The organism is Thermoplasmata archaeon (genome assembly GCA_035622275.1).
Classification (GTDB): domain Archaea; phylum Thermoplasmatota; class Thermoplasmata; order Lutacidiplasmatales; family UBA184; genus Lutacidiplasma.
Window position 1 is genome coordinate 1 of sequence record DASPVQ010000014.1, and the last position, 56,692, is coordinate 56,692.

53 protein-coding genes, 1 tRNA gene and 1 pseudogene (1 of these 55 cut by a window edge) are annotated in these 56,692 nt (G+C 73.0%); 23 read left to right on the plus strand and 32 right to left on the minus strand.

Features of this window, described 5'->3' with window-relative positions; translation table 11 throughout:
- Positions 1-1,558, plus strand: a 1,558-nt coding sequence (locus VEL82_03650; protein HXW66956.1) for a V-type ATPase 116kDa subunit family protein, incomplete at its 5' end; no start/stop codon positions are given.
- Here the strand turns inward: VEL82_03650 and VEL82_03655 are convergent.
- The 5 genes from VEL82_03655 to VEL82_03675 all read right to left on the minus strand — a co-directional run bounded on the left by VEL82_03655 (position 1,555) and on the right by VEL82_03675 (position 5,186).
- The gene (locus tag VEL82_03655; GenBank protein ID HXW66957.1) at positions 1,555-2,631 is read right to left on the minus strand and encodes a V-type ATPase subunit; all 1,077 of its coding nucleotides are present in this window, start codon (positions 2,629-2,631) and stop codon (positions 1,555-1,557) included. The genes VEL82_03650 and VEL82_03655 overlap by 4 nt on opposite strands.
- Before the next feature lie 10 nt (positions 2,632-2,641).
- Entirely contained in the window at positions 2,642-3,193 is a 552-nt protein-coding gene (locus VEL82_03660) for a V-type ATP synthase subunit E (GenBank protein ID HXW66958.1), read from the minus strand.
- Between the two features lie 13 nt (positions 3,194-3,206).
- The gene (locus VEL82_03665) at positions 3,207-3,425 is read right to left on the minus strand and encodes an ATPase (protein ID HXW66959.1); all 219 of its coding nucleotides are present in this window, start codon (positions 3,423-3,425) and stop codon (positions 3,207-3,209) included.
- 64 nt (positions 3,426-3,489) lie between these two features.
- The gene (locus VEL82_03670; GenBank protein HXW66960.1) at positions 3,490-3,978 is read right to left on the minus strand and encodes a vitamin K epoxide reductase family protein; all 489 of its coding nucleotides are present in this window, start codon (positions 3,976-3,978) and stop codon (positions 3,490-3,492) included.
- Between the two features lie 5 nt (positions 3,979-3,983).
- Positions 3,984-5,186, minus strand: a complete 1,203-nt coding sequence (locus VEL82_03675; GenBank protein ID HXW66961.1) for a DUF929 family protein — start codon at positions 5,184-5,186, stop codon at positions 3,984-3,986.
- A gap of 119 nt (positions 5,187-5,305) precedes the next feature.
- Between VEL82_03675 and rnz the strand changes: the two genes are divergently transcribed.
- From rnz to VEL82_03700, 5 genes are all read left to right on the plus strand, one after another.
- Complete coding sequence (rnz, locus tag VEL82_03680; protein ID HXW66962.1) at positions 5,306-6,208, plus strand: ribonuclease Z; 903 nt, start codon at positions 5,306-5,308, stop codon at positions 6,206-6,208.
- Entirely contained in the window at positions 6,205-7,458 is a 1,254-nt protein-coding gene (gene hutI / locus VEL82_03685) for an imidazolonepropionase (protein ID HXW66963.1), read from the plus strand. The genes rnz and hutI overlap by 4 nt, the downstream gene beginning before the upstream one ends.
- A 57-nt stretch (positions 7,459-7,515) precedes the next feature.
- Complete coding sequence (locus VEL82_03690; protein HXW66964.1) at positions 7,516-7,731, plus strand: hypothetical protein; 216 nt, start codon at positions 7,516-7,518, stop codon at positions 7,729-7,731.
- Between the two features lie 118 nt (positions 7,732-7,849).
- Positions 7,850-7,999 carry a hypothetical protein gene (locus VEL82_03695; GenBank protein ID HXW66965.1) on the plus strand — a complete coding sequence of 50 codons (150 nt, stop codon included), beginning with the start codon at positions 7,850-7,852 and terminating at the stop codon, positions 7,997-7,999.
- Between the two features lie 350 nt (positions 8,000-8,349).
- On the plus strand, positions 8,350-11,148 hold the full coding sequence (locus VEL82_03700; GenBank protein ID HXW66966.1) for a vitamin B12-dependent ribonucleotide reductase: 2,799 nt from the start codon (positions 8,350-8,352) through the stop codon (positions 11,146-11,148).
- A gap of 17 nt (positions 11,149-11,165) precedes the next feature.
- Here the strand turns inward: VEL82_03700 and VEL82_03705 are convergent, their stop codons facing one another.
- The 4 genes from VEL82_03705 to VEL82_03720 are packed head-to-tail and all read right to left on the minus strand — an operon-like array spanning position 11,166 to position 14,614.
- Complete coding sequence (locus VEL82_03705) at positions 11,166-12,770, minus strand: MFS transporter (protein ID HXW66967.1); 1,605 nt, start codon at positions 12,768-12,770, stop codon at positions 11,166-11,168.
- A complete protein-coding gene (locus VEL82_03710; protein HXW66968.1) occupies positions 12,767-13,261 on the minus strand; it encodes a MarR family transcriptional regulator in 495 nt (164 codons plus the stop codon). Before VEL82_03710 ends, VEL82_03705 begins: the two co-directional genes overlap by 4 nt.
- Positions 13,262-13,316: 55 nt before the next feature.
- The gene (locus VEL82_03715) at positions 13,317-13,736 is read right to left on the minus strand and encodes a hypothetical protein (GenBank protein ID HXW66969.1); all 420 of its coding nucleotides are present in this window, start codon (positions 13,734-13,736) and stop codon (positions 13,317-13,319) included.
- Positions 13,733-14,614, minus strand: a complete 882-nt coding sequence (locus VEL82_03720) for a DUF2400 domain-containing protein (GenBank protein ID HXW66970.1) — start codon at positions 14,612-14,614, stop codon at positions 13,733-13,735. The genes VEL82_03715 and VEL82_03720 overlap by 4 nt, the downstream gene beginning before the upstream one ends.
- Before the next feature lie 86 nt (positions 14,615-14,700).
- Here VEL82_03720 and VEL82_03725 point away from each other — a divergent pair, with 86 nt between their 5' ends.
- The 3 genes from VEL82_03725 (at position 14,701) to VEL82_03735 (ending at position 17,990) form a co-directional block, all read left to right on the plus strand.
- The gene (locus VEL82_03725) at positions 14,701-15,498 is read left to right on the plus strand and encodes a GNAT family N-acetyltransferase (GenBank protein HXW66971.1); all 798 of its coding nucleotides are present in this window, start codon (positions 14,701-14,703) and stop codon (positions 15,496-15,498) included.
- Positions 15,495-17,186 (plus strand): helix-hairpin-helix domain-containing protein, encoded by a 1,692-nt coding sequence (locus VEL82_03730; GenBank protein HXW66972.1) that lies wholly within the window; start codon positions 15,495-15,497, stop codon positions 17,184-17,186. The genes VEL82_03725 and VEL82_03730 overlap by 4 nt, the downstream gene beginning before the upstream one ends.
- Positions 17,187-17,630: 444 nt before the next feature.
- A complete protein-coding gene (locus VEL82_03735; GenBank protein HXW66973.1) occupies positions 17,631-17,990 on the plus strand; it encodes a hypothetical protein in 360 nt (119 codons plus the stop codon).
- A 4-nt stretch (positions 17,991-17,994) separates the two neighbouring features.
- Here the strand turns inward: VEL82_03735 and VEL82_03740 are convergent, their stop codons facing one another.
- The 9 genes from VEL82_03740 to VEL82_03780 form a co-directional block, all read right to left on the minus strand.
- Positions 17,995-18,942, minus strand: a complete 948-nt coding sequence (locus VEL82_03740) for a hypothetical protein (protein HXW66974.1) — start codon at positions 18,940-18,942, stop codon at positions 17,995-17,997.
- A gap of 256 nt (positions 18,943-19,198) precedes the next feature.
- Positions 19,199-20,104, minus strand: a complete 906-nt coding sequence (gene nadA / locus VEL82_03745) for a quinolinate synthase NadA (protein ID HXW66975.1) — start codon at positions 20,102-20,104, stop codon at positions 19,199-19,201.
- Between the two features lie 16 nt (positions 20,105-20,120).
- Positions 20,121-21,005, minus strand: coding sequence for a carboxylating nicotinate-nucleotide diphosphorylase (gene nadC / locus VEL82_03750; protein HXW66976.1), 885 nt, complete (start codon positions 21,003-21,005; stop codon positions 20,121-20,123).
- Positions 20,989-23,409 (minus strand): AAA family ATPase, encoded by a 2,421-nt coding sequence (locus tag VEL82_03755; GenBank protein ID HXW66977.1) that lies wholly within the window; start codon positions 23,407-23,409, stop codon positions 20,989-20,991. Before VEL82_03755 ends, nadC begins: the two co-directional genes overlap by 17 nt.
- 35 nt (positions 23,410-23,444) lie before the next feature.
- The gene (gene gcvT, locus VEL82_03760) at positions 23,445-24,638 is read right to left on the minus strand and encodes a glycine cleavage system aminomethyltransferase GcvT (GenBank protein ID HXW66978.1); all 1,194 of its coding nucleotides are present in this window, start codon (positions 24,636-24,638) and stop codon (positions 23,445-23,447) included.
- Positions 24,635-25,792: a DUF1297 domain-containing protein gene (locus VEL82_03765; GenBank protein ID HXW66979.1), complete on the minus strand. Its 1,158-nt coding sequence runs from the start codon at positions 25,790-25,792 to the stop codon at positions 24,635-24,637. Before VEL82_03765 ends, gcvT begins: the two co-directional genes overlap by 4 nt.
- Positions 25,793-25,806: 14 nt before the next feature.
- Entirely contained in the window at positions 25,807-28,008 is a 2,202-nt protein-coding gene (locus VEL82_03770) for a xanthine dehydrogenase family protein (protein ID HXW66980.1), read from the minus strand.
- The gene (locus VEL82_03775) at positions 28,005-28,475 is read right to left on the minus strand and encodes a 2Fe-2S iron-sulfur cluster-binding protein (protein HXW66981.1); all 471 of its coding nucleotides are present in this window, start codon (positions 28,473-28,475) and stop codon (positions 28,005-28,007) included. Before VEL82_03775 ends, VEL82_03770 begins: the two co-directional genes overlap by 4 nt.
- Positions 28,472-29,323: an FAD binding domain-containing protein gene (locus VEL82_03780; GenBank protein ID HXW66982.1), complete on the minus strand. Its 852-nt coding sequence runs from the start codon at positions 29,321-29,323 to the stop codon at positions 28,472-28,474. The genes VEL82_03775 and VEL82_03780 overlap by 4 nt, the downstream gene beginning before the upstream one ends.
- Before the next feature lie 102 nt (positions 29,324-29,425).
- Here VEL82_03780 and VEL82_03785 point away from each other — a divergent pair, with 102 nt between their 5' ends.
- Together VEL82_03785 and VEL82_03790 are read left to right on the plus strand one after the other, a co-directional pair.
- Complete coding sequence (locus VEL82_03785) at positions 29,426-29,947, plus strand: transcriptional regulator (protein ID HXW66983.1); 522 nt, start codon at positions 29,426-29,428, stop codon at positions 29,945-29,947.
- Positions 29,944-30,246 carry a hypothetical protein gene (locus tag VEL82_03790; protein ID HXW66984.1) on the plus strand — a complete coding sequence of 101 codons (303 nt, stop codon included), beginning with the start codon at positions 29,944-29,946 and terminating at the stop codon, positions 30,244-30,246. The genes VEL82_03785 and VEL82_03790 overlap by 4 nt, the downstream gene beginning before the upstream one ends.
- Before the next feature lie 11 nt (positions 30,247-30,257).
- On the opposite strand, the gene VEL82_03795 is transcribed toward VEL82_03790, so the two are convergent.
- The 4 genes from VEL82_03795 to VEL82_03810 form a co-directional block, all read right to left on the minus strand.
- Positions 30,258-30,355 (minus strand) — tRNA-Arg (locus VEL82_03795).
- 29 nt (positions 30,356-30,384) lie between these two features.
- The gene (locus VEL82_03800) at positions 30,385-30,909 is read right to left on the minus strand and encodes a GNAT family N-acetyltransferase (protein HXW66985.1); all 525 of its coding nucleotides are present in this window, start codon (positions 30,907-30,909) and stop codon (positions 30,385-30,387) included.
- Between the two features lie 7 nt (positions 30,910-30,916).
- Positions 30,917-34,243, minus strand: coding sequence for a DNA polymerase II large subunit (gene polC, locus VEL82_03805; protein HXW66986.1), 3,327 nt, complete (start codon positions 34,241-34,243; stop codon positions 30,917-30,919).
- A gap of 52 nt (positions 34,244-34,295) precedes the next feature.
- Positions 34,296-35,234 (minus strand): EamA family transporter, encoded by a 939-nt coding sequence (locus VEL82_03810; protein HXW66987.1) that lies wholly within the window; start codon positions 35,232-35,234, stop codon positions 34,296-34,298.
- Between the two features lie 102 nt (positions 35,235-35,336).
- On the opposite strand from VEL82_03810, the gene VEL82_03815 reads away from it, so the two are divergent.
- The 3 genes from VEL82_03815 (at position 35,337) to VEL82_03825 (ending at position 38,066) form a co-directional block, all read left to right on the plus strand.
- Entirely contained in the window at positions 35,337-36,446 is a 1,110-nt protein-coding gene (locus tag VEL82_03815) for a prephenate dehydrogenase/arogenate dehydrogenase family protein (protein HXW66988.1), read from the plus strand.
- A 161-nt stretch (positions 36,447-36,607) separates the two neighbouring features.
- On the plus strand, positions 36,608-37,744 hold the full coding sequence (ftsZ, locus tag VEL82_03820; protein HXW66989.1) for a cell division protein FtsZ: 1,137 nt from the start codon (positions 36,608-36,610) through the stop codon (positions 37,742-37,744).
- A 136-nt stretch (positions 37,745-37,880) separates the two neighbouring features.
- The gene (locus VEL82_03825) at positions 37,881-38,066 is read left to right on the plus strand and encodes a hypothetical protein (GenBank protein ID HXW66990.1); all 186 of its coding nucleotides are present in this window, start codon (positions 37,881-37,883) and stop codon (positions 38,064-38,066) included.
- Here the strand turns inward: VEL82_03825 and VEL82_03830 are convergent.
- The gene (locus VEL82_03830) at positions 38,053-39,705 is read right to left on the minus strand and encodes a hypothetical protein (GenBank protein HXW66991.1); all 1,653 of its coding nucleotides are present in this window, start codon (positions 39,703-39,705) and stop codon (positions 38,053-38,055) included. The two genes, VEL82_03825 and VEL82_03830, sit on opposite strands and share 14 nt — an antisense overlap.
- A 160-nt stretch (positions 39,706-39,865) precedes the next feature.
- On the opposite strand from VEL82_03830, the gene purH reads away from it, so the two are divergent.
- Positions 39,866-41,431: a bifunctional phosphoribosylaminoimidazolecarboxamide formyltransferase/IMP cyclohydrolase gene (purH, locus tag VEL82_03835; GenBank protein HXW66992.1), complete on the plus strand. Its 1,566-nt coding sequence runs from the start codon at positions 39,866-39,868 to the stop codon at positions 41,429-41,431.
- Here the strand turns inward: purH and VEL82_03840 are convergent.
- Positions 41,403-41,777 carry a thioredoxin domain-containing protein gene (locus VEL82_03840; protein ID HXW66993.1) on the minus strand — a complete coding sequence of 125 codons (375 nt, stop codon included), beginning with the start codon at positions 41,775-41,777 and terminating at the stop codon, positions 41,403-41,405. The genes purH and VEL82_03840 overlap by 29 nt on opposite strands.
- Before the next feature lie 69 nt (positions 41,778-41,846).
- On the opposite strand from VEL82_03840, the gene VEL82_03845 reads away from it, so the two are divergent.
- Complete coding sequence (locus tag VEL82_03845) at positions 41,847-42,959, plus strand: NUDIX domain-containing protein (protein HXW66994.1); 1,113 nt, start codon at positions 41,847-41,849, stop codon at positions 42,957-42,959.
- Positions 42,960-43,002: 43 nt separating this feature from the next.
- Here VEL82_03845 and VEL82_03850 read toward each other — a convergent pair.
- Positions 43,003-44,295, minus strand: a pseudogene (locus VEL82_03850) (FAD-binding oxidoreductase).
- Between the two features lie 265 nt (positions 44,296-44,560).
- Here VEL82_03850 and VEL82_03855 point away from each other — a divergent pair.
- The gene (locus VEL82_03855) at positions 44,561-45,286 is read left to right on the plus strand and encodes a hypothetical protein (protein ID HXW66995.1); all 726 of its coding nucleotides are present in this window, start codon (positions 44,561-44,563) and stop codon (positions 45,284-45,286) included.
- On the opposite strand, the gene hutH is transcribed toward VEL82_03855, so the two are convergent.
- A complete protein-coding gene (gene hutH / locus VEL82_03860; protein ID HXW66996.1) occupies positions 45,283-46,809 on the minus strand; it encodes a histidine ammonia-lyase in 1,527 nt (508 codons plus the stop codon). The two genes, VEL82_03855 and hutH, sit on opposite strands and share 4 nt — an antisense overlap.
- Positions 46,810-46,855: 46 nt before the next feature.
- Entirely contained in the window at positions 46,856-47,383 is a 528-nt protein-coding gene (sodN, locus tag VEL82_03865; protein HXW66997.1) for a superoxide dismutase, Ni, read from the minus strand.
- 75 nt (positions 47,384-47,458) lie between these two features.
- Here sodN and VEL82_03870 point away from each other — a divergent pair, with 75 nt between their 5' ends.
- The 6 genes from VEL82_03870 (at position 47,459) to VEL82_03895 (ending at position 52,090) form a co-directional block, all read left to right on the plus strand.
- Positions 47,459-47,770, plus strand: coding sequence for a S26 family signal peptidase (locus VEL82_03870; protein ID HXW66998.1), 312 nt, complete (start codon positions 47,459-47,461; stop codon positions 47,768-47,770).
- 112 nt (positions 47,771-47,882) lie between these two features.
- Positions 47,883-48,977, plus strand: a complete 1,095-nt coding sequence (locus VEL82_03875; protein HXW66999.1) for a substrate-binding domain-containing protein — start codon at positions 47,883-47,885, stop codon at positions 48,975-48,977.
- A 23-nt stretch (positions 48,978-49,000) separates the two neighbouring features.
- Entirely contained in the window at positions 49,001-49,852 is an 852-nt protein-coding gene (locus VEL82_03880) for an ABC transporter permease (GenBank protein HXW67000.1), read from the plus strand.
- Positions 49,849-50,898, plus strand: coding sequence for an ABC transporter ATP-binding protein (locus VEL82_03885; protein HXW67001.1), 1,050 nt, complete (start codon positions 49,849-49,851; stop codon positions 50,896-50,898). The genes VEL82_03880 and VEL82_03885 overlap by 4 nt, the downstream gene beginning before the upstream one ends.
- Entirely contained in the window at positions 50,895-51,584 is a 690-nt protein-coding gene (locus VEL82_03890; GenBank protein HXW67002.1) for a TOBE domain-containing protein, read from the plus strand. The genes VEL82_03885 and VEL82_03890 overlap by 4 nt, the downstream gene beginning before the upstream one ends.
- A gap of 14 nt (positions 51,585-51,598) precedes the next feature.
- Entirely contained in the window at positions 51,599-52,090 is a 492-nt protein-coding gene (locus VEL82_03895; protein ID HXW67003.1) for a GNAT family N-acetyltransferase, read from the plus strand.
- Here the strand turns inward: VEL82_03895 and radA are convergent.
- The 5 genes from radA to VEL82_03920 all read right to left on the minus strand — a co-directional run.
- A complete protein-coding gene (gene radA, locus VEL82_03900; GenBank protein ID HXW67004.1) occupies positions 52,065-53,018 on the minus strand; it encodes a DNA repair and recombination protein RadA in 954 nt (317 codons plus the stop codon). The two genes, VEL82_03895 and radA, sit on opposite strands and share 26 nt — an antisense overlap.
- A gap of 102 nt (positions 53,019-53,120) precedes the next feature.
- The gene (locus VEL82_03905) at positions 53,121-54,074 is read right to left on the minus strand and encodes a phosphoribosylaminoimidazolesuccinocarboxamide synthase (GenBank protein ID HXW67005.1); all 954 of its coding nucleotides are present in this window, start codon (positions 54,072-54,074) and stop codon (positions 53,121-53,123) included.
- 57 nt (positions 54,075-54,131) lie between these two features.
- Positions 54,132-54,989 carry an isocitrate lyase/phosphoenolpyruvate mutase family protein gene (locus VEL82_03910; GenBank protein HXW67006.1) on the minus strand — a complete coding sequence of 286 codons (858 nt, stop codon included), beginning with the start codon at positions 54,987-54,989 and terminating at the stop codon, positions 54,132-54,134.
- 51 nt (positions 54,990-55,040) lie between these two features.
- On the minus strand, positions 55,041-55,562 hold the full coding sequence (locus VEL82_03915) for a GNAT family N-acetyltransferase (GenBank protein ID HXW67007.1): 522 nt from the start codon (positions 55,560-55,562) through the stop codon (positions 55,041-55,043).
- Positions 55,559-56,692, minus strand: the 3' portion of a protein-coding gene (locus VEL82_03920) for an NADP-dependent malic enzyme (GenBank protein ID HXW67008.1). It continues 297 nt past the right edge of the window; 1,134 of the gene's 1,431 nt are visible here — the last part of the coding sequence; its start codon lies off the right edge, out of view; it ends in the stop codon at positions 55,559-55,561. The genes VEL82_03915 and VEL82_03920 overlap by 4 nt, the downstream gene beginning before the upstream one ends.

The following is a 56,692-nucleotide window of genomic DNA, read 5'->3' on the forward strand; positions in this document are numbered from 1 at the left end:
CTACGGCGAAGCCCCGACGGACGCCTACCAGGCGTTCGTCACCGCGCTCTCTCCCGAGGCGAACGGGGAGATTCTGCTCGGACCCTCCGACGAGGACGTCGTCCGTTTTCTCATCGTGCTGCGCCCGGGCCTCGCCGAACCTCTCTCGCGCCTCTCCCAGGCGCGCGGCGTGCGCCTCACGCCCGTCCCGCATCTCGATGGGACGGTCGCGGAGTCGCTCGCGGCCCTGCGAGCGCGCACGGTCGAGATCGTGGGCCGTCGTACCGAGATCGCGGCCGCGCTCGCGAAGATCTCCGAGGCCTGGTATCCTACGGTGAGCGCGATCGCGGAAGCGCTCGAGATCGAAAACCGGAAATCCGAGGTCGTGACGAAGCTCGGAGCGAGCCGCTCCGTCTTCGCCCTCGAGGCGTGGGTCCCCGAGCGCGACCTCGCGCGGCTCGAATCCGTCGTCCGCGCCGCGAGCGGGGACCGAGTCTACTTCTACCGCGTCCCGACCCACGAAGAGCCGCCCACGATGATGTCGAACCCCTCGGGGGTCCGTCGCTTCGAGTTCTTCATCCGGTTCTACTCGCTGCCGCAGGCGACCGAGTGGGACCCGACGCTCGTCTTCGCGATCGTCTTCCCCATCTTCTTCGGCTTCATGCTCGCCGACTGGGGCTACGGGCTCACGATCCTGTTGATCTGCCTGTGGATGATCGCCGGCTTTCCCGGCGCTCGGCGCCTGCCGAAGTTCGGCCGCGACTTCGTCAAGCGGATCATGGGTCCGCAGGGGATGCGCCAGCTCGCCTACGCGCTCCTCCCCGGCTGCGCGATCGCGATCGGGCTGGGCCTGTACTCGGACGCGTTCTTCGGCTTCCCGCTCTTCCACGCGCTGTTCGGCTACGATAGCCCGTTCGTGCCGAGCCAGCACGTCCCGGCGCTCCTGCTCTTCGCCGGCTTCGTCGGGCTCGCGATGGTCAGCCTCGGATTCCTCTTCGGCCTCCTCAAGGAGTACTTCCACCACCACCCGCGGGCCGCCGCGGGCAAGGCCGGCGGGATCGTGCTGGCCTGGGGGATCGCGTTCTTCGGCCTCTGCGTGATCCACGGCGCGGACCACGTTTCGAACCCGCTCTTCGACCTCTATGTCGCGATGCTCGCCGCGGGCCTCGGGCTCCTCGTGATCGGCGAGGGGATCCAGCTCGGCGTCATGGGCCTCATCGAGGTGCTCAGCCACATCCTGTCGTACACGCGGCTCGTGGGGATCCTGCTCGCGAGCATCATCCTCGCCCTCGTCATCAACTCCATCGGGGGCGGGCTCGTGGTCGGCGGGACCCTCGTCGGGATCGTCGCGGGCCTCGCGATCATCCTGGTCGGCCAGTCGTTCAACGTCATCCTCGGCGTCTTCGAGCCGGGGATCCAGGGCGCGCGGCTGATCTTCGTCGAGTACTTCTCCAAGTTCTACTCGGGCAACGGCCGGCCGTTCCGGCCGTTCGGCGCCCCCCGCACCCACACCGTCCCGACGGTCGCACCGGACGGGCTCGCCGCGGGCCCGCTCGTCCAGGCGCCCCCGCCCGACTAGAGGCGCGGGACGACCAGGAGCGGGCTCAGTCGCTCGGGCGCGATCCCGTACATCCGGCCGAAGGCGATCCGCCGCAGGTCGGCCCGCTCGAGCTCAGCGAGCAACAGGTAGGTGAAGATCACGCTGAGCGAGAGCGGGTAGGTCCGCAGCCGGCGCAGCTCGCCGAGGGCCCGGTCGCGCGCGAGGGCCGACTCGAAGCCCCCGAGGCTTCCCCCGCGCTGGAACTCCTCGGTCCCCTCGGCGATCGACGGGTAGCGATCGGCGAGGCGCTCGGCGAGCTCGACCACGCCGCGGGCGCCGAAGAGGTCGGGCGCGAGGGACGCCGGTAGGCTGCCGCCCTCGAACCAGCGCTGGAGCACCTCGTCGAGCGCGAGGTCGCCCGCCTTGCCCTTGAGCAGCAGCAGCGCGTTGCGCAGGTCGATCTCGCTCGAGAGGAACTGGCGCACGACCCACTCGTCGCCCTGGAAGAACCGGGCGGCCTCGCGGACGGTGCGGAAGTAGTCCTGGTCGAGGGCGTGGACGACCGGGAAGATGTCGTGGGTGCGCTCGAACGTCTCCAACAGCGGCAGGATCGTCGCGCCGTAGCCGTACCTCACGAGGGCCTGGACGGTCGACTCGAGCGAGGGCTGGGCGAGCAGGGTCCGGTAGTCGTCGAGCGTGAGCACGCCGGCGTAGAGGCCGGCCGGGATGTCCCGGCTGGACACGAGGTGCTCGTCGGTCTCCGTCAGCGCCCGGCCCTGGGCCTTCGCGGCCAGGATCAGCTCGATGTTCTCGCGGTCCCACCGCGTGAGGTAGGCGCCGACGACCTGCCGGCCCGCGAACGGCGTCGCCTCGAGGGCGTGGCGGTTGCGCCGCACGAACGTGCGGTTCGTCCCGACCTCCACGAGCGTGATCCCCTGGTAGGCCGCGCGCGCCTGCTGCAGGTCCGGCCCGTAGGCCGTCCCCTCGAGGAGCTTGGCGATCTCCGCCGGGTCCCGGGCCTGGACGAGGGCCGGGTAGGCGTCCTTCGGAAGGAACGCGCTGAACTCCGGCCGCAGGCGGCCGAGCGCGCTCGCGTACGCCGACGAGGCCACGGTCCTCCCTTCAGGCGAGGAGCTCGCGGACCCGGTCCTCGCGCAGGCGCAATAGCTCGTCGAACGAGAGGTTCAGCCGGCGGTTCCCGTCGGGCGTCTCCGCGACCAGGCCGCCGACGATCGGCCGGGGCGTGGGGTCGAACGACTTGCCCGCGATCTTGCCGAGACGGGCCGCGTCCTCCGCGCGGCCCGAGACGCGGATCGGGCGGCCGAGCTCGTTCGTCGCGACCGCGACCATGCGCCGGAGCACCTCGGGGTACTCGGGGTCGTTCGTGAACTCCGCGAGCAGGACGCGGGTGGCCCGGAGCCCCTCCTCGAGCCGGCGCTCGCGCGCCTCGTACAGGCGCTGGCGCGCCGCGAGCTTGGCGGCCGCGATGCGCTGGGCCCGCTCGCGGGCGATCTCGGCGTCGGCGGAGCGCGCGCTCGCCGTGCCCGCGTCCGCGATCGCGCGATCGCGCTCGGAGGCGAGCCGACCCAGCTCGGTGCGCTGCGCCTCGAGCGTCGCGCGCAGCTCGGCCTCGCCGCGGGCGCGGATCTCCTCGATGAGGCTGTCGAGGCTCATGCGCCGGGCCCCGCTAGATCGCGCCGATCAGCAGGATGAACCCGAGCACGAAGCCGATGATCCAGAGCGTCTCGGGGATCACGAAGAAGAAGAGGACCTGCCCGAACTTCTCGGGCTTCTCGGCGATGATGCCCATGCCGGCGGCGCCGATCCCGGACTGGGCCATCCCGGTCCCGATGAGCCCACCGGCGATCGCGATCCCGGCGGCGAGCGTAGCGTACGGGTCGGCCATGGCGCAACCGCGCGGCCGAGAAAGGTCGGGTATATAGCCCCACCACCGCCGTCGCACGGCGGGGCTAGGCGTCGGCCTCGGGGGCCGGCTCGGGCGGCTCGGCCGCGGCCTTCGCCGCGGCCCGGGCCTGGCGTTGCACCAGCCCGATCGCCCCGGCCCAGGCGACCCCGCCGAGCACGTAGGCGGTCACGCAGACCGGACAGATCGCGTGAATCTGTGCGACCTCGACGTAGAGCAGGTACAGCGCGAGGGCGACCCCGGCGCTCGTCAGGCTGAGGAGCGCGTAGGCCCGGCCGCGATCGCGCGGCCGCTGTTCGGCGAGGCCGGCGGCGACGAGGATCGCGACGAACCCTCCGACGCCCCAGGCGAAGTCGGGGATCCCGAGCGTCGAGGTGAGGCCGCTCGTCAGCACGCGCGAGCAGGAGATCGAGGAGCTCACGGAGCAGACGCTGGCAAGGCCCGGATCCAGCACCTCCGCGGCCGCGAACAGCGCGGCGATGAGGCCCAGCCCGGCCGCGAGGTAGACGACGGTGCGCAGCGAGCGGGTTCGCATCGTCCCTACGGGATCTCGGCGAAGTCCGCTTCGACGCCGCTCGTGGTCGCGCTCGACCAGTGCAGCGAGGCCGCGAGCTGTGAGACGGGGGCCCCGGTCGACTTGGCCATGAACGCCATGATCCACCACGCCTGGAACTGGACGGCCGTCCACGGCCCGCCGGACTCGCCCTGCACGTCGGACAGGACCGTCGAGGCCCCGGTCCCGGCCCAGTCCTGGAGGTTCTGCGGGTAGATCAACTGGCTCTGGGCGTGGACGTACTGGCCGTTCACGACGAGGAACGGGATCGTCCCCCCGCTGTAGGCGGAGACGTACGCCGACTGGAAGCAGGTGGAGGTGCCCGGGAACGGGTGGCCGGAGTAGCTGCCGACGTACTCGCTGACCTGGAACGACACCCAGCTCGAGGTGTACCCGATGTTCGCGAGGACGATCTCGGGGGTGCTCGGATAGACATCGGACGGGTCGGAATAGGCCAGCGCGTTCCCCGCGCCCGAGACGTTGCCGAACTCGCTGAGCGCCTTGTAGATCGCCCAGCTGCCGGCCGAGCAGTACGGGCACCACTCGGCGCCGAAGAAGTAGACGACCGGCTTACCGCTGTCCTGCCAGGCGCTCATGCTGCCGTAGGCCCACGGGGACACCGCGGCGCTCCCCGAGCCCGTGCCGCTCGTCCCGATCGTGCCCAGCGTCGAGTACGGGGGCAGGTACGGGCATCCGAACGCGAGGTAGCCCGTCAGGCCGACCGTGCCCGCGAGCACGAGCCCGAGCGCCACGCCGCCCACGAGCGTCTTGCGGTACGTCGGGGTCCAGCGCTTCTCCTGGGTCCGCCACAGGCCGAAGCACAGGATGAACGCGGCGGCCGCCACGCCGAGCGCCAGCCACGGGATCGCGGGCAGCAGGAGACCGACCGGGGACGGGACGAGATAGGCCAGCAGGCCCCACAGGCCGAAGACCGGCACCGCGAGGAAGCCGACGCGCGGCAGGGTCCAGCGGTGCTCCCGCAGCTCGAGGTCCTGCTTGCTCGGACGGCTCGGGGCCTCGGGTTCCCGGCGACCCCCGCGTCGGCGGTGGCGATGGTACAGCGCCCGGAGCGCACGCCCGGGCTCCTGGACAGAGGCCTCCGGGTGGAACCCGACCTTCGGATCGTCGGCGATCCGGTCCCAGTCCCAGCCCCGGTCTCGGAGCTGCTCGACCCGGTCCCAGTCGACCATCGCCCTTGCTACGGGCGGCCCCCTCTTCCTCTTTACCCTCGCCCCCGAGACGCGGGACCCTTCCCCGCACGGGCCCGGCGACCCCTCCCCCTTTTATCCGGTCCGGGGTGACCCCCGCGATGCGTCTCACGTTCCTCGGGACCGCCGGTTCCTGGCCGACGAAGGAGCGCAGCGCCAGCGCGATCGCGCTCGACCTCGAGCGCGAGCTGATCCTCCTCGACTGCGGAGAGGGCACCCAGCGCCAGTTCTTCCAGTCGTCCGCTTCGTTCATGCGCGTGCGCCGGGTCTTCCTGACGCACTTTCACGGCGACCATTTCCTCGGGCTTCCCGGCCTCGTCCAGAGCATGAACCTCAACAACCGGACCGAGCCCCTCGACATCTACGGGCCGCCGGACGCGCGCGAGCTCGTCGAGCGCGCGCTCGCGCTCGGCTACTTCACCCAGCGCTTCCCGATCGCCATCCACCCGCTGCAGCCGGGCGAATCGGTGGAGCTCGACGGCTACACGGTGCGCAGCGCCCGGGCCGAGCACCCGGTGCCCGCGCTCGCCTTCCGCATCGAGGAGGGGCCGAAGCGTGGCCGCTTCGATGGCGCGCTCGCGCGATCGCTGGGCATCGAGGGGCCGGACTTCCGCCGCCTCGAGGCCGGGGAGTCGATCCGGGTCGGCGCCCGGGTGATCCATCCCTCCGACGTGATGGGCGAGCCACGGCCCGGCCGCTCGATCGTGTACTCGGGGGACACTTCGCCGAGCGACGAGGTGCGACGGCTCGCGCACCGGGCGACGGTGCTGATCCACGAAGCGACCGCCTCGCGCGAGATCGAGGAAGAGGCGAACCAGTGGGGCCACTCCTCCGCGCGCCAGGCCGCGGAGATCGCGACGGCGGCCGAGGTGCGTGCGCTGTTCCTCACGCACTTCTCCTCGCGCTACAAGGAGCTCGAGGCCCTCGAGGCCGAGGCGAACCTCGCGTTCCCCGGGACGAAAGCCGCGCGCGACCTGCTCGATCACCTCGTCCACCAGCCATGATCCGCGTCGACCTCGTCGTCGACGAGATCGCGGAGCTCGCGACCCTCGCTCCGGGTCCGATCCCCCGCACCGGCCCGGCGATGCGGGAGCTCGGGATCGTCCGGGACGCCGCGATCGGGATCGCCGGCCGCCGCATCGCCTGGATCGGTCCGGCCCGCCGACGGCGCTCGGAGGTCCGTCTCGCCGCCGGGGCTCGCACGGTCTCGGCGAACGGCGGGATCGTCGTGCCGGGCCTCGTGGACGCGCACACGCACGCGCTGTTCGCTGGTGACCGGGCGTTCGAGCTGCCCCGCAAGGCCGCCGGCGAGAGCTACGCCGAGATCGCCCGCTCGGGGGGCGGCCTGTATGCGACCGTGGCCGCGACGCGAGCGGCCTCCGACGCGATCCTCACCGACGAGACCGTCGGCCGGCTCGAGCGGATGGTCCGCCACGGCGCGACCACGATCGAGGTGAAGAGTGGCTACGCGCTCGACGTGCCCGGCGAGCTGCGGCTGCTGCGCCTGCTGCCACGGATCGCGCGTCGCGCGGGGGTCCGGGTCGTGCCGACCTTCCTCGGCGCCCACGCGGTGCCCCCCGAGTTCGCGGGGCGCGCCGACGCCTACCTCGACCGGCTCATCGCGGACGCCCTGCCGACGATCGCGCGCGAGGGGCTCGCGCGCTTCTGCGACGTCTTCTGCGAGCCCGGCTTCTTCTCGCCGGCCCAGGCCGAGCGTCTGCTCCGCGCCGCTCTCGCCTTCGGACTCGGGGCGAAGATCCACGCCGAGGAGTTCGTCGCCTCCGGCGGGGCGGCCGTCGCCGCGCGAGTCCGCGCCACCTCCGCGGACCACTTGCTCCAGGCGACGCCGGACGACGCGCGGCGTCTCGCCGCGGCCGGGGTGACGGCAGTGCTGCTGCCGCTGACGGCGTTCGCCGCGACGCGCGCCCACCACGTTCCGGCTCGCGCGATGGTCGACGCGGGCGTCCCCGTCGCGCTCGGCACGGACTGTTCGCCCAACGCCTGGGTCGAGTCGATGCCGCTCGTCCTCGCGCACGCCGTGCACGGCGGAGGGCTCGCTCCCGCCGAAGCGCTCTGCGCCGCCACCGTCAACGCCGCGCACGCCTGCGGCCTCGAGGACGCCGGGCGGCTTGTCGTCGGCGGACCCGCCGACTTCGCGCAGTTCGCGCTCCGCTCGCTCGATCAGCTCGGCTACCGCTTCGACGCGCGTCCGGCGTCGATTTACCGTCAGGGAAAACCGGTTTTCTCGGCGTAACTCCGTCAGCACATTCAAATAGGACCCCTATCTTTGTCGCCGGTCGAGGTCGCCAGCATGGCGGAGAAGGTCGGCAAGGAGCAGATCAAGCGCGAGAAGGGCTACCTGTACTACCTCGGGAAGGACGGGTATCTCTGGAAGACGCCCACGAAGCTGAACAAGTCCGGCAGGAAGGCGCGCGTCGGCACCGAGAAGATCACCCGCCAAGACGGGTACATGTATTTTCTCGACAAGAAGGGCTACGTCTCGCGCGCCCGAATGAAGAACGCCTGAGCCCGACCCACCTTTCCCGGGGAACCTTCCTTCGGGAGGGTTCCCCGGGTGCCGTTTTTTTCGCTGAGAGTCGCGTGCGTCCGAGCAGGCAAATAGTCCGAGCTCTCTGGTCCGCATCATGACGTGCCGCAACGCGCCGGACGACCCGAGGAAGTGCGAGCGCTGCGGGGCGTTCCTGTGGGTCGCCGACGAGGGCCTCTACTGCGGCGAGTGCGGCGTCCTCATGCCGTGCACGATGCGCGTCGTTCCCCCGCCGCTCCCCCGGTGAGCGCGCGGAACGCCCGGTCCGAGCGCGGACGCCGCGACCCGGAGGAGCGTCCGCGCCGCCGGACGATTCCGTTCTTCCGGAGGAACGCATTGTGCGCTTCGAGCGACGCGCCCCGGCGCGAGTTGCGCACTTCTGCGACCTACTCAGCTTATACCCGAACGCGCTTGGCGCCACCCGGAGGTTCTCGACGGGTGTTCTCCGCGGACCCGGTTGCGTCCCAACCTCCCGCCCGGCGGCGTGAAACGGCCTCTTCTCGGAGGCGTTCCGCGCGCTCGCGGTCGGCGAGATAGGGACCGCCGGCATCCCAACGAACCCGGTGACCCCGTCCCGCCCTCCGGGAGCAAGCATCGATGGCCGTTGCACGCAAGCGCCCCGCCTCCGCCGCCGAGGAGCCGCCCGCACGGGCGGCGCCGCGGATCGGCCGGGAACCGATTCCCGTCCCCCGTCTCGTCCCGCGCGGTAAGACCGCCTTCGACACCGTCGCCTGGCGGACCCACGACGCGCTCATCAAGAACGCCGAGGGGGCCGTCATCTTCGAGCAGAAGGGGATCCACGCCCCGGCGTCGTGGAGCGAGACGAGCGTGAACATCGCCGCGTCGAAGTACTTCCGCATCATCCAGGGCCGCCGCGAGACGTCGGTGGACGGGATGATCCGGCGCGTCTGCCACTGGATCGCCCAGAAGGGCGTCGAGCTCGGCTACCTCGAGACGGCCGACGAGGCGACGACGTTCGAGGAGAGCCTCGCCTACCTCATGGTCCAGCAGATGGCGGCGTTCAACAGCCCCGTCTGGTTCAACGTCGGCGTCCGCGATCCACCGCAGTGCTCGGCCTGCTTCATCCAGTCGATCGCGGACGACATGGACTCGATCCTCGGGCTCGCGACGAGCGAGGGGCGTCTGTTCAAGGGCGGCAGCGGGACCGGGACGAACCTCTCCCCGCTGCGGGGCAGCCACGAGCGGCTCGCCGGCGGCGGGATCGCCTCGGGCCCGGTCTCGTTCATGCGCGCCTTCGACGCGCTCGCCGGCGTCATCAAGAGCGGCGGGACGACCCGCCGGGCAGCGAAGATGGTGATCCTCAACATGGACCACCCGGACATCGTCGACTTCATCGACTGCAAGGTCCGCGAAGAGGACAAGGCGCTCGCGCTGATCCGCGAGGGCTATTCGTCCAACTTCGACGGCACCGATCCGGACTCGGCCTACGCGTCGATCGCCTACCAGAACGCCAACCACTCCGTCCGCATCCCGGACGCGTTCATGGACGCCGTCGTGCGCGACGGCGAGTGGAGGACGTTCCACCGCACCGACCACGCGGTCGCGGCGACGTATCCCGCCAGGGAGCTCTGGCGCAAGCTCGCCTACGCCGCCTGGCGCTGCGGCGACCCCGGCGTCCAGTTCGACGACCTCACCAACGACTGGCACACCTGCCCGAACTCCGGCCGGATCAACGCGTCGAACCCGTGCAGCGAGTACCTGTTCCTCGACGACACCGCCTGCAACCTCGCCTCGATCAACCTGATGAAGTTCCTCGACGCGAAGGGCCTGTTCGACGTCGAGCTGTTCCGCCAGGCGGTCCGGGCGATGATCCTCGCGATGGAGATCATCGTGGACGCCTCGAGCTACCCGACCGCGCCGATCGCGCAGAACTCCCACGACTTCCGCCCGCTCGGCCTCGGCTACGCGAACCTGGGCTCGCTGCTGATGCACTACGGCCTCCCCTACGACTCGGAGGCGGGCCGCACGCTCGCCGGCGCGATCTCGGCGTTCCTCTCGGGCGAGGGCTACCACATGTCGAGCGAGATCGCCAAGCGCACGGGGCCGTTCCCGGGGTTCGAGAAGAACCGGGCGCCGATGCTGCGCGTCATGGGTAAGCACGCCAAGGCGGCCGAGCAGATCGGGCTCAATGACCCGCGCCTCACGCCGCTCGTCCAGGCGGCGGTCGACCGCTGGCACGACACGGTGAAGGCCGGCGAGCTGTGGGGCTACCGCAACGCCCAGATCTCGGTGATCGCCCCGACCGGGACGATCGGGCTCCTGATGGGCTGCGACACCCTCGGCCTCGAGCCCGAGCTCTCCCTCGTCAAGACGAAGAACCTGGTCGGCGGCGGGGTACTGCGGATGGTCAACCGGACCGTGCCGGACGGGCTCGCGAGCCGCGGCTACGATCCCGAGGAGATCCGCGCCATCAGCGAGCACCTGGAGAAGACCGGGACGATCGAGGGCGCGCCGGGGCTCGACAGCGAGGACCTCGCCATCTTCGACTGCGCGCTCGCGCCGGCGGGCGGTTCGCGCACGATCGCCCCGATGGGGCACCTCAACATGCTCGCCGCGGTCCAGCCGTTCCTCTCGGGCGGGGCGTCGAAGACGATCAACCTGCCCAACGAGTCGACCGTCGAGGAGATCGAGAAGATCTACCTCGAGGCCTGGCGCCACGGCATCAAGTCGGTCGCGCTGTACCGGGACGGCTGCAAGGCGAGCCAGCCGTTCGAGACGGGCAAGGGGCGCGCCGGCGCCCCGGGTGGGCCCCGCGGTCCCACGCGCGAGCGCCTCCCCGACGAGCGCGATGCCATCACGCACCACTTCAGCGTCGGGGGACACGACGGCTACGTGACCGTCGGCCTGTATCCCGACGGCCGCCCCGGCGAGATCTTCTTCCGGGTGACGAAGGAGGGCTCGACCGTCAACGGGCTGATGGATTCGCTCGGGATCTCGATGTCGATGGCGCTCCAGCACGGCGTGCCGCTCAAGGACCTCGTCCGGAAGCTCGCGCACCTTCGGTTCGAGCCGGCCGGTGCGACGAACAATCCGAAGATCCGATTCGCGAAATCGATCCCCGACTACGTCGCCCGGTGGCTCGCGCTCGAGTTCCTGACCGAGGAGGAGCGCCGCTCGATCGGCCTCGAGGGGCCCGCGGCGGAGGGCAACGGCAACGGGAACGGCCACGCGCCCAGTGCGCCGGCCAAGACGGGCGCGCCGGGCCAGACCGTCAAGTTCGAGACGCGGCTCCTCGATGCCTTCGCCCAGGACAGTGGGGCGCCGGGCGGGGTCAGCGAGGACGCGCCGTCGTGCGCGATCTGCGGCGGCATCATGGTGCGCTCGGGCACGTGCTACGCGTGCACGGTCTGCGGCTCCACGAGCGGCTGCTCGTAGGCGCGCGCCGGCCCCGTCTAGGGCGGGGGCGCGGCGGCGGTCTCCCCGATCGACGCCGGCGCGGGCTCGGGGGTCGGCGCGGCCTCCGTCGTCCGGGTGCCGTCGGCGAGGAAGCGGAAGTTCCGCAGCGCGAGCGAGAGCAGGAGCCCGACGAACGCGACCGCCGCGGTGATGCCGAAGACGAGCTCGAAGCCCGTGATGGCGTAGGTCGAGATCGGGACCGGCACGGGCACGCCGGGGACCGTGAGGTACGTCGTCGTGAGGAAGCTCGCGGTCACGGTGGCGGCGACGACCGGCCCGACCGCGCTGCCCAGGTTGCGGAACGTCTGGTTCATGCCGGTCTGGATGCCGAGCTCGTCGACCCGTACCGACAGGACGATGATGTTCGACATCGCGATCAGGACCGCGACGTTGCCGACGAGCGCGGGGATCGCGAAGACCATCAGCTCGTAGACGTTGGAGTGGAACAGGACGAGCCCGAGGCCGCCGAGCGCCATCACGGCGAAGCCGGTGATCATGACGGGCTTGGGGCCCTTCGCGCCCACGAAACGGCCCCAGACCGGGGCGAACAGGAGCATCGAAAGGGACGACGGCACCGAGACGAGCCCCATCTGGAACTCGTTGAAGCCGAAGCCGGGCTTGAACGGGTACTCGACGAGGATCGTGAGGCCGATGAACACGAGGAACATCCCCATGCCGACGAAGACGCCGTTGACGTTCGAGATCCAGATGTTGCGCTTTTTCAGCGCGGCGAACGAGACGACCGGGTACTTCGCCCGCGGCTCCCACACGAGGAAGAAGACGAGGCCGGCGAGGGCGAGCAGGAAGAACTGCGGTACCCCCCAGCCGATCCCGGCGAAGTGGACCGCGGAGAAGTTCGCCCAGCCCCAGTACGTGCCCTCGGTGATCGCGAACAGCGCGGTCGCGAGCGCGAAGCCGAGGCTCGCGATGCCCGGGTAGTCGATCGGGGCGGGCGTGAGGTGCGGGGACTCCCGCAGGATGAAGTAGGCGAGGACCGCGACCGCGACGGCGACCGGGATCACCGTGTGGTAGGTCAGCTGCCAGCCCGAGGTGTAGGCGATGTAGCCGCCGCCGACGAGGCCGAGCGAGGCCCCGGCCGCGAACATCGCGGAGACGATCCCCTGCGCCCGGCCGACCCGGGCCGCCGGGAACACCTCGGGGAGCATCGCGAAGGCGAGCGGGAACATCCCCATCCCGAGGCCCTGGAAGGCGCGGATCGCGATCAGGACGTAGATCTGGTTCGCCCGGTCGATCCCGAGCGCGGTGCCGATGTTCGGCGAGAAACCGGCGATGCTGACCGCGACCGCGTACAGGCTCATCACGAGGACGAGCATCCGCTTCTTGCCGTACTTGTCCCCGAGCTTGCCGAAGATCGGCGTCGCGACGGTCCCGACGAGCAGGTACGCCGAGACGATCCAGACGACGGTCGTCGCCGGAGCATCGTCGAAGAAGCTGACGAACGAGGCGAACGCCGGGATCACCATCGTCTCGACGTAGGTGACCATCAGCGCCATCACCGCGATCACGATCAGCACGTTGCGCGCGGCGCGGGCGTCGTACGGCGTCCCGGCCGCGGTGAGCGCGCTCGCCGTCTCGCTCACGCGCGTCGCCCCCGCCCGATCGTCTCGGGACCGGTCCGGCCGAGACGGCCGGCGATCGTCGCGAGCGTCCGCGCGGTCGTGCTCAACTCCGCCGGCGCGATCCCCTCGGTCGCCTCGGCCAGCGCCCGCCCGATCTCTCGCCAGACCGCCGACTCGGCCCGGCGCCCCGCCGCCGTGGGGGCGAGCTCGACGATCCGACGGTCGGTCGCCGAGCGGCGTCGCCAGATCAGTCCCGCCGCTTCGAGCCCGTCCACCGTCGCGCACGCCGTGGGTCCGCTCACCGACAGGTGGCGCGCGACGCGCGTCAGCGACGGCGCCTCGAGGTTCGAGATGAGATGGAGCGCCCAGAACCGGCCCATCGTGAGGCCCTGCTCCTCGAGCTTGGGCTGCAGGTCGTGGAGGACGCCTCGCATCAGCGCATGGATCGAGTCCGCGATCGCGGGCTCGGGGAGGGCGCGGACCGGCGGGGTGAGTCGGGCCATGGCAGCCATTCGGACTCCTATTGATTCGTAACTCTAATCATTCGATTATATAACGACACGGGGCCTAGGCGAGCGCGTAGCGCGCGAGCTCGGCCAGGTCGCGGAGCGAGAGCGGGCCACCGCTGGGCCCCCCGGTCGCCCAGGTCGCCCGGATCGCCCCCCCGGGGAAGCCGGGGGCCGCGCTCGCCTCGATCGGCTCGAGCAAGCGCGGCGGTCCCCGTGCGTCGGATTCGAGGAGCAGCACGAGTGCCCCCACCGGCCCCGAGTCGACCGTGATCGCGACCGACCGGCCCCGGCCGCGCGTCTCGACGCGCGCCTCCTCGTCGTGGAGGTGGGCGATGCGGGCCCGCGGGCGCGAGGCCGGCCCCGGCGCCCGGCGGCGCGAGGCGCCGGGCGCCTCGCGCCAGGCGATCTTCGCGGCGGCCGCCCGGAACCGCGAGACGAGGGGGGCCTCGAGCCCATCGGGCCCCGCGGCTGGGCTCATGCGGCGAAGTGCCCCCTCCAGAGTCGGCAGTCCGGCCGGACCGAGCACGGCCCGCAGACCGCGAGGTCGCGCTCCTTCGGGCAATCGCCCGAGATGCCCGTGTGGCACAGGACGAAGTCGTACCGGACCGGGTCGAGGGGGTCGATGCGGCGTAGCGCCTCCGTGACCTCCTCGACGGTGCGCCAGTTCCGCGTCCGGCGCGCGGTGAGGCCGAGGTGATAGGCGATCCAGTGGACGTGCTGGTCGAGCGGGATCCTCAGCTCGCCGGTCGGGACCCGTCGCCAGATCCCGAGGTCCGGGTAGCGCTCCCGCACCATCCAGCGCACGAACAACGTGAGGCGCTTGCAGGCGCTGGCGCTCGGGTCGAACGGGCTCGGGAAGAGGGCCCGGTAGCCGCGCGGCGCGGGCGACCGCCCGGCCGATCCGTCGCCCCGCAGGGTGCCGGCGAGACCGGCGAGGCCGCCGGAAAATCCGCCGGTCGCCCATCCGGCGAGGAACGCGTCCTCGAGCGACGCATGCTGCCGGTAGTAGTCCGTGAGCACCCGGAAGAGGTGGTCGAGCTGGTCGCCACGGATCCAGCGGTGACGGAACCCCTGCAGCCGTCGCGCGCGCTCCCGCGCCGTCGCCGGGTCCACCCAGGAGGCGAGGTCGCCCTCCGCGAGCGCCGCGATCCGCGTGATCGCCCCGCGGATCGCGGTGGTGTTCCCGATCGCGAGCGTGGCGCCCACGATCCCCGCGATCTCCGCTCGGCGCGGACCCCGGGCGAGCGGGCGGATCGCGGAGATCGGATCCTCCGCGAGCGAGCGGTCGAATGGGAAGCGCCCGTAGAGCTGCTCGAGGTGTTGCGGCAGCTCGGGCGACGGGCGATGGACCCGCATCGGCGCGAGCGACCGCTGCCGCGGATTTACGCTTGCCCGACGGCCGTCCCGACCTCGGCTAACTAGCCCGGAGGCGTACCTCGGGCGTGCGCGAGGGCGAGATCGAGCTCCGGCCGACGGTCGACCGCTCGTGGCTCGAGCGCGCGGCGCGAGTCGACCCCATCGCCCACGCGCTCGCGCTGTGGGACCTCGATCGGCATCCGGAGCGCGTGCGGTTCGTCTCCGCGATCGGTCCCGACGGCCCGGTCGGTTACCTGTTGATCTGGCTCGGGCATCCCGTCGCCCCGATCGTGCACTGGGTCGGCGCTCGCGGGGCGGCCGGTCCGCTCGCGGACGCCCTCCCCCCGCGGCCGCTGGTCGCCATCACGCCGGTCGATGTCGTCGGCGCGGTGGAGAGGGTGCGGGGTCCCGCGAGCGTCCGGCCGCTGCTCGTGCTCGCCGCGCCCCCCAGCGGGCCCGAAGATGCCGTGGAGGCTTCGAACGAGGTGCGCCGGCTGGGAACCGCGGACCGACTCCCGCTCGACGGGTTCGTCCGGGCCCACCGGGATCCCGAGACCGCGGAGTACCCCGGACTCGATCCCGAGCGCGAGACGATGTGGGGGTTCTTCGAAGGAGGCGAGCTGCTCGGGGTGGCGCGCGCCGCGGTCCGCGGCGAAACGGTCTGGCTGATCGGAGGGGTCTACGTCGCCCCGGCCGCCCGCGGTCGCGGCATCGCGAGCGCGCTCGTCCACGCCGCGGTCGCGGCCGGGCGGAAGGACGGAGCGACCCTGGCGCTGTACGTCCGGGAGGACCGGGCGGGAGCACGCCGCCTCTACGAGCGCGCGGGGTTCCGTCCGCACGGCCGCCGGCAGTGGATCGACGCTGGTGCCGGGCTCGATCCGTGAGCCCGAACACCTCAACCGACCTCGCCGCGTTCCCGCGGGCGATGCCGACGAACGCCGAGGTCGCGGAGGCGTTCCGGGAGATCGCGGACCTCCTCGACGTCCTCGGCGAGCGGTTCAAGCCCGAGGCGTACCGGCGGGCGTCGCGGTCGCTCGAGAGCCTGACCGAGGACCTCTCCGCGATCGCCCGGCGCGACGAGCTGCGGACGATCCCCGGCGTGGGCGAGGCGATCGAGGAGAAGATCCGCGAGCTGCTCAAGACCGGCCGAATCGCCTACCGCGATCGGCTTCGCCAGGAGGTGCCCCCCGGAGTGCTCGAGCTACTGCGGCTCCCGGGCCTCGGTCCGAAGACCGCGCGACGCTTCTGGACCGAGCTCGGGGTCGAAGGACCCGCCGAGCTCGCGGCCGCGATCGACGCGGGGAAGCTCGAGGGGATGAAAGGGTTCGGGCCGACGAAGATCGGCCAGATCCGCGCGGCGCTCGCGGCCGCTGGCGGGGGGACCGCTTCGGCCCGGATGCCGATCGAGGAGGCCTATCCCATCGCGGCGGGCCTGCTCGCCGGTCTCCGGGCGTCGCGGACCGCGACCGCGGTCGAGATCGCGGGAAGCTTCCGCCGCTCTCGCGAGACGGTCGGCGACCTCGACGTGCTCGCCACGAGCGCGGCGCCGGAGCGTGTGTTCGACGCGTTCTCGGGCCTTCCGGAGGTCCGAACCGTGCGCCTGCGCGGTGGGACGAAGGAGACCGTGGAGCTCACGAACGGTCTCCAGGTCGACCTGCGCGTCGTCGAGCCCGCGGCGTTCGGGGCCGCGCTCCTCTACTTCACCGGCTCCAAGGACCACAACGTCCACCTCCGCTCGATCGCCCGGGATCGGGGGCTCAAGATCAACGAGTACGGGATCTTCCGCGGGGACGAGCGGATCGGCGGCCGGACGGAGGCGGAGATGTACGCCGCCCTGCGGCTCACGTGGATCCCGCCCGAGCTGCGGGAGGATCGGGGCGAGATCGAGGCGGCGGCCAAGGGCCCGCTCCCCGAGCTCGTCGCCCCCGGCGACCTCGCCGGCGAGCTCCACGCGCATCTTCCCGCCGACGCCGGCGGCCGGGAGGTGGAGGCGCTCGTGGCCGCCGCTCGCCGATCGCATCTCGCGTACCTCGGCGTCGTGGTCGGGTCGGCGGACGCCGACGGTTCCGTGACCACCGTCGCCCCGCCCGCGCTGGCCCGGCTCGCCTCCGCCGGAGGCCGGGGGCTGACGGTCGGCCGTGCGCTCGAGGTCGGGCCGGGGGGCGTCCCCGCCGCCGGCTCCGGGCTCCGCTACGACTACCTCATCGTGCGGCCGCTCGCCAGCGCCCTCGGGCCGCCGAGCGCGGACCTCGCCGCGCCGGCGCCGGCGCTGGTCGCGCACGTGGAGGTCGGGCCCTCGGCCTCCGGCTGGATCGACTGGGCGCGGCGCCACGCGGCCGCGATCGAGGTCGGGCCGGGGCCCGAGCGGCTCGACTCCTCGGGTGCCCGCGCGGCGCGCGAGGCGGGGGTCGCGCTCCACGTCCCGACCGGGATCGACCGCGGGAAGGACGACCCGAGCGGCCCGGTCGCGATCGGTTTCGCCCGCCGGGCCGGCGCCGGAAAGGCGGACGTGCGCAACGCGCAGGCCCGGTCGAACGTCACGCGGTCTTGGGCGGCGTCACGACCGGCGTGAATCCGGTGCGGGTGGGCGTCGCACGGCCCCCCGACGTCGCCGCCGCGCTGGTGGCGCTCGCCAGGCAGCTGGCGCAGCGGTGGGCCGACGGCTCGAGTCCGTGGCGCCAGTAGCAGTCCGCGCAGAGCGGACGGCCGCACCCCCAGCATCGGGGGACCGCCCCCGAGGCTCGGATCGGAGCCGCGCAGCTCCCGCAGGCCCGGGCGGCGTTCAGGGCGTCCCCCCGGAACGCCGGGGGCTCGGGAAGGCGCTGGCGACCCTCCCCGACGGGTCCGGGACGGCGCCCGGGACCCGGCACGTGGGCCGGGGACCCCCGAGCGGGTGGGTCTTGGCCGAGGGGGCGTCGCGGGCCGTCGGGCACGGGGAGCGAGACGGAGAGGGGGTTCTTAAGACCCTGTCTCGACGGCGCGGGCTGCCGGTGGACGCCCGGCTTCTTGTAGGGTGATGGCGGACGGCACGGGCGTGTCGGTGGCCCGCCCGACCCGCACGGTGCGCGCCCGCCCGGTGGAGCTCGAGCACGCCCGCTCGAACGCGGCGATCCCGGTCGCGGTCGCGTTGGTGGTGATCGGCCTCTACCTCGCCTCCTATTCGCTCCTCGTGACCGCGTTCCTGGGTTTCGCCCTGCTGGTCTCGGCCGGCTCGCTGCTCTCGACCCGCCTCAACCCGCTCAGCGCGACCTTCTACCTGAGCCGCAAGCCCTCGTTCCTCGCGATCGGAGTGGTCTTCCTCGGCGCCGTCATCCTCTTCGGCGGCGCCTACCGGCTCTGGACGGAGCACGGCGGGCCGCTCTGGCCGCACCTGTAGGCGCTCAGCCCCCGACGCGCCTTAGCACCCCGAGCGCGGTCAGGGTCAGCAGCTTGCTCGGGCGGCCCACGGGCTCGAGGGCAAGCGGCGTCGGCCGCTGCTTCGGGTGGTCCCGGTACCATCGGGCGGCGCTTCCCTGGACGTCCGGATGGATCGCGTCCAGGTTCCACCGGCCATCCGCGCGTCGCTTGGAGCGGAGCAACCCCAGACCGAAGCGGAGGCGCGGGTCCGCGCCGAAGCCGAGCGCGGTGAGCATGTCGAGGCCGACGAGCACGTCGTAGTAGTAGTGGACCGGAGAGTGGAAACGGTACCAGGGAGGGTAGCGCGCGCCCTGGCGGTGAAGCTCGCGCTCCAGGAAGAACTCCGCACCGGCGTCGGCCGCCCGCTGCATCGCGGCCGAGCGCCTCGCCTTGGGGTAGGCGGCGAGCGCGCTCAGGCCCTCCCACGAGTCGAGGTTGCGCCCCTTCCCGAAGCACGACCAGCCTCCCCTCGGATCCGCGCTCTCGGTGATCCACTCGAGCATCCGCCGGACCCGGTCGTCGTCGACGTAGCCGAGTCGGAGGAGGGCACGGGCCATGTTCCCGACCACGCAGTGGTGCGGCGCCCCCGTCCCCGCGCCGCCGAAGCGGGTCTTGGCGAACGACACCCAGCGCTCCACCGCGCGATCCACCCCCGGCATCTCCCGCGTCACGCCGAGCTCCGAGAGCAGGAGGAGCTGCCAGTTGGACGCGGTGTACTTCGGCCAGTAGAAACCGTCGGAGCTCGTCCACCATCCCTCCGGCGAGGCACGGGCCAGGATCTCCGCGGCCCAGCCGTGGCTCGGGATCCGCGCGCGGGCGGCGCGGACCTCGGGATCGTCCGGGGCCCGTGCTTGGAGCTCGGTGAGGGCGCGATAGCGCACGGAGGGTTGTGCGTCCTCGAGGAGCCAGTCCAAGACCCGGCGGGCCGTCACCGCGGCCCGGGCAGGGGCCCGGCCTCTTCACGCTGCCACCCCCCACCAGCGAAGCCATCCGGAGCCCGCGCGTTCGTGCTCGTGGGAGGACGACGCTCCCAGCGGAGGCGCGCCGGCCCGCCTCGCACGCGAACGTCGTGGAGGCGATCCCATCGGTCGCCCGGTCGGTGAACCCATCGGCTACCGGCAGGTCGAGGAACACCGGGAGCGGGTCACGCCGGCAGCGCCACGGCCCGGAGCGGGGCGACCGACGCCGCTACGCGGCGACCATCCGCTCGAGGACCCCGCGGGCCCGCCCGGCGGTAGGCTCGGGGACCGTGATCTCGAACTGGTTCAGCGCGAGCGAGTCGCGGACATCCGCGAGGTCGATCTCCTTCATGAACGGGCAGACGGTGCCGGCGTCGAGCGGCGTGAACTTCGTCGTCGGGTTGAGCCGGCGCATCCGGTGGAGGATCCCGACCTCGGTCGCGACCAGGACCTCGGGCGCCCGCGTCTCCTCGGCGAAGCGCACCATCCCGTCCGTCGACAGCACGCGGTCGACGTGCGGCAGCGCCTCCGAGGCGCAACCGCACTCCGGGTGAGCCAGGATCGACGCGCCGGGATGCTCGCGCCGGGCCCGCGCCAGGTCCTCCGGTCGCAGGCGCGCGTGGACGGGGCAATCCCCGACCCACAGGTGCATCGAGCGGCCGGTCCGGCGGCGGACGTAGTCGCCGAGGAACATGTCGGGCAGGAACAGGATCTCCCGGTCGCGCGGGATCCGCTCGACGACCTGGACCGCGTTCGAGCTCGTGCAGCAGAAGTCGGCCTCCGCCTTCACCTCGGCCGAGGTGTTGATGTAGGCGACGACGACCGCGCCGGGGTGCTCGGACTTCCAGGCGCGCAGCTGCTCGGCCGTGATCGCGTCCGCGAGCCCGCAGCCGGCCCGGAGGTCGGGCAGCAGCACGGTCCGGCTCGGGTTCAGGATCTTCGCGGTCTCGGCCATGAACCGCACGCCCGCGAAGACGATGACCGGCCGGTCCGCCTGGCGCGCCTGACGCGAGAGGTACAGGGAGTCGCCCACGAAGTCGGCGACGTCCTGGACCTCGGGCCGCTGGTAGTTGTGGGCGAGGAGGACGGCGTTCCGCTCCTCCTTCAAGCGGAGCACCTCGGCCTCGAGCGACATGGCGACCCCGGCCGTTCTAGGGAGGCGGCCGTCTTAAGCGGGCGGGGCGCAGCACGAGGTGGAACGGGAGTGCCGGCGCCGAATGCGTGAGCGCGCCCAGGCTCACCGCGTCGGCCCCCGTGCCCCGGTACGCCCCGACGCGCGAGGGGACGATCCCGCCCGAGAGCTCGACCCACCGTCCCCGGCGCAGTCGGGCGGTCTCGAGCGCGCGGACGATCCGGCGGGCCCGCGCGGGCGAGGCGTTGTCGACGAGGAGCGCGCCCGCCCCGGCCCGCGCCGCCCGCACGGCCTCGCGCGCCGAGCGGACCTCGACCTGCACCCGCTCGCCCCGTCGGGCCGAGCCCGAGGCCCGTCGGACCGCGGACTCCAGCGGCACGAGCGCGAGGTGGTTCGACTTGACGAGGATCGCCGCGGAGAGGTCCCGGCGATGCGGTCGCCCGCCGCCGTGCGCGACCGCGGCCTTCTCCAGGTCCCGCAGGCCCGGCAGCGTCTTTCGGGTCGCATAGACCTCGAGGCGGCCCCGACCCGCGCGGACGGCCCGCGCGGTGGCGCTGGCGACGCCGCTCGCATGCATCAGGACGTTGAGGATCGTCCGCTCGGCCCCCAGGAGGCGCCGGGCGTTCCCCCGCAGCACGAGCACCTCGAGACCGGGCCGCACTCGAGCACCGTCGGCGCGACGAGCGAGGGCCCGCAGCCCGGCGGCCCGGGCGATCGCGCGGGCGAAGCGGATCCCCGAGAGGACGCCGGAGGCCTGGGCGACCACCCGGCCCTCGGCGGTCGCCCGGTCCGGCACGACCGCTCGGCTCGTCCGATCGCGCCCGAAGCCGTCCTCCCGCAGCGCGCGACGGGCGAGCGCCGCCGCGCCGCGGGGGGCGGCGCGAGGGCTAGCTCGCCGCGCCACGATCCTGGGGCTCCTTCTTCGCAAGGGCGCCCTTGAGCCGCTCGAAATCGGCGGCGATGTCCGGACGCAGCACCGGCAGGTTCTGCCGCTCGAGCTCGGCGACCCGTCGCTGCGCGCTCGCGCGGTCGCCCCGAGCGTAGGAGAGCTGGGCGAGACGCAGCACGACGTCGACCTCGTCCGCGGGGGCCTTGAGCTCGCGCACGATCCGATAGGCGTCGAGCAGGTCGGCCTCGGCCCGGTCGTACTCGCCGCGGTCGAGGCCGATCTTCCCCTGGACGATCAGCGACTGGACGAGGCCGAACCGGTCCCCGATCCGCTCCAGGATCTCGCGCGAGCGCTGGTTGCGCTCCGTCGCCTCATCGAGGCGCCCGGCCTCGCGCAGGATGTCGGCCACGTTGAACAGCGACCAGCCGACGCGCCGCACGTCGTGCGCCTTCTCGGCCAGCCGGATCGCCTCCTGGAACTCGGCGATCGATTCGGAGTAGCGGGGCGTGATCGAGCCCGAGCTCGCGATCAGGACGCCGAGGAACAGGTGCGCGTGCGCCGCTTCCCGCGCGTCCCCGAGCCGCTCCAGGGTCCCCGCCGCCTCGCGCGCCTCGGCGAACGCCCCCTCGCTGCGACCCATCATCGCGAGCACGTTCGCCCGCCACAGGAGCGCCGCGGCGATCGACCGCTCGTCGCCGGACTGCTTGGCGATCGCGAGCAGCTGGTCGTGCTCGCGGAGCGCCTCATCGTAGCGGCCCATGTAGTACAGCGCCTCGCCGAGCAGCCGGCGGCCGACCATCTGGGCGCGCGGATGGCCGGCGAGATCGACCGAGTCGAGGACGGTCCGCGAGGTCCGTTCGGCGTCGCGCCACTCCCCCTGGTCGGTCAGGATGCGGGCGAGGTACAGGTCGAGGAGGGCGAGCACGTGCGGGCTCAGTCGGCGGCGCAGCCCCCGGCGCGCGCGGTGCTCGCGCAGGAGCGCTTCGGCCTGCTTCAGCTCGCCCTGATGGTCGATCTGGCGGGCGAGCTCGATGACGATCTCCGTCTCGGCATCCCAGTCGTCGGGGCGCAGGCGCCGGTGGCTCTCGAGCGCCCGCTCCAGGTGCTCGCGCGCCACCTCGGGGGAGAACGAGCGGATCGCCACGTCGGCCGCCTCCCGGTTGTAGGCGATCGACTTGTCGTCGACCCGGGCGAGGTAGTAGTGGCGCGCGAGCGCGTAGATCGTGGAGAGGTCCTGGTTCCCGCCCGCCTCGATCGCCTCGGCGGCGTGGCGATGGAGCAGGCGCCGGCGGCTCTCGCTCAGGCGGTCGTACACCTCGGCGCGCCGGCGATCGTCGGGGAAGGCGAGGACCTCGCCCGGGCGCTCGACGAGCCAGCCGGCCGCCACGAGCCGGTCGAGGGTCTCGGTCAGGCGTTCCTCCTCCTCGTGGCTCGCCCGCAACAGCACCGGGAACGCGAACTCGGCGCCGAGGACCGCCGCGACCGTGACCGCCCGCTGCTCGTCCTCCGAGAGCGAGCCGACCGCCGGGACCCCGGAGCCGGTCGCGGGGCGAGGGCCATCGCCGCCCACGCCCTCGCGGGGTCCGATGAGGCGACGCGCGAGCTGCTCGAGGAGGAGGGGGTTGCCGCCGGTCTCGGAGTGGCGACGCGCCACCTCCTCCGTCGAGAAGGTGCGCCCCGGCTCCTCGCGCTGGAGGAACTCGGCGACCTCGCTCGAGGAGAGGGGACGCAGCACGATGCGGCCGGCATGGGTCGTCGCCTCGAGCGCCTCGAGGCGAGCGCGTCGGCCTTCCGAGAGGCTGCCGTAGGGCCGGACGGTGGCGAGGATCCACAAGGGCCGCTCCTGGAGCTGGCGCGCGAGCTGCTCCACCGCCTCGAGCGACGGCTCGTCGGCCCGGTGCAGGTCCTCGAGGACGAGGACGGTCGGACCGCGCCGGGTGAAGGCGAGGAACTGCTCGGCGATCCCGCTCCAGAGCGGGTCGCGGATCGCGTCGCCGCGCTCGTCGGCTTCCCCGAGCGCGTCGAGCAGGCGCTCCTCGATGCGCACGGGCGCGGTGAGCGCCGCGTCGTTCAGGCGGGGCGCGAAGCCGATGAGGAAGCCGTCGGTGCCCGCGGCCTCGGGGATCAGCGGGGCGCTGGGGTCGGCGAGCGCCCGACCGCTCTCGAGCGCCGAGCGGATCAGCACGAACGGCGGGGGCGCGTCGAGCGGCGGAGCCCGGCCCTCGAGCACCCGGGTGCCACGTCCGTGCATGTCGCGCACGAGCTCGCGGACGAGGAACGACTTGCCGACGCCCGTCTCTCCGACGAGGAGCGTGACCCCTCCGTGGCCCGCCCGGGCGTCCTCGAACCGCCGTCGCAGGGCCTCGACTGCCTCGAGCCGCCCGACGAACGGGCGGCCGTTCCCGGCCTCGGCCGCCATGCCCCCCGTTCGTATGGGGTCCCGCGACTATGAAGCTACGGTCGCGCCGGGGGAGCGCGGACGAACGGAAGGGCGGTCACCCGGGCCGGCACCTCACGCCCCCGGATCTCCAGCTGCACGCTCGTCCCCGGGGCCGCGAGCGCGCTGGGCAGGTAGGCGAGACCGATCCCGTGGCCGAGGTTCGGGGAGAGCCCGCCGCTCGTGAGCTCCGCCACGACCTTGCCGTCGGCGCGGACGGGGGTGCCGTGACGCGGGATCGCACCGGGCGTCTCCACGACGAGGCCGACGAGGCGCTGGGCCGGACCCTCGGCGCGCTCCTTCTCGAGCGCGCTGCGACCCACGAACGGGTGGTCGAGCTCGACGAACCGCTGCTGCCCCGCCTCGAGCGGCGTCCGGTCCCGATGGAACTCCTGGCCCGAGAGCAGGTAGCCCTTCTCCAGACGCAGCGTGTCGCGCGCCCCGAGGCCGCACGGGACCGCCCCCGCGGCGACGAGGCGATCGGCCAGCGCCGGCGCGGTCTCCGAGCGAACGAGCAGCTCGAAGCCGAGCTCGCCGGTGTAGCCGGTCCGGCTGACGAGGATCGAGCGCTCGAGGTCGGATGGGATCCGGGTGCCGATCGTTCCGGCGCGCGCGTCGCCCGAGTCGTCCGTCGGGAAGCGACGGGCGTGGTAGAAGGCGAGCGCACCGAGGTCCCAGTCGAGCACGGCTTCGAGGAGCGCGCGCGCGCCGGGTCCCTGGACCGCGAGGAGCGAGAGCGTCGGGTTCCAGCGCTGGAGCGTCGTGTCGGGCCCGCGGTGGTGGCGCAGGATCTCCTCGATCTCGTCCGCGCGCCCGGCGTTCGGGACGGCGAGGAAGGAGCGGGTGAGCTCGTCGCCCCGGTCGAGCCGGGTGACGAGCAGGTCGTCGACGATGCGCCCGGTCGATTCCAAGAAGAAGGTGTAGCGCACCTGCGAGGGGGCCTCGCGGGCGATGTTCGCGGTCGTCCGTCGGGAGAGCAGATCGGCCGCGTGGCCGCCCTCGACCGTCACGAGCCCCATGTGGGAGACGTCGAAGAGGCCGACCCCCGAGCGGACGGCGCGATGCTCGGCGAGGATGCTGGAATAGTAGAGCGGCATCTCCCAGCCGGCGAACGGGACGAGATGGGCGCCGTGCCGGACGTGGAAGTCGAAGAGCGCCGTGCGCCGCAGCGCCGCCGGCGCCGTGGGGGCGGCGGTCGCCGTCACGCTCACGTCACGATCTCCGCCAAGCGGCCGTCCGCGAGGGCGTGCCGGATCTCGCGCGCGATGCGGCGCCCCGAGCTCATCGGCTCGCGGTAGAGCGCGTTCCCGTACGGGTGGCCGACCGCGAGGTGGATGTTCGTCCCGCCTCCGATGCGCGCGGCGACGTCGAAGACCGTCGGCCGCCCGTCCCGGTCGAGGCAGGTCTGCAGGCAGAACGGCCCGAGGATCCCGGGCGGGTAGCGCGCCCGGCTCGCGTCGACGAACCGCTCGCCGAGCCGGAACACCTCCTCGAGGATCGACTCGCGGACCGTGAGCGATCCGTGCCCGACGACGAGGTAGTCGGGGATCCGCTCGCGCTCGGAGAGGGCGAGCTGCTGCTGAGCGGGCAGGCGGACGAGGCCGTCGAGGTTGCTCTCCCGCCGCTCGTCGACCCCGAGCAGCTCGAGGCCGTCCGGGCGCGGGACGAGCGGGGAGAAGAAGAAGTTGAAGTTGAACACGGGACCGAGCACGTACTCCTCGATGCGCGCGCGCGCGAGGTCGTCGGCGGCGATCGTCCCGTGCTCGAGGAGCGCCCGGCTCTTGGCGCGGAACTCCTCGGGGCTGGCGGCGGTGAAGAACCCGCGCTCGAGCCGCCGGGCGGCATGCGGGAGCTTGACGATCGCGAGGCGGTCGATCGCCTCCGGACCCGGGAGGGCCCGGGGGATCGGGATGCCGGCGCCCTGGAGCAGGGTGTAGTAGTTGTCGCGCTCGGTGCGTTCCTCGATGCGCAGCATCGCCCGCGCGCCGACGATCGGCACGCGCAGATCATCCTCGACCGTCGCGAGCGGCACGTAGGAGCTCAGCGCCCGGTTCGGGACGAGCAGGACCCCGCGCCGGCGCAGTCGCTCCTGGGACGCCGCGCTCGCGATGTCGGCGAAGGCGCCGTATTCCCAGACCTCGTCGACGCAGCCGCGCCGGCGCAGCCCGTCGGGCCCGTGGACGGTCCGAAAGTAGCGCGCGTACGTCGCCTCACGGCCCCGCTGGGTCAGTACGACGCTGCCGAATCCCTCGGCGATCGCGCCGTCCGCGATGTCGATCGCCGAGTGCGAGCCCACGCACCCGATCGCGGGGGGGTTCGGATATCCCGCGACGAGCCGCCCGATCTCCCCCTCGGGAAGCGGCATGCCGCAGGGCACCGTCAGAGGAGCTTAAGCGCTCGTGCCACGCGCTCGGCGGTGAGCGGCAGCTCGGTGACGTGCGCACCGGTCGCATCGCGTACGGCAGCGGCGACCGCCGCCGGAACCGGGACGATCGGCGGCTCGCCGAGCCCCTTCGCCCCGAACGGTCCGGCGCCGGCGAATCCCTCGATGAGCTCGATCTCGGGGACCGGCACCTCGGCCATCGTCGGGATCCGGTAGTCGAGCAGACGCGGGTTCACGAGCCGGCCGTCCTCGGACCAGATCGCCTCCTCCGTGAGCGCGGTGCCGAGTCCCATCGCGATCCCGCCTTCGATCTGGGCGCGCGCCATCGCCGAGTCCACGACCACGCCGGCGTCGTGGAACGCGGCGTAGCGCACGACCCGCACCGCCCCGGTCTCCCGGTCGACCGCCACGTGCGCGACGTGGGCCGCCCCCGTGAAGTCGGTGTACGGGTAGAACGAGCCATCGACGACCCGCGTCTCGTCGATCTCGCTCGCGTGCCCGTAGTGCCGGCCGACCGCCACGATCCCGCGCGCCGCCTCTTCCGGGCGAAGGAGCGCGCGGATCGCGCGCCGCGTACCGCCGGCCACCGCGACGATCTCGCCGTCATCGACTCCGAGCTCGACCGGCCCGGAGCACGCGAGACGCTCGGCGAGCGTGCGCCGCAGTCCGGCCGCCGCGTCGACGATCGCCCGCCCGAGCGCGCCGACCGTGCGGCTGCCATAGACACCCGAGTCGAACGGCGCCGTGGCCGTGCTCTCGTAATCCACCCGCACCCGCTCGAGCGGCAGGTCGAGCGCCCGCGCACCGACCACGGCCAGCCCTCGGAGCACGCTGCCGCTGCCGATCTCGCGCTCCCCCTGAACGATCACGAGACGCTCGGGAGCGAGCTCGAGGCGCACCTCGCCCCCGGCGCGGGTGCTCGTCGACCAGAAGCCGACCCCGACCCCGACGCCCTCGCCCGGTCCGGTCGTGGCCCGCCAGCGACGGGCCAGCGCGCCGGCTCCTTCGAGCGCGGTCGCGAGGCCGAACGGACCGACCGGCTGGCCGAGGGGCGTCGTGTCGCCCTCGCGCCAGACATGGGCCGATCGGAACGCGATCGGATCGGCGCCGATCGACCGTGCCACCTCCTCCAAGTGCGATTCGAGCGCGAACGCGCACTGCGGCGCGAACGGGGCGCGGTGGGGTCCGAACGGTGGCTTGTGCGTGCGGATCCCGTAGCCTTCCACCTCGAAGGCCGGCGTGCGGTACGGACCCAGGAGGAATCCGATCGAGTAGCCGACGGCGAAATCCCTTCCCGGGAGCGACGAGCCGCCGTCCAAGAGGAGGCGGACGCGCCGCCCGACGATCCGGCCGTCCTTCACCCCGGTCGCGAGGCGGACCACCGCCGGTAGGGTGCTGCGACCGAGCTCGAATTCCTCCCGGTAGCTGAGCGCGAGCCGGACGGGTCGCCCGGCGGCCCGGGCGAGGAGGAGGGCGTACGGTTCGAGGAGCGCGGCGCCCTTCCCCCCGAACCCACCGCCGACCCAGGTCCCCTCGACGACGACCGCGCGTTCGGGAAGGCCGAATCGGGCCGCGAGGTCCTCCCGGACCCCGAACGGGCTCTGCGTCGAGGTGCGGACCCGCCAGATCCCCTCGTCCACGCACGCCACGCAGGCGTGGGCCTCGAGCGCGACCTGGTGGATCCCGGCGGTGCGGTACGTCTCCTCGACGACCCGGTCCGCGCTGGCGAGGGCGCGCTCGAGGTCGCCGTGTCGGGCGAGCACGTGCGCCACGATCGAGGGGGAGCGGGTGGCGGCGCCGTGCGGCCACTGGGGGAACTCGTCCTCGATGTCGATCCGGGGTGGCGCCGGCTGTACCTCGAGCCGCACGCGCGCCGCGGCCCGCCGCGCCTCCTCCAGCGTCGGCGCGGCGACGAGGGCGAGCGGCTGCCCGTGGTAGGCGATCTCCTCCCGGGGCAGGATCGGTTCCGAGGTACTCTCCGCCCGATCGGGCAACAGCTCGGCGAGGTCCGCCGGGCCCACGGCCACGACGCCGGCCAGCGCGCGGGCCGGTCCCAGATCGAGCACGCGCACCCGGCCGCTCGCGACCGGCGCGCGCACGAGTGCCCCCCACAGCATCCCCGGCAGCTCGACGTCCACGCCGAAGTCGGCGGCGCCGCGCAGCTTGACGTCGAGATCGGGACGGATCGTCGCGCTCACGGGTCGAGCTCGGCGAGGAGCGTCACGGCCCGCGCGATCGACGCGTAGCCGGTGCACCGGCACAGGTTGCCCTGGAGGCCGTCCAAGAGCTCGGGAGGGCCGGCGCGGCGACCGAGCTCCTTGCGGAGGCCGGCGAGCGCCATCACGAAGCCCGGCGTGCAGTACCCGCACTGGAGCGCACCGGCGCGGGCGAACGCCGTCCGGACCGCCGCGACGTCCGGGTCGGACTCCGCCGCGTCGATCGTCGCGATCGCGCTCCCGGCGAGCTCGCGGGTCAGCGCGAGGCAGGACAGCGTGCTGTGACCGTCGACCAGCACCGTGCAGGCACCGCAGTCGCCCGTGCGGCAGCCCTCTTTCGTTCCCTTGAGGCCGAGGCGCCAGCGCAGCGTGTCGAGAAGGCGCTCGTCGTCGGGCACCGACCCGAGCGGCAGCACCCGGGCGTTCACCGTCAGCGAATCGTCGTTCATCCCGGCCCCCCCGGTGCGTCCCGAACCGGGTCGATCGCGCGGCGCAGCAGCGTCCCCACGAGATGGCGTCGATACTCCTCCGAGGCCCGCCGGTCCGCGACGATCGCGACCGCGCGCCGAGCGAACTCCTCGGCCCGAGCGAGCGCGGCGTCGCTTGGCCGACCGTCGCCGAGCGCGGTCTCGACTTCGGGAAGGCGGACCGATCGGGGCGGGATGCCACCGACCGAGACCCGCCAGCGACGGGCGGTGGGGACCCAGGCGACCGCGACCGCGAGCTGGCTGATGTCGTGGGAGGGGCGCACGCGCTGCCATCGGTAGGCCGACGGACGCGGACCGGGGATGCGGACGGACCGGATCAGCTCGGCCGGTCCGAGCGCCGTCCGGCGCGAGGCGTGGACGAACCCTTCGACGGGGACGCGGCGCGCCCCGGCCGCACCGACGATCTCGACCTCCGCGTCGAGCGCGAGCAGCATCGGGATCAGGTCGGAGGCCGGGGCGGCACGCCCGAGGTTGCCGCCGAGCGTCGCGCGGTGGCGGAGGGCGACCGACCCGACCGCCGCGACCGCCTGGGCGAGCCCGGGCAACGTGCGACGCACCTCGGGATCCTGCTCGAGAGCGCGGAGCGGCAGCGTGCTGCCCACCGTGAGCGCGCCGTCGGTCCAGTCGAGCGTGCGCCACGGCAGCCGTCGCAGCGAGACGACGCGCGCGGACGTCGTCCGGCCCTCGTCGAGGTCGATCAATAGATCCGTGCCGCCGGCGAGGACGCTCGCCCCGGCGGCGCCGGCGCTCCGGAGCGCGGCGAGCGCCTCGTCGACGCCCGAAGGGGCCAGGAGCTCGAACGACGGCACGGCGGCGGAGCGTCGCGCTCGCGCATATCCCTTCGCGCCGCGCGCGCGGCGTCCGCAACCCTGCCGGTTTATCTCTTGGTACGGATTTGGCACCGCATCGGCATGCCGTTCGAACTTGCGTTGCGTTACAGCACGCCGCTCACGCCGATCGCCGACGTCGAGGAAGTGCTGCGAGAGTTCCTGCGGCTCATCGGCTACCTGCCCGAGGGCGAGGACGGCCGGGGGTCCGAGGGACCGATCGCACAGAGCCTCGCCTACCGCCTCGTGCGCGATTGCTTCCTGCGCGATCCGAGCCGCGCCTGGTACGTCGACGAGCTCACCGCGGTCCTGCGGACGACCAAGCCGACGATCTACCGGCACATCAACAAACTCAAGTCCCTCGACCTGCTCGAGGAGGTCGGAGGGGTCGCCGACGGGAAGGGCCGCAAGGGCTACCGTCTCCGCTACGGGAACCTCGCGCGCGCCTGGGACTTCACCGAGGCGAACGCGCAGAACGCGCTACGTCGCTACCGGGAGACCGTGAATCATCTGCAAGGGCTCGTCGACAAGATGGCGCTCGTGCCCCCGCCCGCCCGCGCTCCGCCGACCGTGCGCGCGATCGGCCGCGAGCGAGGAGGCCGGTGAGCGATCCGGCGGCCGCCACCAAGCGCCCCCCGATCACGCTCACCCTGGGCTCTCGGGTCCGGGTGCGCTCGGCGGGCGCCGACGACACGGCGATCGAATCGACCGGCCTCTTCCGCGGCCTCGTCTCGATCGGCGGCGACAACATCCTCGCCATCGAGCTCGAGGGCGGAGGCGAGGAGAAGGGCCGGATCCGGCTCGTGCCGATCCCCGCGCTGCTCGCGATCGACATCCTCGAGATCGCCAAGCCCGAAGAGGAGAAGCGGAGCGAGCCGAACCCGTCGCCGGGCTACTTCCGCTAGGCGCGGGCGAACGGGCTTGCTGGGAGTTCCGTCGCGGGCGACCGCGATTTCGAACCCAGGTCGTCGGCTTCGAAGGCCGACAGGATAGTCCAGACTACCCCACAAGCCCGCCGACCTCGAACGGGACGCGGGCTATTTTTACGTTGTGCGCGCGGCCGGGAGCGCGAAGAAGCGGGCGTCCTCGACCGGGTTCGGCCAGTACGCCCGGACCTCGTGAAAGCCGAGCGAGGCGTAGAGCGCGATCGCCCCCGCCATCTCGGGCAGCGTGTCGAGCACGAGCTCGGCGTAGCCGGCGCGCGCGGCGAACTCCACGGCGGCGAGCACGAGCGCGCGCCCCAGACCCCGGGCGCGGGCCGGCGCGCGAACGTAGAGGTGCTTGAGCTCGCCCCGGCCGTCCCGCAACGGGCGGACCCCGACCGCGCCCACGGCGGTCGCGCCGTCCCAGGCGAGGAGCAGGGTGCCGGCGGGCGGCCGGTAGGCACCGGGCAGGCCGGCGATCTCCTCGACCACGTGGGCCGGCGGGCTCGCGAAGCGGGCCGGGCGGATCGACGCGACGTACTCGGTGAACAGCTCGCGCGCGCGCTCGAGCTCCTCGGGACCCGCGACCGGCCGGATCTCCGCGGTGGGGGAACGCGCCGGCGGCCGGGGGCGCCGCGGGGTCATCGCCGGCCTACGGCGAGGACGCCGGGCCCGATCGGAAGCGGTCGAGCGTCGTCTGGGCGGTCGGGTTCGGGAACAGCGTCGCGATCGACGCACCGAGCAGCTGGATGCGCTGGCGCACGTACGGCGTGATGCCGTCGATCTCGCTCAGGCGCTGCGAGAGCGGCAGGTACTTGCGCACCGAGGCCTCGAAGACCGTGGCGGCGAGCTCGCCGTCGCACCGGCCGCCGCCGGGTCGCTCCGCGACGCACCGGCCCTCGAGCGGCGCGCGGCGGTACGACACGCCACAGCTCTTGCAGCGGAACTTCTGCGTCGCGTAGCTCTTGAGGTTCCCCATGACGTCGCGCAGGAAGTGCCCGTTCAGCACTAGGGTCACCGCCTCGGCCACGTCGACCGCGCGGATCTGGCTCGTGAGGACGATCGAGCGCTCGACCGTGTCCTGCATGCCGCGCTGGCCGCGGTAGGCCGAGCGGACCGGCCCGCCGGCGATGTCGCGCGTGTCGTGCGTGAAGCCGTAATCGCGGAGCGCGCGCTCCGTGCCGAGCCGGTGGCCGATCGTGTCGACCAGGCCCTCGACCTCCTTCGGCGGCCGCCGCTCGGCCGCCGCCCGATACAGCGCGAGCGGGTAGCGGCCCGCGACGTCGACGTTGTGCGCCTCCTTGTCGACCTCGGTCGGATCGAGCCGCGTCGTCAGGACGAGCGGCTTGTCCATCAGCGCGCCGCGGCTCGCCGGCAGGTAGGCGCGCGAGAAGTTCACGAGCGCGTCGAGGAGGAGCGTTACCGAGTCCTCGTCGCCGTCGCAGTTCCGCCGCTTCGCGGCGTGGAGGACCGGGTGCGCGAAGCACGCCTCCGCGTCCGTGAACCCGACGATCCGGGCGGCGACCCCGCCCGAGGTGTGCGGGGCCAGGGCGACCACGATCTGACCGACGAGGTCGGCGGGTCGCTCCGCACGGTAGAACGGAGGGAGCCCGTAGAGTCGGACGAGCGCGTCGTCGAGGAACTGGGCGAGCCGCACGAGGTAGGCACCGCACGAGCGGGACACGACCACATCCTGCGGCCGCAGCTCGACGAGCGCGTCCGGGTTGTCGAGCGAGCGGCCGCTCCAGTCGGTGGCGTAACCGAGCGCGCGGAGTCGATCGACCGGCGTGCCGACCTCGCGCGGGCGGAAGTGGGTCAGCGGCAGATCGGTGAGGTCGAATCGGGCGGTCCCGTCCTGGTAGACGGAGATGCCGTGCGAGGCCCGGAGGATCCCCTTCTCCAGCGGCTCGGGGCACTTTCCCGGCGAGGCGAGGCCTTTGACGCCCTTCACGGGGGGGACGCGCGCGAGCTGCAGCCTCGCGATCGCATCGTTCCAGATCCGCGCGACCGGCAGCGGCTCGGTCACGATCCGTTGGGTGGGCGCGGTGTGGGCGCCGCAGGTGCACCGGGCCCAGACGGTCGCACGTCCGCAGCCCGGGCAGGTGCGCAGCCCGAGCTCGACCGGGGTGCCGCCAGCGAGCGTGCGACGCGCGGCCTCGGTGACCGAACGGGTCGTCCCACCGGCCGCGCCGACGGGAAAGAGCGCGTGGACGTTCGGCTGCATGACCCGCTGGTACGCCTTCTCCGGGCGGCCGACGCGCGCGCCGATCCGGGACGGGGCGCGCGGCCGCAGCGTGACCCCCGCGAGCCGGCTCGCGTAGGCGAGCGGCTCGAGCTCGAGCGGCTCGAGCGGCGCGCGCCGCACGAGCAGGCCGTCCGCGGGCTCGAGCCCCAGGCCTCCGACCAGCGCCGCGCTCGGGTCGGGCTCGCCGCGGCGGGCCTCGCCACGGAGAGGCGCCGACAGGAACCCGAGCCGGGCGAGCGGCTCGCGCCAGGACGGGTCGTCGGGGATCTCCAGCGACGAATCCGTCCAGCGGCCGGTCCGCTCGACGAACTCCGAGAGCGCCCGGATCTCGGCCGGGGCGAGGTCGTGCCAGAAGAGCCCCCAGCGCGGATGGAGCGGGACGCCGTGCGCCCGCGCGAGGCGGACGGCGTCGGCGTAGTCCGTCACGTTGAGACCCACCGACTCGGCGACGCCGGCGCCGGCGAGCTCCTCGGCGTGCCAGTCGAGGCTGTAGGCCCCCGGCACCAGCGGCCGGTTGTTCTCGAGGAACTCGCCGAAGCCGACCAGCATCTCCCCGAGGTCGAGGATCCGACGGATCTCGGGAGCGAGCGCGCGGGCCCGCGCGACGTCGTGCACGGCGGTGACGGTCCCATCCGCGAGCTCGACGATAGGCCCGTCGATCGTGTCGCAGACCCCGATCGCGCTCGCCTTGCCCGGATACTCGAGCTTCACCTGGGTCCCAATCGCGACGAACTCCTGCAGGACGACCATGGTCGCCGGGTTCACCGCGCAGCCAGCGAGTCCGCTCGTGCGCGCCCGTCCGTAGACGAGGCGGAAGCCTCCGGGCCGGTTCGGATGCGCCAGCACCGGCCGCCCGCCGACCGCGTCCTGCAGATACTTCGGCGTCCGGGCGTCATCCTCCTCCTCCGCGTGGTGGCCCAGCCGGTCGAGGAACTCCCATCCGTCGATCCCGAGAATCTCGACGACCTTGCGGACCTTGGCAGCCTTCTGGCAGAGTCCCTCGGCGAGGACGAGGCAGGCGCCGCCCCGGATCCCGTTCGTCGGTACCCGCTCGAGGTCGCGGAAGGCGCTGACCTCGGCGTCGCCCTCGGTCGCCTCGCCCGAGATCGCGACCGGCAGCCCGCGGACCACGAGCTCGATCTCCTCGGCGGTCGGGCTGTACTGGAGATGCTGGTAGTGCTTGTAGAGCGGGATCTCCTCCTGGAACCGGCCGATCTCCTCGGGTCCGGCCCGATAGGCTGAAAGCCCGAGGTCTCGTCGCACGATGTCGGCGAGGAGAACGCTGAGCGCCTGGGCGGTCCCGCCGGCGGCTCGGATCGGTCCGGCGTAGTACAGCTCGATGTAGCCGCCGTCGGGCCCGGCGCGCACATGGACCTCCGCGAGGCCCTCGAGCGGCGCGACGAGGATCCCTTCGGTCAGGATCGCGAGCCCGACGCGAAGCGCGGTGTCGACCCGGTCGGCGATCGTGCCGGAGCGCGCGGGGTCGCGGGCGAGCCGGCGGGCGATCTCGACGGCGACCTCCTCGCGTGGCAGGCGGGTGGCCAGCGCCCGGATCTCGTCCGCGATGCCCTCGATGTCGAGATGGGCGAGCAACTTCTCGACCCGGGAGGCCATGTCCTGCGCCCGCGGGATCTCCGGCGCGACCTCGGGGTCGTAGCCCTCGGCCCGGGCCGCTCGCGCGACCGCGTACGCGCGATCGACCTCGGCCTCGATCGCGCGAAAGTAGGCCTCCACGCCCGGCCCACGAGGTCCCCCAAGATAAGCGCGCGCCGGACGCGCGGACGCTTCAGCGCGCGGACGAAGTTCGGACCGCGCCCCGGGTCGGTGCCCAGATCACGAGGCTGACGCCCGTGATGACGATCAGCGAGCCCACGATCTCCCAGACCGAGATCGGCTCGGCGAAGAATCCGGACCCGATCCCGACCCCGACGATCGGCACCAGGTACGCCACGAGGTTCGCTCCGACCGGCCCCGCGCGATGCAGCAGCAGGAAGTAGACGAAGTAGCCGAGGACCGAGGAGAAGACGACGAGCGAGAGCAGCGAGCCCAGCACCCCGACGCTCAGGGGAACCGCCCGCGGGTACGGGAGGACGAGCGCGGCAGTCCCGATGAGGAGCGCGCCGACGGCGAACTGCGTGCCGATCTGCCAGAGGCCCTGACGGCCACCGCCGAAACGCCGGAGCAGGACCGATCCGATCGCCGCGGCGACGAACGCCCCGATCACGAACGCCGGTCCCGGCCAGGTGCCGACCGAGCTGCCGGAGAGCTCGGGTACCACGAGGACGACCACGCCGGCGAAGCCGATCGCGATGCCGCCGAGTGCGAGCGGCCCAAGACGCTCGGAGGGTAGGAGGACCCAGGCGAACAGCAGGGTGAGGATCGGCGCCGTCGAGGCGAGCACGGAGGCGTACCCGCCCGTCGTGTACTGCTCGCCCCAATAGAGGAAGCCGCCGTACACGCCGATGAGGAGGGTCCCGCCGACCGCCGCCGAGACCAGGAGCGCGCGCCGCGGGGGGAATGCCTCGCGCCGCCCCGCGGCCAGCAGGAAGAAGGCGACGGCCGAGAGGGCGTAGCGTATCGCGGCGAACGGCAGCGCGGCCGCGCCGAACACGATTCCCTCCCGGATGAACACGTACGCCGAGCCCCAGACGAGCGCCAGGGCGGCGAGGAGCGCCACGTCCTGCCGGGAGAACCGGGAATCGCCCGCCGGAGCCCGAGCGCTCATGCCGGGCCGAGCGACGCGCCGCTTAGCTGCCTTTCGGGCGGGTCGTGAAACACCCGTTCCGATTTTCGGCGACCCTTATACCGAGAGGCGGATGGTGACCGCGTGACGCGCGAGCTGGCCGAACTCCGCCGGGCGATCCGGGAGGTCGATCGCGAACTCCAGCGCGCGGTGACACGTCGGCTCGAGCTGGCCCGCGCGATCGGACGGGCCAAGCAGGCCGCGGGCCAACCCGTCCGCGACTACGAGATCGAGCGCGAGGTCCTCGAGCGTTGGCGCGCGGAGCTCGTCGCGCGCGGGGTCGCCGCCGGACGTTCCGAGGAACTCGCCCGCTGGATGATCGAGGAGGCCGTCCGGGTCCAGGACGAGCTCGGCGAGGGACGGCCCACGACGAGCGATCCGACCGACATTCTCATCGTCGGCGGCGCCGGCCAGATGGGGGCGTGGATGGCCGGTTTCCTAGAATCGATGGGCCACCGCGTCGGGGTCGTCGACCCGCGCGCTTCTGCTACGAGCGCGGGGCCGTTCCGGGTGCACTCCGACCTGCTCCGCGCCGCGCAGGACGCCGACGTCATCGTCGTGGCGACGCCGATGCGCGTCGCCCGGTCGATCTACCGCGAACTCGAGAAATCCGAGAGCGAGGCCGTGGTGTTCGACATCCTTTCGATCAAGGCTCCGATCGTGCGCGCGATCCACCGGCGGCGCGAGCGACACCGGCCGGTCGGAAGCGTGCATCCGCTCTTCGGGCCCGGCGCGCGGAGCCTCTCGGGTCGCAACCTGCTCGTCCTCGACTGTGGGGATCCCGCGTCCCTCGAGCGCATCGTCGCCCTCTTCGCTCCGAGCTCGCTCGCGATCACGACCGTCCCGCTCGACGCCCACGACCGGATCATGGCGGACGTGCTCGCCCTCCCCCACGCCGTCAGCCTGCTCTTCGGCACCGCGCTCGGCGGCGGTGGCCGGGCACCAGCGCCACTCGGGCGGCTCGCGCCGACCTCGTTCCTGCGCCAGGCGCAGGCCGCGCGCGTCGTGGCGGCCGAGAATCCGGAGCTCTCCTTTGACATCCAGACCCTGAACCCGGAGATGGGCCGTCTCTATCGACGGATCGAGGCCGCGGTGCGCGAGCTGCGCGAGGCCGTCGAAGCCGGCGACGCGAACCGCTACGGTCGGCTGGTATCGACCGCGCGCGATCACCTGGAGGCGGTGGGCCCGGGCTAGGGGCCCGAGCGCCGGGTGCTCGCCGCCGCGGCCTACCCGCGCGAAACGGCATCCGGAGGACGACGCCATTCCGTTCTACGCAAATGTTTATGTAGCAACCTCCAAAGTCTCCGTGCAGAGCGTATGACGCTCGTCTGACAAACAGGGATGGGAGAACTCCGATGAAGTCCATCATCCAGGAAGCGATCGCGAAACACCAAGAGAACCAGTCCTTGGTCGAGGAGAAGGCGGCGCCCGCGGCCCCGGCCTACGGGAGCGCGGACGACGCGGAGCTCGCGAAGCTGGCGGAGACGCTCAAGGTCAACATCCGAATCGTCGGGTGCGGCGGCGGCGGCTCGAACACGATCAACCGGTGCGTCGAGGAAGGCATCCAGGGCGCCGAGATGTGCGCCATCAACACGGACGCCAAGCACCTGCTCACGATCCATGCCCCCAGGAAGATCCTCATCGGACGGCGGGCCACCAAGGGCCTGGGCGCCGGCGCCCGGCCCGAGGTCGGCGAGGAGGCCGCGCGCGAGAACGAGGAGGAGCTGCGACAGTTCCTCAACGGCGCGCACATCGTCTTCGTCACCGCGGGGATGGGCGGCGGGACCGGCACCGGCTCCGCGCACCTCGTGGCCCGGATCGCGAAAGAGGTGGGCGCGCTGACGATGGGCGTCGTCACGCTGCCGTTCGCCGGCGAGGGCGCGGCCCGCATGGAGCAGGCCCGCGACGGCCTCGAGCGCCTGCGCCGAGTCTGCGACACGACGATCGTCATCCAGAACGACAAGCTCCTCGAGCTCGTCCCGCGGATGCCGCTCGACTCCGCCTTCAAGCTCGCGGACGCGGTCCTCATGACCGCGATCAAGGGGATCACCGAGATCGTCACGAAGCCCGGCCTCGTCAACCTCGACTACGCCGACATCCTGACGGTCATGAAGGACGGCGGAGTCGCGCTGATCGGGCTCGGGGAGAGCGAGAGCGCGACCGACCGCGTCACCGAGGCGGTCACCGAGGCGCTCACCTCGCCCCTGCTCGGAGCGGTCGAGCTCAAGGACGCCACCGGCGCGCTCGTGCGCGTCATCGGCGGCCCGACGATGACGGTCAGCGAGGCGGAGAAGGCGGCTGCCCTGGTGGGCGGCAAGATCTCCAAGCGCGCCCGCATCATCTGGGGCTGCTCGGTCGAGAACTCCCAGGACATGGAGAACACGATCAAGGTGCTCCTGATCATCACGGGCGTGCGCGCGACGAGCCTCCTCGGCCAGAAGGGAGGCTATGCCGCCGGCGAGTCCGAGGAAGTCATCGACCTCGTCCGGTAGGCCTGCGTCCCGGCGCCCCCGCTACCTCGGCATCGAGGCGGCGGGGGAACATCTTCCCCCGCCACTCCCTCGGTGGTGGGAGGCGACGCTGCGCGACCGGCTGGACCGCGCCGGCGTCCGCGGACGCTTCCGACTGGTGCGCGCCGAGGCCCATCGGGCGATCGCCGAGGTGGATCACCGCGACGCTCCCGCGGCCCGCGCGGCCTGGACGGTGGACGTGGGGAACGGGCCCGGTACGGTCCGGCTCGCGACCCGGCGGACCTGGGGAACGCTGCGCGGCGCCAAGGCCTGGCTGCGCGCGGGCGCCGCTACAGGAAGCTGACCCCGAAGGTCGCGATCTCGATCGAGAAGGTGTTGAGCGCGATCCCGGTCGGGATCGTGAGCGTCACGGTCCCGAGCGGGCCCCCGATCTGGAAGGGCCCGTAGCAGGCGGCGTAGGTCCCGCTGCAGCTGAAGTAGTTCTCGAACGGCGCCGTGGTGTTGAAGTAGCTGACCCAGCCGGCGGCGAACGTGCTCGTGACGGAGAAGACGATGTTCGTGTTGTTCTCGACTGTGAACGGCGAGCTCGGCGAGAGCTGGATCGAGTCCACCGACAACAGGCGCGCGCTGAGCTCGGTCGTCTGGATGCCGGACTCGGTCGCCCACTGGCCGATGAAGATCGGGAACCAGAGCGTGGCCGCGGTCACGCTGCCGGCGACGCTCGTCAAGGAGATCGCCGGCGGGTCGATCATCAGCGGCACCCCGCCGTCCTGGGCGTAGACCACCGCACCCGAGTCGAAGGCCACGTAGCCCGGCGGAATGTAGGTGTTCGCGAGCATGACGTTGAGCCCGGTGGCGCTCACCTGGGCGTACGGCACCGTGGCGGAGGCGTAGAACGGGCAGTACAGGCTCGCCGTCGAGGTGGAGACCGTCCAGAGCGACGTGGCGGTGCCCTTCGCGCCGGTGGTCGTGTTGAACGTCACCCCGTAGGTCGCGGTCCCGGATACCCCGCCCTCGGCCTTGTCGGTGGTCGCGATGGCGTTGACCGGGCAGTTCATCGCGGCCGTCGTCGGATTGTAGCCGGTGAAGTAGACGCTGAAGTGATTACCGGTCGTCGTCGAGGCGTTGGCCGCCGAGAACAGGTCGAGGAACCCGAAGAAGCTCGCGACCACGTTCAGCGTCGCCCCGCTGCCCACCGTGCCGAACGTGACGACGTCGTGCACGCCGACGACGTAGACGACGATCGTGGACGTGTAGCTCACCGACGCGACGCTGAGCGTGTCGTTGTTGCCGACGATCTCGATGAAATCCACGTTCGGTCCGGCGCTCATCTGGAGGTTGACCGTCGTGGTGTTGCCGACCACGAGCAGGTCGAGCGGGTTGGCGCCCTTGGTCGTGACCGTGATCGTCGCGCCGGCCGCCCCGGTGTAGTTGACGAGGTAGGAGCCGGTCGCGGTCGTCACGGAGTAGCCGGTGGACCCGACCTTCGAATAGTTCCAGTAGACGTGGTAGGGCCCCGGGCTCGGGCAGCTGATCGAGGTGGACGCCTGCGTGCAGGCGGACGGCACGTAGCCGGTGCCCGCGGTCCCGCCCGTCGGCGGGTCGTTGTTGACCGGCCCCGAGAGCGAGTAGCCGAGCGAATAGCCCGAGCCGTTCGCCGGCCGCGCGATCGTGCCAGAGTCGGGGCCGGCGAACGGGGGCGCCGCCGACGAGCCGAGCGTGACCGGCTGGGTCACCTGCGCCCCGATGGCGTCCGCCTGGCTCACGGCCTCGAGGAGCGCCTGGAACCGCCCCAGTTGGTTCTCGACCTCGATCACGTGGTCGAGGTCGTTGACGCTCATCTGGTTCGGCAGCGTCGTCGTGAGATAGTTCGCGATGAAGGTGACAACGAGCAGGAGGCCCAGGATCGTCGCAATCGGCGCGACCTGCGCCCGTTGCCCGCGCCGCCGCCACTTGCGGGTCGAGCGACGTCGCCGGTTCACGAGCTCCTCGGGGAGAGTAAATTACCCGTGCGCGCCGTATTTATTCTTGCTGGCACGCGAGGCGGCGGGCCCGCCGGCGGGCGGCGGTTCGCTCGAGGTGGCGACGCTCCGCGCCGCGACCCTTATCTCTCTCCTTCCCTCCCCGTTCCGGGTAAGGAGCGTGGCACCGGAGGCCGAGCCCACCGTCCGCGTGGCGCGGGCGCTCCTGTCGGTCGACGACAAGCAGGGCCTGGCCGACTTGGCGCGAGGACTGCTCGAGCTCGGCGTCGAGCTGTGGGCCACCGCGGGGACCCGCCGCGCGCTCGCGGAGGCCGACGTGAGCGTCGGCGCGGCCGAGGAGCTCACGGGGATCGCCGCCTGGTTCGGCGGGCGCATCAAGACCCTGCATCCCGCGCTGCTCGGCGGGATCCTCGCGCCCCGCACGGACGCCGGGCAGCGGGAGCTCGCCGAGCGGGGCCTCCGCCCGTTCGACCTGGTCGTCACCAACCTCTACCCGTTCGAGCGCCACCTCGCCGAGCCGGCGGCGGACCGGGAGGAGTTCATCGACATCGGCGGCGTGACGCTCGCCCGGGCCGCCGCGAAGAACCACGCTTGGGTGTCGGTGGTGATGGATCCGGCGGACTACCCGGGGCTGCTCGCCGAGATGCGCGCCCACGGCGGCGTAACGGCGACCACTCGGGCGCGGCTCGCGAGCGCCGCGTTCCGGCGCACGAGCGACTACGACCGCGCGATCGCCGGCGCGCTGGGGAGCGGCCCCCCCGTTCCCGACGACGGCCCGTTCCCGGAGGAGCTCGTGCTCCGCCGCGAGCCGCTGCGCCTGCGCTACGGAGAGAACCCGCATCAGCGCGCCGCGGCGTACCGGGGGGCGGGCCCGGTAGGGGCGGGCTTCCAGCCTCGGCCCTTCGCGGTCGTGAAGGGCGACGCGCTCTCCTTCACCAACCTCCTCGACGTCGACACGGCGCTCGCGATCGTCGCGGAGTTCCCGGGCCCGAGCGCGGCCGTGGTGAAGCACGCGACCCCGTGCGGCGTGGCCTCGGGCACGACGGTCCGTGAGGCCCTCGAGCGCGCGATCGAAACGGACCCGGTCGCCCGGTACGGCTGCGCGATCGCGGTCAACCGCCCCCTCGGGCCGGACGATCCGGTCGCGCTGAAGGGGATCTTCGTCGACCTGTTCGCCGCGCCGGCGTTCGACGTCGCCGCCCTCGCCTCCCTCGGCCATCGGACGAAGCTGAAGGTCGTGCGGGCCGAACCCCCGATCGCGGGGGCGGCGGCCTGGGAAGCGAAGAGCGCGCTCGACCGACTCCTGCTGCAGGAGGTCGACCAGCGGGAGCTCGCCCCGTCGGACTTCCGCCAGGTCACCGGGGCGCCGGTACGCCCGGAGGCCGCATGCGCCCTCGACTTCGCCTGGCGCGTGGTCCGGCACGCGAAGTCGAACGCGATCGTGCTCGCGCAGGGCGCTCGGACCGTCGGGATCGGCTCCGGCCAGCCGACGCGCGTCAAGGCGGTCGAGCTCGCCTGCGAGGTCGCCGGCGAGCGGGCGCGCGGTGCCGTGCTCGCGTCGGATGCGTTCTTCCCGTTCCCGGACGGGGTCGAGGCCGCCGGACGGGCGGGCGTGAGCGCGATCATCCAGCCCGGCGGCAGCGTCCGCGACCCCGAGGTGATCGCGGCGGCCGAGCGCTATGGGATCGCGATGTACTTCACCGGCTGGCGGGTCTTTCGACACTAGCCCCGTCGTCGGCCGCGAACAGGCGCCGCAGGATCGCGCGGAAGGCGACCGGGTCGACCGGACCGACCTCGCGGCCGCGCTCGTGCCCCTCGCTCACGAACACGTAGGTGGGGATCGAGTGGATCCCGTACGACCGGGTGACGATCGCCGCCTCGTCGACGTCCACCATCGCGAACTTGACCCGGCCGGCGAGGCGTTCGGAGAGGTCCCGGACGATCGGCACGGTGACCCGGCACGGGACGCACCAGTCGGCGTAGAAGTCGACGACGACCGGGAACGGCGAGCGGAGGACCTCGGCCTCGAACGTCTCGTCGTTCACCCGTACCGGGCCCGGACGCTCGGTCACGCCGCCTTCCTCCGCGCTTCGAGCGGGAAGGGCCCTTTAAACATGCGGTTCGTGAGGTGGCCGATCCCCGTGAGGCGCCCTGCGGCCCCGCCGCGCGCGCCGGGCCGATCCGCGGCGCTCGGCCCGGCGCTCCTCGACTGGTTCCGCACCCACCGGCGCGCGCTTCCGTGGCGGGCCGGTCGCGATCCGTACCGCATCTGGGTCGCCGAGGCGCTGCTGCAGCAGACGCGGGTGGCGCAGGCGACGCGCTATTTCGAGCGGTTCGTCGCACGGTTCCCGAACGTGCGCGCGCTCGCGCGCGCGCCGCTCGCGGACGTGCTGAAGGCCTGGCAGGGCGCGGGCTACTATGCGCGGGCACGTCACCTCCATGCGGCGGCCCAGCAGCTTGCCGTCGAGGCGGGAGGACGCCTCCCCCACGACGTCGCGTCGCTCGAGCGCTTGCCCGGGATCGGGCCGTACATGGCCCGTGCGATCGCGAGCCTCGCCTTCGATGCGCCGGTCCTCGCCGTCGAGGCCAACGGGCTGCGCGTCGCCGCCCGCTGGACCCGCGAGGCCGGAGACCCGAGGACCCCCAGGGTCCGGGCGCGGCTGGAGCGCGCCCTGGAGGCGGCCCGGCCGCCGGGTCCCGCCGGAACGTTCAACGAGGCGCTCATGGAACTCGGCGAGACGGTCTGCCTTCCGATCGCTCCGGGCTGCGACGCCTGCCCCGTCTCCTTCGGGTGCCGGGCCTTTCGGGAGACCGATGCGCCGGCGCGCTACCCGCGCCGCCGGCGGGCGGCGAGGCGCCCGCATGTCCGCGCGGCGGTCGTCGTCCTGCGCGACCGGGGACGCTGGCTGGTGCAGCGGCGGCCCGAGGCGGGTCTTCTCGGCGGGCTGTGGGAGTTTCCCGGCGGGAAGATCGCTCCCGGCGAGGCCCCGGGTGCGGCGGCGCGGCGCGAGCTGCGCGAGGAGACCGGACTGGCGGTCCGCGAGCTGCGGCGGGCCGGGGTCGTGCGCCACGCCTACAGCCACTTCACGGTCGAGCTCCACGTTTTCGAGGGACGACGTGCCGGGGGCCGCGGCCGGAGGATGGGCGAGGACCGCCGCTGGGTGTCCCCGAGCGAGCTGTTCGCCCTCCCGATCCCGAAGGCGACCGAGAAGATCGCGCGGCGGCTCGCGCCGGGTACAGCTTCCCGGGGTTGAGGATCCCCGCCGGGTCGCACGCCCGCTTGATCGCTCGCAGCACGGCGAGTCCCGGCGCCCCGACCTCCTCCGTCAGGAACGGCGCCTTCAGCACCCCGATCCCGTGCTCGGCGCTGATCGTGCCGCCGAGCGCGAGCGACGCGCGCAGCAAGTCGGCCCGGATCCGGCGAGCGGCCGCGGAGCGCGGATCGACCACGAAATTCGGATGGAGGCTCCCTTCGCCGAGGTGGCCGAACAGGTAGACCGGCACCGCTTCCCGCCTCGCGATCCTTCGGATCGTCGCGCAGAGCCGGTCGATCGCTCGGAGCGGCACCGCCACGTCCTCGCGGAGGCGCTCCCCCACCCGGCGATCGAGCGCCACGCTTGCGCGGCCCCGCAGGTCCCACAGGCGGTCGGAGTCCGCGTAGCGGACCGGGGGTCCGACGACGCCCGCCCCCCGAGCGACGCGCAGCACTCGATCCTCGCGAACGGTCGCCTCCTCGGGATCGCCCGCCTCGATCTCGAGCAAGAGGCCAGCGGAGCCGCAGCCCAGGGACGTCGGTAACAGGCCGAGCGACGCGCAGCAATCGGGATCGAGGTACTCGATCGCGCTGAGCCCCGTGCCCGGCGCGGACGCGAGCGCGATCGCCACGCGGCCGAGCGACGCCGACTCGGTCATCGGCACCGCGAACCCGCGCCGCACGGGAGGTCGCGCGGCGAGCCGCACCGTGATCTCGGTCGCGATCCCCAGGGTGCCCTCGCTACCGACGAACACCGAGAGCAGGTCGGGGCCGACCGACCGTTTGGCGGCGAGCGAGCCCCAGCGGGTGCGGGTCCCCGTCCCGAGCACGAGATCGACCGCACGGATCCAGGTCCGGGTGGGGCCGTAGCGGAATGATCGGGGTCCCGAGGCGTTCGTCGCGACGTTCCCGCCGAGGGTGGAGGCGGCCCAGGAACCCGGGTTGGGCGGGAAGAACAGATGGTGGGACGCGAGCGCACGCTGCAGCGTTCGGTTGGGGGTACCGGGACCCGCGCGCGCCCATCGCCCGATGGGATCGATCTCCCGGATCTCATTCCAGGCCGCGAGGTCGACGACGATCCCGCCCCGAACGGGGACGGACTCGCCATCCAGCGAGGTCCCGGCCCCGCGGGCGACGACCGGAATGCGGCGGACCGCCGCCCAGCGGACGGCGACGGCGAGATCGTCGGCGTCGCGCGGCCGGAAGACCACGGAGGGCCGGCCGACGACGTGAGAGCCGTCCCGCCCGCATCGCTCTAGGTCCGCGGGGTCCGCGGAGACCTCGCCGCGGACGACCCGGGCGAGCGAAGCCGTTCGGGGGTCCACGGGGGCGCACACCGCCGCAGGGGCTTACGCCTGGCGCCGGCCCCACCACGACCGGGACCCCCCCCTCGGAGGCTCCGGGCGCCCCCACCCTCCATCGTCCGGGGGACTGGATAACTATATAGTCGGCCGCTGTTTTCCGTTCGTTGGCCTCGGGCATCGGTGGCGGCGGGCTCTTGGTGGCACCGTCCAAGAGACCTGGAGACGCCCCACCGGTGCCTTCCCTGTCGCTTCCTTTCGGACGATAGGTTCTTTTGACGAACGCGGCAGGTCCGCGACGATGGCGGGTCTGTTCGGTCCCTCGGACGAGGATCTCGAGCGCCTGCGCTCCGCCGTCCAGTCGCTCGGCACCACCAGCGTGCCCGGGCTCGCGGCCGCGCTGTCCTGGAGGGAGCACAAGACCCAGCGCGTCCTCGCCCACGAGCTCGCCCGTCCGGGCACCCTGGTCGCCTACGACCCCGGCCGCCGCGCCGTCCGCTGGGCGAGGCCGCTGTTCGTCCCGCCCGTGCCGGCGCCCGCGACCTCCGAGCCCCGGCCCGCCGAGCGCGCGCCCCGGCTTCCCGGCGCCCCCGGCCCGGTGCTGACCCCCGCGGGCCTCAAGAGCCTGTGTCCCAGCTGCCACGTGCCACTCCAGTCCACCGGGACCGCGAGCCTCGCGGTCTGTCCGAGCTGCGGCCGGCTCTCCTCCGCGCGGATCGCGGCGGCCGGCGAGACCGCCACCGCGCCGTACCGCGCCCCGACCCCGGAACCGCGCGCGACCGCGCCGCCGGCGTCGGCGATCGACGGCGCGGCGCCGGCCGCGGCCCTCGGTGACCGTCGGGCCCAGGAGATGTTCGCGGCCTGGGTGACCGCCCAGCCGATCCCGTGTCCGAAGTGCCGCACGCCGCTGCGGCACCGGGGCGTGAGCGAGTACACCTGCCCGTCGTGCGGGCAGATGGTGCGCTTCCCGACCGCGGCCGCCGTCGCGGGTGCCGCGAGCGCGCCGCCCCCGAGCCCGGCCGCCTAGAACGGCACGGCCGCGCGCACCGCGCCCACGAGCTCCCCGCTCGCGATCCCCCCGGCCACCCGTTCGATATCGTCGGAGAGGCTGCGATCCGCGGCGAGCGCCGCGACCCGGGCGCGGAGGGCGCGGAGCGCGGCTTCGCTACCGACGCCGCCGCTCTTCGGCCGACGATGCTCGAGCGCCTCGCCGGCCACCAGCCACTCCACCGCGACCACCCGGTGGCTGTTCGCCAGTATCCGCCGCAGCTTGGCACCGGCCCAGGGCCCCATGCTGACGAAGTCCTCCTGGTCGGCGGACGTCGGCAGGCTGCCGACGCTGGCGGGGTGCGCGAGCGTCGCGTTCTCGTTGACGAGCGCCGCGGCGAGGTACTGCGGGATCATGAAGCCGGAGCTGGCGCCGGGCTCCGGCGCGAGGAACGCCGTGAGACCGCGGTTCAGCGCGGGATGGAGGAGCCGTGCGATCCGCCGCTCGGAGAACGCGGCGAGGTAGGCGGTGCCGACGCCGAGGGTGTCGAGCGCGAGCGCGAGCGGCTGGCCGTGGAAGTTCCCGCCGTTGATGAACTCCTCCCCGAAGACCACGGGATTGTCGGTGACCGCGTTCAGCTCCGGCCCCACGATCCGTTCGGCGAAATCGATCGCGAGGCGCACCGCCGCGAGCACCTGCGGAACGCAGCGGAGGGTGTAGGCGTCCTGGCCGGCCCAGGTACGCCGCGCGACGGCGAGCGACGAGCCCGCGAGCAGCTGCCGCAGGGCCCCGGCGACCCAGCGCTGCTCCGGCGAGTTCCGCACCTCCCCGAGACGGTCGTCGAGCGGGCCGGGTTCGGCTTCGAGGGCGTCGAACGAGAGCGCGACCGCGACCAGCGCCGCATCGAGGAGCCGCCGGGCGTCCTCCACCGCGAGGGCCAGGTAGGCCGCCATCAGCGAGGTGCCGTTGAGCAGGGCGACCCCTTCCTTGGCGGCGAGCTCGAGCGGAGCGATCCCCTCGGCGGCGAGGACATCTCGGGCCGGTCGCCGGGCGCCCGTGCCGGGGTCCACGAACGATCCCTCGCCGGTGAGCGCCAGCGCAAGGTGGGCGAGCGGGGCGAGGTCCCCGGAGGCGCCGACGCTCCCCTGCTCGGGCACCCACGGGACCAGACCGCGGTTCAGCACCGCGACCAGGCGGTCGAGGAGCTCCGGCCGCACGCCGGAGTGCCCGCGCGCGAGCGAGTTGAGGCGCAGGAGGACCAGGCCCCGCACGAGATCGGAGGGCAGGGCGGGCCCGGTGCCGCTCGCGTGGCTGCGGACCAGGGAGGCCTGGATCTCGCGCGACTTCTCCACCGGCACGGCCTGGTGCGAGAGCCCGCCGAAGCCGGTGGTCACGCCGTAGACCGCCCGCGATTGGGCGATCGCGCGTTCGACCGCCGCGCGGCTCGCGTCGCAGGCGGCCCGCGCCGAGGGCGCGACCGCGACCGGCACCGCGCCGCGGACGATCGCGACGAACTGCTCCCGGCCCAGGCTCCGTCCGTCGAGCGCGACGGTCCCGGTCACGGCCAGGACCTCCCGGCCGACGGCCGATGCGGCACCCGAGCGGACCCTAGGCCGGAACGACGAGCTCGCCGCCGGCCTTCTGCATCGACGGCACCCGACGGGTCTTCGAGCCCTTCGTTTGCCAGAAGACCTCCGCGAACTCCTGGACGAGCTTGAGCAGGTCCTGGGCGTCCGCGAGGTTCGTGCCCTGGCGCGCCTTCGACGCGCCCTTCATGATCCGCCAGACGAGGTCGTGAACCTGCGGGAACTGCTTGGCATGGTCCGGCGTGAAGTAGTCGCCCCAGATCACGCGGATCTCGCCCTTCACGCGCTCGGCATGCGTCTCCTTGACCGAGGTGTACCGGGCGAGCTTCGACATGAACTCCTTGCGGTCCTCGGGCTTCGCGTCCATCGCGGGGGGCGTCGATTCCGCGATCAGCTGATCCATCCGAACGACGGTGAGCGCCGCGATCTGCGCCTCGTGCGGGTCGTAAATACCGCACGGAATGTCGCAGTGGGCGTAGACCGTGCGCGGCGGATGCACGAGGTCCCAGAGGCGTTCGACCAGAGCGAGCGAGGGAGCGCGGGCGGACATGGCGGGGCAGGCTCGGGGAGGCCGATAAAGGTGCCGGCGCGGACCTCGCCACTCCGCCGTTGGAGGAGCCGGCGGGTGGTCGTCGCGGACGAGAGCATGCGCCCCACGCTCCGGCCCGGAGACCGACTGCTGCTCGATCCCCGCGCCTACCGGTCCGCGCCCCCGCGGGTCGGGGACGTCGTCGTGCTCGTCGACCCAGCGGCACGCGAGCGCTGGTTGATCAAGCGCGTCGCGGCGTACGATCCCGCGACCGAGCTCGTGGACGTGCGCGGCGACGCGGGCGAGCGGGCCCGGGACAGCCGGCGGTTCGGCCCGGTACCCCGCCGCGCGCTCGTCGGTCGCGCCTACCGCCTCTACTTCCCGCCGGACCGCCGCCGGGAGCTGTAAGGCCCCGTCGCTCGGGGTCTCGTCGCGCAACCATTATCCGATGGGGGGAACTGCCACATCGATGGCCTCTTCCGTCCCCCCTCCGACGGCCGCGCCCCCTCCCGCACGAACGATGGCCGCGACGACCCCGGTCTGGATCGTCGTCGTGATCGTGGTCGCCGCCGCCGTCGGAGGGATCGGCTTCTACGCGGGCTACGAGTACCGCGGCTCGCCGGCCGCGACCGGCACCGTCGCCAACAACACCCTGTCGATCGGCGCCGCCGGGACTCTGACCATCACCTTCCCGGAGCTCGCGAGCGCTCTCGTCAACGAGACGCCCGGCATCTCGGCGCCGCTCGCGGCCCAGGATTACGAGGGCTCGCTGGACGTGACCTCCGGCATCACGTCGCAATCGCTGCGAGTCGATGTCGCAGCGCTCGCGGACTTCCGCCTCGCGCCCCAGCTCCTCTACCCCACCTACGCGAACTACGAGGTCGTCTTCGCGCAGACCCAGGAGGTCCTGATCTACAACGCGAGCCTCCCCGCCTACGCGGGGATCGACTCGGCGAACTGGGCAGAGAAGCTCGCGACCGAGACCGCGAACGGCGGCTCCGCCCGGCTGGGCATCTGGAACGCGTCGACCGACCCGAACGGCTACAACGAGATCTTCAGCCTGATGCTGCAGGGCCAGTACTACGGCTCGGGGATCTCCGACTACTACAGCGACTTCTACAGCGGCGCGCCGGGCAGCTACGCCACCCCGAACCCGAGCACCACCATCCTCGAGCACGAGTCGCACGCGGCCAGCCTGATCGAGACCGGCGTCGTCTCGGCGGTGATCACCTACAAGGCGGTCGCGATCCAGAACCACCTGCCGTACGTCCTGCTCGACCCGATCGTAGGGCTCGGATCGAACAACTCGACGGCGCTCACGGCCTACGCCGGGCTGCCGGGAACGCAGATCCTCTCCTCCTCGGGCGCGCTGGCGACCGTGCATCCCGCGCCGATCCTCTTCGCGGCCACGGTGCCGCTGAACGCCCAGAACGCGGCGCTCGGCCTGTTGTTCCTCCACCTGCTGCTGTCCCCGCAAGGGAGCGCGATCCTCGCCCAGGGCGGGGCCTGGACCCCGATCTTCCCCGGGTGGACCGACCAGCCCAGCAAAGTGCCGGGACTCCTTGCCCCTGACGTCACGGGGCTACCGGCGTGGGCGACACCGTTCCTCACCTGAGTCCGGGGCGCGCGAGCGCCCCCGTGCGATCTCCGCTGCGCGCGGGCCGCCCGTGGCTCGCGCTGCAGATCGTTCTCGGCGGCTCGCTGCTCCTGCTCTTTCTACTCCCCATCTACGCCCTGTTCGCCTGGGCGGGGCCGACCCGCATCCTGGCCGCTGCGACGAACCCGGCGGTCGGGGCCGCGATCTGGCTCACGCTCTTCGCCTCGGGGATCGCCGTTCTCGCAGCGGTGGTGTTCGCCGTCCCGCTCGGCTACCTGCTCGCGCGACGCCGCTTCCGAGGCCGCAGCGTCGTCGAGTCCGTCGTCGCGCTGCCCGTCGTCGTGCCCCACCTGCTGGTCGGGCTCGGGCTGTTCTTCCTCGTGATCCCGGGCTCGCCGCTGTTCCGCTTCACGAACGCGATCGGCTTTCCCATCTACGACACGATCTGGGGCGTCGTGCTGGTGATGGTGTTCGTCAGCGCGCCGTACACGGTGCTCGCCGCGGATCTGGCGTTCCGCGCGATCGATCCGCGCGTCCTCGAGGCGGCCCGCTCTCTCGGCGCCGGACCGGCGAACGCGTTCCTGACCGTCTCCTTCCCGCTCGCGCTGCGCGGGATCGTCGCGGGTCTCCTGCTCACCTGGGCCCGGGCGGTCAGCGAGATCGGCGGTATCCTGATCCTCGCCTACACCGTCTACCCCGGCGGCCCGTACACGGGCCCCGTGACGAGCACGCTCAGCGTGCTCGTCTACAATCTCTTCCAGTCCGGCGACCTCGGGGACGCGGCCGCGACGAGCTCGCTGTTCCTCCTCATCGCCTTCGCCATCTTCCTCGTGATCCGCATCGGCGAGCGCTCGGGCTGGGTCCCGTGGCGGCGCGGGGAGCTGTTGCCGTGACGGCCTGGGAGGTCGCGGGGCTCGCGGCCCGTCTCGAGTCGTTCGCGCTCGGACCGGTCGACCTCACGCTGCGTCCCGGCCGTGCGGTGGCCCTGCTGGGGACCTCCGGCGCCGGCAAGACGACGCTCCTGCGGACCCTCGCGGGCTTCGTGCCGCCCAGCGCCGGCCGCATCCGGCGGGACGGCGCGGACATCACGGGCTCCCCTCCCGAGGCCCGCCGGCTCGGCTACGTCCCGCAGGGGCTCGGGCTGCTGCCGCACCGCACCGTCGAGCGGAACGTCAGCTACCCGCTCGAGCTGCGCGGGGACGTCGAGGCGGTGCGCCATGTCCGACCGCTCCTCGAGCGCTTCGGCATCGCCCCGCTCGCGCGCCGGCGGCCGGCGCAGCTCAGCGGCGGAGAGGCCGAGCGCGTCGCGCTCGCGCGCGCGCTGGCCGCGGATCCCGAGCTCGTGCTCTGGGACGAGCCGTGGCAGGGCCTCGACGTCGCGGCCCAGCACGATCTCGGTCTCGTCTTCACGGAGCTGCGCGAGGCGGCCCAGGTCCCGGTCGTCGTCGTCACCCACGACCCGGCGCTCGCCTTTTCCGTCGCCGACCAGTTCCTCGTGCTGCACCAGGGCCGGGTCCGGTTCTGGGGAGCGCCGGCCAAGCTCCTCGCGGCCCCGTTCGACGGGTTCACGGCCCGCTTCGTCGGCTACGAGAACGTCCTCGAGCCCGCCGCGCTCGCCGGCGGCGCACCCGGCTCGTTGACGGCGTGGCTGCGCGAGCGCGCGGGACCGGACGGAGTCGCCTTCGGCCGACCGCTCCTGACCCCGGGCGAGGGGGCCGCGGGGGGCTGGGAGGCGGTCGTGCGCGCCGCCCGCCCGACACCGGAAGGGATCGCGATCTCGGCCCGCGTCGATACCCTCACGCTCGCCCTTCGGATCCCGGCGCCGGTGACGGCTTCCATCCCCGCCGCCGGCCACCGGGTGCGCTTCGATCTGGACGCGGCGGACCTCCGCCCGCTGGGCCTTGCCGCTCGCGGCGGGTCGCCGGAGACCGGTGCATGAGCCGCCCGAGCCGGGTCAGCAGCACGGACATCGCGCTCCTGCGCTCGATCGGCGAGGAGCGCTCGGTGGTCGCCGCGAGCCATCGCGTCGGCGTCTCACGCGATCTCGCGGTCTATCGCCTCGAGCGCCTCGCCCGCGCCTTCGGGGGTCCCGTCGCGCGCGGCCGGCGCGGGGGTCCGGAGCACGGCCGCACGACCCTCACTCCGCTCGGCGAGCGCATCGCGCGGGGTGGGTTCGAGGTGGTCGAGCTCCTCGACGCACGACCGACCGGCTCGCTCGCCCGGCCCAACCTGCTCGCGGGGACCTACCGCGCCGGCCCGCCGCCCGAGGTGACCATCGGCCCGGCACTGACCCTGAAGGTCGCCTTCCGGGCCGCGGAGGGCGAGCGTATCCGGGTCGCGCTCGACCCGGAAGCGATCGTCGTCGCCCGACGTCGCTTCCCGTCGAGCGCGCGCAACGTGGTGGCAGCGCGGATCGTGTCGATCGGCCCCGCGGCCGGTGCTTCCGGCCGGACGCTCGCCGTGCGCCTCGGCGGAACCCGGGTCCGGGTCGCCCTCACGGGCGAGACGGTCCGAGAGCTCGCGCTCTCGGCGGGCGTCCGGGTCTACCTGTACATCAAGGCGACCGCGCTGCGGCGGGTCGGCCCGCCGGAGACCGGGCGGCGCGCGCCCGCTCGTCGACCATGATCCGGCTGCAGCCGATGACGTCCGAGGAGCTCGAGCGCTACCTGGCGCGTTCGATCCCCGCCTACGCGGCGGACCACGTCCGGGATGGTCAATGGAGCGAGGGGGAGGCGCTCGAGCGCTCGCGCGAGGAGCACCGGCGCCGGTTGCCGATCGGCATCGCCACGCCGAACCACTTCCTCTACACGATCCACGACGCGCACGGCGGGCGCGTCGGGGAGCTGTGGTACCATCTGAGGACCGAGACCGGGCGGCCGCAGGTGTTCGTCTTCTGGATCGGGATCGACGCGGCCCACCGGCGCCGCGGCTACGGCTCCGAGGCGCTCGGGCTCGTCGAGGCGGCGGTGCGGCAGCGGGGCGCCGACCGCATCGCGCTCCACGTCTTCGGCGTCAACGTCGCCGCGCAGGCGCTCTACGCCCGGCTCGGCTACGCGCCGACGAACGTGCTCTTGGCCAAGCGGCTCGACGCGCCGGGCGTCGCCGCTACTCGCGGATCCCCTCGCCCGTGAGCGAGAAGACCGCCTCGCCCTCGGGCAGGTTCGGGGAGTCGATCAGGCGCGCGATCCGCCGCGGCGGCTTCGACTTGCGCAGGTAGACCCGGTAGGTCGCCGCGTGGGCGACGATGTTCCCGCCGATCGGGCGGGTCGGGTCGCCGAACAGGATGTCGGGGCGGGCCGAGACCTGGTTCGTGACGACGATCGACGCGTTGTAGGTATCCGCGAAGCGCAGGAGCTCGTGGAGATGGCGGTTCAGCAGCTGCTGGCGGGGCGCGAGCTCCGCGCGACCGACGTACTCGCTGCGGAAGTGCGCCGTCAACGAGTCGACGACCAGCAGCCGTATCGGCCGCTCGCGCGCGAGCTCCTGCGCCTTCTGCACCAGGAGCATCTGGTGGTTCGAGTTGAACGCCCGGGCGACGTGGATGCGCTCGAGCGCGGCACCGGGGTCGACGCCGCTGCCTTTGGCCATATCGACGATGCGCTCGGGGCGGAAGGTGCTCTCCGTGTCGATGTAGACCGCCTCGCCGCCCAGGCCGCCCTGGTCGGCGGGCAGCTGGACGTTGACCGCGATCTGGTGCGCGAGCTGGGTCTTCCCGCTGCCGAACTCGCCGGAGAACTCGGTGATCGCCTGTGTCTCGACACCGCCGCCGAGCAGCTCGTCGAGCGCCTTCGCGCCGGTCGTGACCCGGCCGAGCTTCTTGCGGCGCTCGAGCAGGGTCGTCCCGCTCTCGAACTGGCCGACGTCCGCCTTGCGGCGGGCCTCGCCGATGATCTTCTGCGCGATCGCCGTGCCGATCTCGGCCGCTTCGGCGACGTCGCCCGGCGAGGCGACCGCGAGCTCCATCAGGTCCGTGTAGCCGGCCTCGCGCAGCTTCTCGGCGGTCGTCGTTCCGATGCCCGGAAGGTCTTCGAGCGCGACCTCCGCCCTCGGCTCGGGCAGGGCCTCGGCGCTCACCGCGCGTCCGCTCTTCGATGGCACGCCCGGACGACCGGACCCGGGGGGATAAGCGTGCGGGAGGGGTCCCGAAACGGTGAAAGGTGCCTACCGCGCGCCCGCGCTGAACGGCTCCCCGGTGAGGCGCTGGAAGACGGTCGTGTACAGGCGGCTGACCTCGTCGACGAGCAGCGGCGGGAGCGGGGGGATCGGCGGCTCGGCGGCGTGGGCCGCGCGGGCCTTCGAGAGGGCGTCGTAGTAGCCCGTGCTGCGGTAGTGCTGGCGGACGAACTCCTTGGAGAAGTCGACCTGCCGGCCCCGATCGTAGGCGTCCTTGTCCCAGAAGCGGTCCTCGTCGGCGGTGCCGAACGTGTCGACGACCATCAACGCGCCCGACTCGTCGATCCCGAACTCCTTCTTCCCGTCGACGTGCAGGAGACCCCGGGGCCCGATCTCCCGCTGCATCGCCGCGTCGATCTTGAGGATCGTCTCCCGGATCTCGTCGAGCTGGCGGCGGTCGATCGCCGCGAGCGCCAGCGCCTCGGGGATCGGAAGCAATCGGTCGATCGGCTCGAGCTTGGTCGTGACCTCGAAGTGCGGCTCGGGGAGACGGACCCCGTACTCGAGGCTCGCGTCGCTCGCGAAGCCGAGGTCCTTCGGGCTCACGGCACCGGACTTGACCCGGTCCCACATCGAACCGGCGAGGTAGTAGCGGACGATCAGCTCGAGCGGCACCAGGTAGCGGGTCGGGCGCGGGCCGAGGGTCGCCGGCTCCGGCACTACCCGGACCCGCCGCACCCGCATGGCGGTGGGCCCGGCGAGGCCCAGGAAGTGGTGGCGCACGCCGAGGCGGTCGCAGAGGCCGAACCAGTGGGCCGCGGTGCGCGCGAGGGTCTCGCCCTTGTGCGGGATCTCGCTCGGGACGTGCTTATCGAACACCGAGATGTCGTTCGTGAACCGGAACTCGAGCTCGGTCGGCGAGATCTCGTAGACCTCCTTCACCTTGCCGCGACGCAGGAACTTCGGCGCGGCGAGCGTCGCGGCCGCCGGGGATTTGGGCATGCGGCGCCGAGGCGGCCGGCCGCTTTTAACGTTCGCGGCGCCGCACCGGCGGATCGGCTAGCTCGGGGGCGACGCCGGGGCGGAGCGCGGGAGCGCGAGGCGGTTGAGCTCGTCGAACGAGATCGCGCCCTCGAGGAGCGAGTCGAAGCTCGCGCGCTCGAGCACGTCGGCGCTCACTCGCTTGAGCAGACCCAGGGCCGCGTAGGAGGCGCTCGGGCCGAAGCTCACCCGCTTCACCCCGAGGCGCTCGAGCTCGGCGAGGCTCGGGAGCCCCCGGCGGACCATCACGTTCACCGGCCCGCCGACCGCGCCCACGAACGTCTCGATCGACGCGGCATCCGTGAGCCCCATGGGGTAGACGCAGTCCGCGCCCGCGTCCCGATACGCGCTCGCGCGCCGGATCGCCTCCCGCAGCTGGGCCGCCGGTTCGCCCGGCGCATGACGGAGCGCGTCGGTGCGCGCGTTGATCACGATCGGCACCCCGATCTCGCCGGCGAGCTCCCGGATCGCCCGGATCTTGCGGACCTGGGCCGGGACGCGCAGGAGGCCGTCGTGCGTCGGGGTTAGGTCCTCGAGGTTGATCCCGATCGCACCGGAGGTGACGGCCTGACGGACCGTCCGCGCGACCGCGCGCGGGCCCCGACCGTAGCCCGAGACCAGGTCGGCGCTCAGCGGGACTCGGAGGGCGCGCGCGATCCGCCCGACCACGTCGAGCAGCTCGCGCCTGGGCATCCGCTCGCCGTCGGGGTACCCCCGCGAGACCATGACGCCGGCGCTCGAGGTCGCGACCGCCGGAAATCCCGCGTCCTCGAAGATCCGGGCGCTCGGGACGTCCCAGGCGTTCGGCAGCACGAACGGTCGGCTCCCGAGGTGGAGCCGCCGGAACGCCTCGGCCTTCTCCGCGAGGTCGGTCATCGCGCGAGCAGCGGCGGGCCCCTTATCGTCCTTGCCGGCGCCCGGGCTCGCTCAGAGCTGGCGCGCGTGCAGCAGCTGGATCGGCCGGAAGCCGCGCTTGGCGTAGAAGCGGATCGCGATCTCGTTCTGGGCGGGGAACTCGGCGACCACCACACCGGCGCCCTTCGCCTTGAGCGCGCTCGAGATCTCGCGCAGGAGGTACTCGCCGACCCCGCGGCGGCGGTAGAGCGGCAACAGGTAGATGTCGGTGATGACGCCCTCGTGCTCCGGCGTGTAGAACGGCCGCTCCCGGACCTGGGCCCGCACGAAGCCGACGACCTTGTCCTTGTCCGCCCCGACGCCCTCGGCCGCGAGCAGGATCGACCGGGGATCGTCCAGCTGCGAGAGCAGGAGCTGGCTCGCCTGCGCCTCCGCGTCCTCCCGCACCTTGAGGAGCGGGTCGAACTCCTCGTTCAGGCGTTTGAGCCGCAGGAGCAGCGGGACGATCGCCGGGATGTCGGCGGCCCGCGCCGGACGCAGGTGGATCGGGATCGCGGGGGTCTCCGACGGACCGGCGTCGGCGCTCGCGCTCACCGCCGGCCTCCACCGAGCGCGCCGACGCTCGGCATCGCGGGCGTCAGGCGGGCGCGCGCGAGCGCGCGCACGAGACGGCTCGACCGCCCCATGATCGCATGGGCCCGCTCGAGGAACTCCTCGTGCGAGCGCCGGCGGCCCGCGATCCCGAGGGCGACGGCCGCGTCGCCGACCGCGGCCGCGACGTGCGGGAAGACGTCCGTCTCCTCCATCGTGGGCAAGAGGTGCGAGGCGGAGAGCCCGCGCTCTCGGGCCCGCCGCGCGAGCTCCTTCGCGGCCGCGAGAACGATCTCGTCGGGGATCGCGCGCGCCCGCGCGTCGAGGACCCCGCGGAACACCGCCGGGAAGATCAGCGAGTTGTTGACCTGGTTCGGGAAGTCGCTGCGGCCGGTCGCCACGATCGCGGCGCCGGCGGCGGTCGCGGTCTCGGGCCAGATCTCCGGGACCGGGTTCGCCAGCGCGAAGACGATCGGCTCGCGCGCCATTCGCCGCAGGTGCTCGGGCCGGACCGTGTTCGGATCGGGCGTCGACGCGGCGAGGAGCACGTCCGCCTCGGCGAGGGCGTCGGAGAGGTCTCCGGTCCGGCCGCCGCCGTTCGTGCGGAGGGCGAGCCGGTACTTCCAGGGGTTGCGCACCATCAGCTCGTCGACGTCCTCCCGCTCGGCGTAGAGGACCCCCTTGTGGTCGACGAGCGTGAGACGGTGCGGGTCGTGCCCCAGCGCGAGCAGGAGCCGGGCGGTGGCGAGGTTCGCCGCCCCGGCGCCGAGGAGCACCGTGCGGACGGAGCGGATCGAGCGGTGCGTGAGCTCGAGCGCGTTGAGGAGCCCGGCGATCGTGGCGGCCGCGGTCCCGAGCTGGTCGTCGTGCCAGACCGGGATCGGCAGGCGCTCTTGGAGCGCCTCGAGGATGCCGAAGCACTTCGGCGAGGCGATGTCCTCCAGGTTGATCCCGCCGAACGCGGGGGCGATCCGCTCGACGGTCGCGACGAACTCCTCGGGCGCGCCCGCCCGAATCGGCAGCGGGACCGCGTCGACCCCGCCGAGCCACTTGAACAGGAGCGCCTTGCCCTCCATGACCGGCAGGGCAGCGGCCGGACCGATGTCGCCGAGGCCGAGCACCCGCGAGCCGTC

Bases quoted from the DNA above. Each gene is read 5' to 3' on its own strand.
- VEL82_03910 (HXW67006.1), bottom strand. From the start codon at position 54,989: ATGACCGACCTCGCGGAGAAGGCCGAGGCGTTCCGGCGGCTCCACCTC.
- VEL82_03670 (HXW66960.1), bottom strand. From the start codon at position 3,978: ATGCGAACCCGCTCGCTGCGCACCGTCGTCTACCTCGCGGCCGGGCTG.
- ftsZ (HXW66989.1), top strand. From the start codon at position 36,608: ATGAAGTCCATCATCCAGGAAGCGATCGCGAAACACCAAGAGAACCAG.
- VEL82_03890 (HXW67002.1), top strand. From the start codon at position 50,895: ATGAGCCGCCCGAGCCGGGTCAGCAGCACGGACATCGCGCTCCTGCGC.
- VEL82_03855 (HXW66995.1), top strand. From the start codon at position 44,561: ATGGCGGGTCTGTTCGGTCCCTCGGACGAGGATCTCGAGCGCCTGCGC.
- VEL82_03735 (HXW66973.1), top strand. From the start codon at position 17,631: ATGGCGGACGGCACGGGCGTGTCGGTGGCCCGCCCGACCCGCACGGTG.
- nadA (HXW66975.1), bottom strand. From the start codon at position 20,104: ATGTCGCTCGAGGCCGAGGTGCTCCGCTTGAAGGAGGAGCGGAACGCC.
- VEL82_03665 (HXW66959.1), bottom strand. From the start codon at position 3,425: ATGGCCGACCCGTACGCTACGCTCGCCGCCGGGATCGCGATCGCCGGT.
- VEL82_03695 (HXW66965.1), top strand. From the start codon at position 7,850: ATGACGTGCCGCAACGCGCCGGACGACCCGAGGAAGTGCGAGCGCTGC.
- VEL82_03660 (HXW66958.1), bottom strand. From the start codon at position 3,193: ATGAGCCTCGACAGCCTCATCGAGGAGATCCGCGCCCGCGGCGAGGCC.
- VEL82_03700 (HXW66966.1), top strand. From the start codon at position 8,350: ATGGCCGTTGCACGCAAGCGCCCCGCCTCCGCCGCCGAGGAGCCGCCC.
- VEL82_03720 (HXW66970.1), bottom strand. From the start codon at position 14,614: ATGCGGGTCCATCGCCCGTCGCCCGAGCTGCCGCAACACCTCGAGCAG.
- VEL82_03710 (HXW66968.1), bottom strand. From the start codon at position 13,261: ATGGCTGCCATGGCCCGACTCACCCCGCCGGTCCGCGCCCTCCCCGAG.
- VEL82_03905 (HXW67005.1), bottom strand. From the start codon at position 54,074: ATGCCCAAATCCCCGGCGGCCGCGACGCTCGCCGCGCCGAAGTTCCTG.
- VEL82_03755 (HXW66977.1), bottom strand. From the start codon at position 23,409: ATGGCGGCCGAGGCCGGGAACGGCCGCCCGTTCGTCGGGCGGCTCGAG.
- VEL82_03775 (HXW66981.1), bottom strand. From the start codon at position 28,475: ATGAACGACGATTCGCTGACGGTGAACGCCCGGGTGCTGCCGCTCGGG.
- VEL82_03875 (HXW66999.1), top strand. From the start codon at position 47,883: ATGGCCGCGACGACCCCGGTCTGGATCGTCGTCGTGATCGTGGTCGCC.
- VEL82_03785 (HXW66983.1), top strand. From the start codon at position 29,426: ATGCCGTTCGAACTTGCGTTGCGTTACAGCACGCCGCTCACGCCGATC.
- VEL82_03715 (HXW66969.1), bottom strand. From the start codon at position 13,736: ATGAGCCCAGCCGCGGGGCCCGATGGGCTCGAGGCCCCCCTCGTCTCG.
- VEL82_03675 (HXW66961.1), bottom strand. From the start codon at position 5,186: ATGGTCGACTGGGACCGGGTCGAGCAGCTCCGAGACCGGGGCTGGGAC.
- VEL82_03690 (HXW66964.1), top strand. From the start codon at position 7,516: ATGGCGGAGAAGGTCGGCAAGGAGCAGATCAAGCGCGAGAAGGGCTAC.
- rnz (HXW66962.1), top strand. From the start codon at position 5,306: ATGCGTCTCACGTTCCTCGGGACCGCCGGTTCCTGGCCGACGAAGGAG.
- VEL82_03895 (HXW67003.1), top strand. From the start codon at position 51,599: ATGACGTCCGAGGAGCTCGAGCGCTACCTGGCGCGTTCGATCCCCGCC.
- hutI (HXW66963.1), top strand. From the start codon at position 6,205: ATGATCCGCGTCGACCTCGTCGTCGACGAGATCGCGGAGCTCGCGACC.
- VEL82_03765 (HXW66979.1), bottom strand. From the start codon at position 25,792: ATGCCGCTTCCCGAGGGGGAGATCGGGCGGCTCGTCGCGGGATATCCG.
- sodN (HXW66997.1), bottom strand. From the start codon at position 47,383: ATGTCCGCCCGCGCTCCCTCGCTCGCTCTGGTCGAACGCCTCTGGGAC.
- VEL82_03800 (HXW66985.1), bottom strand. From the start codon at position 30,909: ATGACCCCGCGGCGCCCCCGGCCGCCGGCGCGTTCCCCCACCGCGGAG.
- VEL82_03810 (HXW66987.1), bottom strand. From the start codon at position 35,234: ATGAGCGCTCGGGCTCCGGCGGGCGATTCCCGGTTCTCCCGGCAGGAC.